The 57,671-nt window shown below is 35.4% G+C and carries 49 protein-coding genes, 1 tRNA gene and 5 pseudogenes (2 of these 55 only partly in view); 32 read left to right on the top strand and 23 right to left on the bottom strand.

The features are described 5' to 3' along the window. Positions 1–242 carry the 3' end of a methionyl-tRNA formyltransferase gene (gene fmt / locus H5J24_RS02405; RefSeq protein WP_068944563.1) on the top strand. 706 nt of this gene lie to the left of the window's left edge, so only the last 242 of its 948 coding nucleotides appear in the window; its start codon lies off the left edge, out of view; it ends in the stop codon at positions 240–242. Positions 243–367: 125 nt separating this feature from the next. On the opposite strand, the gene H5J24_RS25830 is transcribed toward fmt, so the two are convergent. From H5J24_RS25830 to H5J24_RS02390, 4 genes are all read right to left on the bottom strand, one after another. Continuing rightward, positions 368–577, bottom strand: a complete 210-nt coding sequence (locus H5J24_RS25830; RefSeq protein ID WP_346729945.1) for a cyclic nucleotide-binding domain-containing protein — start codon at positions 575–577, stop codon at positions 368–370. Continuing rightward, positions 577–948 (bottom strand): Crp/Fnr family transcriptional regulator, encoded by a 372-nt coding sequence (locus H5J24_RS25825; protein ID WP_346729944.1) that lies wholly within the window; start codon positions 946–948, stop codon positions 577–579. Before H5J24_RS25825 ends, H5J24_RS25830 begins: the two co-directional genes overlap by 1 nt. Before the next feature lie 100 nt (positions 949–1,048). After that, positions 1,049–2,170, bottom strand: a complete 1,122-nt coding sequence (gene ribB / locus H5J24_RS02395) for a 3,4-dihydroxy-2-butanone-4-phosphate synthase (RefSeq protein WP_068944565.1) — start codon at positions 2,168–2,170, stop codon at positions 1,049–1,051. A 69-nt stretch (positions 2,171–2,239) separates the two neighbouring features. Continuing rightward, complete coding sequence (locus tag H5J24_RS02390) at positions 2,240–3,244, bottom strand: LLM class flavin-dependent oxidoreductase (RefSeq protein WP_068944566.1); 1,005 nt, start codon at positions 3,242–3,244, stop codon at positions 2,240–2,242. A gap of 326 nt (positions 3,245–3,570) precedes the next feature. Between H5J24_RS02390 and H5J24_RS02385 the strand changes: the two genes are divergently transcribed. Together H5J24_RS02385 and H5J24_RS02380 are read left to right on the top strand one after the other, a co-directional pair. Beyond that, the gene (locus H5J24_RS02385; RefSeq protein WP_232816005.1) at positions 3,571–4,038 is read left to right on the top strand and encodes a hypothetical protein; all 468 of its coding nucleotides are present in this window, start codon (positions 3,571–3,573) and stop codon (positions 4,036–4,038) included. Positions 4,039–4,541: 503 nt separating this feature from the next. Further along, positions 4,542–4,802: a zinc metalloprotease gene (locus H5J24_RS02380; RefSeq protein WP_141395726.1), complete on the top strand. Its 261-nt coding sequence runs from the start codon at positions 4,542–4,544 to the stop codon at positions 4,800–4,802. Between the two features lie 51 nt (positions 4,803–4,853). Here H5J24_RS02380 and H5J24_RS02375 read toward each other — a convergent pair whose 3' ends face one another. Beyond that, on the bottom strand, positions 4,854–6,980 hold the full coding sequence (locus tag H5J24_RS02375) for a helix-turn-helix domain-containing protein (RefSeq protein WP_068944569.1): 2,127 nt from the start codon (positions 6,978–6,980) through the stop codon (positions 4,854–4,856). Positions 6,981–7,061: 81 nt separating this feature from the next. Between H5J24_RS02375 and H5J24_RS02370 the strand changes: the two genes are divergently transcribed. Next, positions 7,062–7,514 (top strand): hypothetical protein, encoded by a 453-nt coding sequence (locus H5J24_RS02370; protein WP_068945193.1) that lies wholly within the window; start codon positions 7,062–7,064, stop codon positions 7,512–7,514. 125 nt (positions 7,515–7,639) lie between these two features. On the opposite strand, the gene H5J24_RS02365 is transcribed toward H5J24_RS02370, so the two are convergent. Then, complete coding sequence (locus H5J24_RS02365; protein WP_065395062.1) at positions 7,640–8,176, bottom strand: gamma carbonic anhydrase family protein; 537 nt, start codon at positions 8,174–8,176, stop codon at positions 7,640–7,642. A 163-nt stretch (positions 8,177–8,339) separates the two neighbouring features. On the opposite strand from H5J24_RS02365, the pseudogene H5J24_RS02360 reads away from it, so the two are divergent. The 3 genes and pseudogenes from H5J24_RS02360 to hemH all read left to right on the top strand — a co-directional run bounded on the left by H5J24_RS02360 (position 8,340) and on the right by hemH (position 10,806). Then, positions 8,340–9,219: pseudogene (locus H5J24_RS02360) on the top strand (NifU family protein). A 10-nt stretch (positions 9,220–9,229) separates the two neighbouring features. Then, the gene (locus tag H5J24_RS02355; RefSeq protein WP_068944571.1) at positions 9,230–9,766 is read left to right on the top strand and encodes an NADPH-dependent FMN reductase; all 537 of its coding nucleotides are present in this window, start codon (positions 9,230–9,232) and stop codon (positions 9,764–9,766) included. 5 nt (positions 9,767–9,771) lie between these two features. Continuing rightward, positions 9,772–10,806, top strand: a complete 1,035-nt coding sequence (hemH, locus tag H5J24_RS02350; protein ID WP_068944572.1) for a ferrochelatase — start codon at positions 9,772–9,774, stop codon at positions 10,804–10,806. Between the two features lie 69 nt (positions 10,807–10,875). On the opposite strand, the gene H5J24_RS02345 is transcribed toward hemH, so the two are convergent. After that, the gene (locus H5J24_RS02345) at positions 10,876–12,831 is read right to left on the bottom strand and encodes a M4 family metallopeptidase (RefSeq protein ID WP_068944573.1); all 1,956 of its coding nucleotides are present in this window, start codon (positions 12,829–12,831) and stop codon (positions 10,876–10,878) included. Positions 12,832–13,162: 331 nt separating this feature from the next. Then, positions 13,163–14,377 (bottom strand): type IX secretion system plug protein, encoded by a 1,215-nt coding sequence (locus H5J24_RS02340; protein WP_068944574.1) that lies wholly within the window; start codon positions 14,375–14,377, stop codon positions 13,163–13,165. Between the two features lie 70 nt (positions 14,378–14,447). Here H5J24_RS02340 and H5J24_RS02335 point away from each other — a divergent pair, with 70 nt between their 5' ends. Then, positions 14,448–15,086, top strand: a complete 639-nt coding sequence (locus H5J24_RS02335) for an MBL fold metallo-hydrolase (protein ID WP_068945194.1) — start codon at positions 14,448–14,450, stop codon at positions 15,084–15,086. 234 nt (positions 15,087–15,320) lie between these two features. Here the strand turns inward: H5J24_RS02335 and H5J24_RS02330 are convergent, their stop codons facing one another. From H5J24_RS02330 to H5J24_RS02320, 3 genes are read right to left on the bottom strand one after another with little or no spacing between them, the layout of a single operon-like run. Further along, the gene (locus tag H5J24_RS02330; protein ID WP_068944575.1) at positions 15,321–17,774 is read right to left on the bottom strand and encodes a TonB-dependent receptor; all 2,454 of its coding nucleotides are present in this window, start codon (positions 17,772–17,774) and stop codon (positions 15,321–15,323) included. A gap of 22 nt (positions 17,775–17,796) precedes the next feature. Continuing rightward, positions 17,797–19,278 carry a trehalase family glycosidase gene (locus H5J24_RS02325; RefSeq protein ID WP_068944576.1) on the bottom strand — a complete coding sequence of 494 codons (1,482 nt, stop codon included), beginning with the start codon at positions 19,276–19,278 and terminating at the stop codon, positions 17,797–17,799. Between the two features lie 2 nt (positions 19,279–19,280). After that, positions 19,281–20,477, bottom strand: coding sequence for an MFS transporter (locus H5J24_RS02320; RefSeq protein ID WP_232816004.1), 1,197 nt, complete (start codon positions 20,475–20,477; stop codon positions 19,281–19,283). Between the two features lie 157 nt (positions 20,478–20,634). On the opposite strand from H5J24_RS02320, the gene H5J24_RS02315 reads away from it, so the two are divergent. After that, entirely contained in the window at positions 20,635–21,498 is an 864-nt protein-coding gene (locus H5J24_RS02315) for an AraC family transcriptional regulator (protein ID WP_068944578.1), read from the top strand. 662 nt (positions 21,499–22,160) lie between these two features. Here H5J24_RS02315 and H5J24_RS02310 read toward each other — a convergent pair. Continuing rightward, a complete protein-coding gene (locus H5J24_RS02310) occupies positions 22,161–22,715 on the bottom strand; it encodes a thioredoxin family protein (protein ID WP_068944579.1) in 555 nt (184 codons plus the stop codon). Positions 22,716–23,006: 291 nt separating this feature from the next. On the opposite strand from H5J24_RS02310, the gene H5J24_RS02305 reads away from it, so the two are divergent. From H5J24_RS02305 to H5J24_RS02290, 4 genes are all read left to right on the top strand, one after another. Then, positions 23,007–23,603, top strand: a complete 597-nt coding sequence (locus H5J24_RS02305) for a TetR/AcrR family transcriptional regulator (RefSeq protein WP_068944580.1) — start codon at positions 23,007–23,009, stop codon at positions 23,601–23,603. Between the two features lie 368 nt (positions 23,604–23,971). After that, positions 23,972–25,132 (top strand): efflux RND transporter periplasmic adaptor subunit, encoded by a 1,161-nt coding sequence (locus H5J24_RS02300; RefSeq protein WP_068944581.1) that lies wholly within the window; start codon positions 23,972–23,974, stop codon positions 25,130–25,132. 39 nt (positions 25,133–25,171) lie between these two features. Beyond that, on the top strand, positions 25,172–28,357 hold the full coding sequence (locus H5J24_RS02295; protein WP_068944582.1) for an efflux RND transporter permease subunit: 3,186 nt from the start codon (positions 25,172–25,174) through the stop codon (positions 28,355–28,357). A gap of 202 nt (positions 28,358–28,559) precedes the next feature. After that, positions 28,560–29,972, top strand: a complete 1,413-nt coding sequence (locus H5J24_RS02290; protein ID WP_068944583.1) for an efflux transporter outer membrane subunit — start codon at positions 28,560–28,562, stop codon at positions 29,970–29,972. Positions 29,973–30,042: 70 nt separating this feature from the next. Here the strand turns inward: H5J24_RS02290 and H5J24_RS02285 are convergent, their stop codons facing one another. Both H5J24_RS02285 and miaA read right to left on the bottom strand, forming a co-directional pair. Continuing rightward, positions 30,043–30,675 carry a SixA phosphatase family protein gene (locus H5J24_RS02285; protein WP_068944584.1) on the bottom strand — a complete coding sequence of 211 codons (633 nt, stop codon included), beginning with the start codon at positions 30,673–30,675 and terminating at the stop codon, positions 30,043–30,045. 127 nt (positions 30,676–30,802) lie between these two features. Next, complete coding sequence (miaA, locus tag H5J24_RS02280; protein WP_068944585.1) at positions 30,803–31,714, bottom strand: tRNA (adenosine(37)-N6)-dimethylallyltransferase MiaA; 912 nt, start codon at positions 31,712–31,714, stop codon at positions 30,803–30,805. Positions 31,715–31,809: 95 nt separating this feature from the next. Between miaA and H5J24_RS02275 the strand changes: the two are divergent. The 3 genes and pseudogenes from H5J24_RS02275 to nadA all read left to right on the top strand — a co-directional run bounded on the left by H5J24_RS02275 (position 31,810) and on the right by nadA (position 34,444). Beyond that, positions 31,810–32,666 (top strand): annotated as a pseudogene (locus tag H5J24_RS02275) (YicC/YloC family endoribonuclease). Between the two features lie 88 nt (positions 32,667–32,754). Beyond that, positions 32,755–33,318, top strand: coding sequence for a guanylate kinase (gene gmk / locus H5J24_RS02270; RefSeq protein ID WP_068944587.1), 564 nt, complete (start codon positions 32,755–32,757; stop codon positions 33,316–33,318). Between the two features lie 107 nt (positions 33,319–33,425). Next, positions 33,426–34,444: pseudogene (gene nadA, locus H5J24_RS02265) on the top strand (quinolinate synthase NadA). 57 nt (positions 34,445–34,501) lie between these two features. On the opposite strand, the gene H5J24_RS02260 reads toward nadA, so the two are convergent. The 6 genes from H5J24_RS02260 to ilvB form a co-directional block, all read right to left on the bottom strand. Beyond that, entirely contained in the window at positions 34,502–34,705 is a 204-nt protein-coding gene (locus H5J24_RS02260) for a bacteriocin-like protein (protein WP_068944589.1), read from the bottom strand. Positions 34,706–34,743: 38 nt separating this feature from the next. Further along, a complete protein-coding gene (locus H5J24_RS02255; protein WP_068944590.1) occupies positions 34,744–34,953 on the bottom strand; it encodes a hypothetical protein in 210 nt (69 codons plus the stop codon). Positions 34,954–35,238: 285 nt separating this feature from the next. Then, positions 35,239–35,409: a bacteriocin-like protein gene (locus H5J24_RS02250; RefSeq protein ID WP_167387030.1), complete on the bottom strand. Its 171-nt coding sequence runs from the start codon at positions 35,407–35,409 to the stop codon at positions 35,239–35,241. A 72-nt stretch (positions 35,410–35,481) separates the two neighbouring features. Continuing rightward, a complete protein-coding gene (locus H5J24_RS02245; RefSeq protein WP_068944592.1) occupies positions 35,482–35,676 on the bottom strand; it encodes a bacteriocin-like protein in 195 nt (64 codons plus the stop codon). Positions 35,677–35,856: 180 nt separating this feature from the next. Beyond that, positions 35,857–36,138, bottom strand: coding sequence for an ACT domain-containing protein (locus H5J24_RS02240; RefSeq protein WP_068944593.1), 282 nt, complete (start codon positions 36,136–36,138; stop codon positions 35,857–35,859). 8 nt (positions 36,139–36,146) lie between these two features. Next, positions 36,147–37,871, bottom strand: a complete 1,725-nt coding sequence (gene ilvB / locus H5J24_RS02235; RefSeq protein WP_068944594.1) for a biosynthetic-type acetolactate synthase large subunit — start codon at positions 37,869–37,871, stop codon at positions 36,147–36,149. A gap of 940 nt (positions 37,872–38,811) precedes the next feature. On the opposite strand from ilvB, the gene thrA reads away from it, so the two are divergent. The 6 genes and pseudogenes from thrA (at position 38,812) to H5J24_RS02205 (ending at position 45,591) form a co-directional block, all read left to right on the top strand. After that, positions 38,812–41,262, top strand: coding sequence for a bifunctional aspartate kinase/homoserine dehydrogenase I (gene thrA / locus H5J24_RS02230; protein ID WP_068944595.1), 2,451 nt, complete (start codon positions 38,812–38,814; stop codon positions 41,260–41,262). A gap of 11 nt (positions 41,263–41,273) precedes the next feature. Next, positions 41,274–42,194, top strand: coding sequence for a homoserine kinase (locus tag H5J24_RS02225; protein ID WP_068944596.1), 921 nt, complete (start codon positions 41,274–41,276; stop codon positions 42,192–42,194). A 20-nt stretch (positions 42,195–42,214) separates the two neighbouring features. Then, positions 42,215–43,518: pseudogene (thrC, locus tag H5J24_RS02220) on the top strand (threonine synthase). Positions 43,519–43,522: 4 nt separating this feature from the next. Continuing rightward, a complete protein-coding gene (gene folB, locus H5J24_RS02215) occupies positions 43,523–43,891 on the top strand; it encodes a dihydroneopterin aldolase (protein ID WP_068944598.1) in 369 nt (122 codons plus the stop codon). A 36-nt stretch (positions 43,892–43,927) separates the two neighbouring features. Then, the gene (locus tag H5J24_RS02210) at positions 43,928–45,292 is read left to right on the top strand and encodes a DUF4403 family protein (RefSeq protein ID WP_068944599.1); all 1,365 of its coding nucleotides are present in this window, start codon (positions 43,928–43,930) and stop codon (positions 45,290–45,292) included. Positions 45,293–45,520: 228 nt separating this feature from the next. After that, positions 45,521–45,591 (top strand) — tRNA-Cys (locus tag H5J24_RS02205). 155 nt (positions 45,592–45,746) lie between these two features. On the opposite strand, the gene H5J24_RS02200 is transcribed toward H5J24_RS02205, so the two are convergent. After that, a complete protein-coding gene (locus H5J24_RS02200) occupies positions 45,747–46,682 on the bottom strand; it encodes an ISAon1 family transposase (RefSeq protein WP_185124671.1) in 936 nt (311 codons plus the stop codon). Positions 46,683–46,701: 19 nt separating this feature from the next. After that, on the bottom strand, positions 46,702–47,055 hold the full coding sequence (locus H5J24_RS02195) for an ISAon1 family transposase N-terminal region protein (protein ID WP_068942808.1): 354 nt from the start codon (positions 47,053–47,055) through the stop codon (positions 46,702–46,704). A gap of 279 nt (positions 47,056–47,334) precedes the next feature. Between H5J24_RS02195 and H5J24_RS02190 the strand changes: the two genes are divergently transcribed. Together H5J24_RS02190 and H5J24_RS02185 are read left to right on the top strand one after the other, a co-directional pair. Further along, entirely contained in the window at positions 47,335–47,652 is a 318-nt protein-coding gene (locus tag H5J24_RS02190; RefSeq protein WP_068944600.1) for a helix-turn-helix domain-containing protein, read from the top strand. A gap of 500 nt (positions 47,653–48,152) precedes the next feature. Beyond that, a complete protein-coding gene (locus H5J24_RS02185; protein ID WP_082811277.1) occupies positions 48,153–48,443 on the top strand; it encodes a hypothetical protein in 291 nt (96 codons plus the stop codon). Positions 48,444–48,993: 550 nt separating this feature from the next. Here H5J24_RS02185 and H5J24_RS02180 read toward each other — a convergent pair. Next, positions 48,994–49,440, bottom strand: coding sequence for a hypothetical protein (locus H5J24_RS02180; RefSeq protein ID WP_068944601.1), 447 nt, complete (start codon positions 49,438–49,440; stop codon positions 48,994–48,996). Between the two features lie 314 nt (positions 49,441–49,754). Here H5J24_RS02180 and H5J24_RS02175 point away from each other — a divergent pair, with 314 nt between their 5' ends. The 8 genes and pseudogenes from H5J24_RS02175 to H5J24_RS02140 all read left to right on the top strand — a co-directional run. Next, the gene (locus H5J24_RS02175; RefSeq protein ID WP_068944602.1) at positions 49,755–50,312 is read left to right on the top strand and encodes a YMGG-like glycine zipper-containing protein; all 558 of its coding nucleotides are present in this window, start codon (positions 49,755–49,757) and stop codon (positions 50,310–50,312) included. A gap of 52 nt (positions 50,313–50,364) precedes the next feature. Then, on the top strand, positions 50,365–51,999 hold the full coding sequence (locus H5J24_RS02170) for an LIC_10190 family membrane protein (RefSeq protein ID WP_068944603.1): 1,635 nt from the start codon (positions 50,365–50,367) through the stop codon (positions 51,997–51,999). Between the two features lie 50 nt (positions 52,000–52,049). Further along, a pseudogene (aroC, locus tag H5J24_RS02165) lies at positions 52,050–53,121 on the top strand (chorismate synthase). Positions 53,122–53,138: 17 nt separating this feature from the next. Beyond that, positions 53,139–53,702 carry a thioredoxin family protein gene (locus H5J24_RS02160; protein WP_068944605.1) on the top strand — a complete coding sequence of 188 codons (564 nt, stop codon included), beginning with the start codon at positions 53,139–53,141 and terminating at the stop codon, positions 53,700–53,702. 12 nt (positions 53,703–53,714) lie between these two features. After that, on the top strand, positions 53,715–54,254 hold the full coding sequence (locus tag H5J24_RS02155) for a TlpA family protein disulfide reductase (protein ID WP_068944606.1): 540 nt from the start codon (positions 53,715–53,717) through the stop codon (positions 54,252–54,254). Positions 54,255–54,338: 84 nt separating this feature from the next. Then, a complete protein-coding gene (locus H5J24_RS02150) occupies positions 54,339–54,680 on the top strand; it encodes a YkvA family protein (protein ID WP_068945196.1) in 342 nt (113 codons plus the stop codon). A 123-nt stretch (positions 54,681–54,803) separates the two neighbouring features. Then, positions 54,804–56,183 carry an orotidine-5'-phosphate decarboxylase gene (gene pyrF, locus H5J24_RS02145; protein ID WP_068944607.1) on the top strand — a complete coding sequence of 460 codons (1,380 nt, stop codon included), beginning with the start codon at positions 54,804–54,806 and terminating at the stop codon, positions 56,181–56,183. A gap of 54 nt (positions 56,184–56,237) precedes the next feature. Next, positions 56,238–57,671: the 5' portion of a gluzincin family metallopeptidase gene (locus H5J24_RS02140; protein WP_068944608.1), read on the top strand. 1,389 nt of this gene lie beyond the right edge of the window; 1,434 of the gene's 2,823 nt are visible here — the first part of the coding sequence; it begins with the start codon at positions 56,238–56,240; the stop codon falls past the right edge of the window.

The following is a 57,671-nucleotide window of genomic DNA, read 5'->3' as shown; positions in this document are numbered from 1 at the left end:
CCTTCACAACGTTGAAAATTGGTGAAGAAGAAAAAGGATTAAAAATATTTGGTGGGAAATTTGAAGTTTCCAACCATGGTAAGCCTGCCGGAACATTGGATATTTCAAAAAGTGAATTCAAAATTTACACTCAGGACGGAGCTTATTTTCCACAGGAACTTCAATTAGAAGGAAAGAAACGAATGACAGTAAAAGACTTTTTGAATGGTTTCAGAAACTTTGATGAAATCACATTATTGTAATTTATACAATTGAATTTTAACCATACAAAAGTCACAGCAGAAATACCTGCTGTGACTTTTATTTTTTAAATCATTAAGAATATTGAGGTTATTATGGATAATTAAGATAAAAATCAAATAATTTTTTATGCTTTTCCTACAATCTTTTTACGAAGCCTGCTCAGAGATTCAGGGGTTACCCCTAGATAAGCTGCAATCTGAATATTGGTAAGACGATGAACGGTTTGGGGATATTTCTTTAAAAACTCAATATAACGTTCTTCTGAAGATTTACTTAAATTATCAATAATTCTACGCTGTAAGGCAATAATTGAGCTCTGAAATTTGAGTCTCATTAGTCTTTCCACCTCCGGCATTTCCATATATAGCTTTTCTTTATCTTTTTTGAAATCAAGAGAATCTCACTGTCTTCGAGTGCCTGAATGGTAAGTTTGGATGGAATTCTATTGATAAAACTATCTATATCGGAGATCCACCAGTTTTCAATGGCAAAATATAATATTTGTTCCGCCGCATTTCGATCCGTATGAAAAACCTTAAAGCAGCCTTTCACTACAAATCCTTCAAAATCGCAGATACTGCCTTCCGTCAATAAAAATTCTTTTTTCTTTATTTTCCGATGGATAAAGGCACTGCAATACTTTTCCAGTTTTTCATCTGAAATATCAACATACTCCCGGATATGTTTTTCTAAAGACTCGGTCATGGTCTAAAAATAAAAAAAGGTTTAGAAAAATCCTAAACCTTTTATTTTATATGGTAAAAAATCATTTAAAGTGAAACAAATCCACTATTGATCTTCTTTTTTATAGCTGCACCAGTTCAGTAACTTCTACATCATATCCTCCAACCTGAGGTTTGATATTAGGGTTTTGAGTGATTACTTTAAACTTATTGATTCCTAAATTCTTTAAGATCTGCGTTCCAATACCATAATCTCTATAGTTGTACGCTAAAGTAGGGTGCTGCTCCTGCCCATCCTGATAGTTCAGGAACTGCTGAAGTTTTCTTAAGGTATTCTCAGAGTTGGAAACGTTATTGATGAAAATAATTGCTCCTTTTCCAGCTTCGTTCACCATATTGGTTACTTTTTCCAATAAAGGTTTTTCACCATTGTTTAATCTCGTTAATACATCAAAATAAGAATCTGAAGACTGTACCCTTACCAAAACCGGCTCATCTACTGTCCAGGCACCTTTTGTCAATGCAAAGTGGATCTGATCGTTGGAGGTCTCTCTGAATGCATAGAAGTCAAAATCACCGTAATGTGTTTTTACTTTTTTCTCTTCCAGTCTTTCTACAAGATTTCCTTTTTTAAGCTGATAGTGGATCAAATCTTCAATAGAAACAATCTTCATATCATGTTTCTGAGCAAATGCATGAAGTTCAGGTAAACGGGACATGGTTCCGTCTTCGTTCATAATTTCACAGATGACACCACCTTCTTTCAACCCTGCCAAATGGGTAAGATCAATAGCAGCTTCAGTATGTCCTGCTCTTTTCAATACCCCTCCTTTTCTTGCACGAAGCGGGAAAATGTGGCCGGGTCTCATGAAGTCTGTAGGCTTGGATTTTTCATCCATCAAAGCTAAAATCGTTTTTGCTCTGTCACCTGCAGAAATCCCTGTAGAAGTCCCGTTTCCAAGGAGGTCAACTGACACGGTAAAAGCGGTTTCTTTAGGATCGCTGCTTCTGCTTACCATTACTTCAAGGCCTAGCTCATCGCATCTTTTTTCAGGAAGCGGCATACAGATAAGCCCTCTTCCGTGAAGTGCCATAAAGTTGATAATTTCTGGTGTTGTGAGTTCTGCTGCGCAAAGAAAATCTCCTTCATTTTCTCTGTCTTCATCATCTACTACTATGATTATTTTCCCATTTCTAAGGTCTTCAATAGCCTCCGGAATAGTATTTAATTTAATATCAGACATTTTTACTTTTTATTTGTGTGCAAAGATACTCATAAAAATAAGCATCTGCCAATTTATATGAGGGGTTTATTACGCTTTGGATAAAGAGTTCACCGCTTCTCTGATAATCTCGTAAGATCTTAATCTTTTCTGATGATCGTAAATATGTGAATTAATCATCAATTCATCTACATTGAATCTTTCCTGGAAATCTTTAAGTTTTGCCTGAATTTCACTTTGATCTCCGATAAAAGTATATCTCAACTTCTGTAAAACCATAGATTTTTCCATCGGTGACCAGATCTCATCCATGTCATCTACAGGCGGAGCAAAAGGCTTTCTATCGTTTCTCACAATATTGATGAATGCCTGAAACAAAGTGGTTGACATTTTATGAGCTTCTTCCGAAGTTTCTGCGGCAACCCCGTTTACACAGGCAATAATATAGGGTTTATCGGAATATTCTGAAGGCTGAAAATGTTCTCTGTAAATTTTAAAAGCCATTTCCATTTGTTCGGGAGCAAAATGTCCTGCAAAGGCATACGGCAATCCAAGTTCTGCCGCCAGCCATGCGCTGTCTGTACTGGATCCTAAAATATATAGCGGAATATCTAATCCTTCTCCCGGAATAGCCCGAACCATTGCGTCTGCATTGTCCTTAGAAAAATACCTTTGAAGCTCTAAAATCTGTCTTGGAAACTGCTCATTGATAATGGCAGGATTTCTTCCTAAAGCCTGAGCAGTTAATCCGTCTGTTCCGGGAGCTCGTCCAAGTCCAAGATCAATTCTTCCTGGAAAAAGAGATTCCAGTGTTCCGAATTGCTCTGCAATAATCAGGGAACTATGATTAGGTAACATAATTCCTCCTGAGCCTACTCTGATTTTTTTTGTTCCATTGGCAATAAAACCAATTAAAACAGAGGTTGCAGAACTGGCAATGCTTTCCATATTGTGGTGTTCAGCCAGCCAGAATCTTTTATAATCTAAACCTTCTGCGTGATTGGCTAAGGACAAACTGTCCTGAAAAGTATCATGAATGCTTTTCCCTTGCTTTACCGGTGCAAGGTCTAAAACAGAAATTTCAAAATTTTTCATATTGAGATGTTATTTTTTAAAGGTGATATAGATCTCCTTTTTTTAAGTGGTATTAAAACCATACAAATGTAAAACATCTAAACTGCATTAGTTACTTTTTGTAATTAATAGGGTCTATTGATGAGTTCAGGGAAAAACTATTGAAAAACATTCAAACTCTGTTGAGAAAAGTATATTGCCGGTATAGCTTGAATAATCAAAATTTTATAATAGAAGAAGTTGCTAAGCTTTCACAGACAAAGCAAAACAGAATAGCTTCTTTTTAAAATCAATTTTCATAATTGAATTCTCGCTTTTCATTAATATATTTGAATATAAACTACCCCATGAAAAAAATGTTTACCGTTCTTCTTTCTATAGAATTTTTAATCTGCTGTAATCCTAAAAATATGAAGCAAGATGCATCTAAAAGGAGTGTTAATTCAAAATACTATACAAAATTAGACACAGTAATGATTACTACAAGTGTAGATGACACCATCAAGTATAATAAAAAGAACTTCAATGAATTGATAGATAAGCATCCTGAGTTTTTCCAGGATTTCCCTGAAAATCCAGACAAATTTTATTTCTGTTTTGGTAATAGTGCAGAATTTGGAAGTGAAGCGGGCCAGGATTATTATTATACATTATATACATATTTTTTAAAGCAGCGAAATGGATTTGAAAAATATACAGAACAGCGCAGTACATTAATCCATATTTTCTCTAATATCAATTCAATATTTGGCCATATTGCCTACGGAGGCACCTATTTTGGCCATCAACAAAAAAAGAATTCCGGCATATGCTGAATATTTAATTTTTTTGTTATCACTTGATCAGGAAAAGGCAAATAGTCTAGATCATTATAATATTTCAAAACAAAAAAAACTTTATATACAGTCTTTAAGGCAAGTAATTGAAGATGAAAACAAAATTAATATAGAGACTGTAGGACAAAACAAAATTGATCGATTAAAAAAAATGAATGCACTTGTTGATGAAATTGATCACCTGATAACAAATCCCTATTACCTTCATTATGCCCAATATTTTCATTATCAATATTATCAAAACTTTTAATTACAAATTATCCCAATAATATCAACACAATTAAAGTAAATTCATCACAACCACCATAATACTTATGAACATATCATTAATATAGATATTTTAATACATTTAATTTATAATAAAGAGAAATATTATTATATTCGTGTAACAATTTGAAAAAATCTTTATCATGAACAAAAAAACTAATGACTTGTTTTCTCAGAGAGTATTTACAAAAAAAATTTCATTATGAGCCTTTTTGGTGGCTGCAATTGCATCTTCGTGTAGTAAAAGTAATGACGAAATTACAAACGAAACCCAAACTACAGCAGTGAATACTGCCAACCTTAAAACAGGTCACTTGGACGGTCAGGAGATCACACATATAATGATGTACTGCCCAAATTCCTATTCTAAAAATGGACAACCAACGATTAAGAGAGCTAACAATACTACTTTCACCTACAATAGAACAGGATTTACCACCAGAGATATCAATACTATTAATGCGATGTATCCTTAATTGATACATCTGACTCCTATTAATATAATTCAAAAGCAAGAAAAGAATTCCCTAGGAATTCTTTTCTTTTTTATAGTTGTAATGATTGATTAAGATTCTGATTTCATTAAATTCAAAATGACTTGGCAGAGCATTTTTCCACTCTGTTAAAGTCTCATGCGGATTTTTATAAAACTCATCTTCAAAAGCTTTGATTTTATCTGAGGTAATGACTCTGGAAATATCCAATAACCCTTGTTCTGCAAATTTCGCCAGATGCCCTATCACGGTTTCTTTAACCAATCCTCTTTCCAACGCAATTTCTCCAATGGTTTTTCCTTGTTCAAAAAGCTGGAAAGTAAGAACCTGCGAAGGAACTTTAGCAATTTTCATACTGACTTCCTTATCATTCTTTTCATCCAAAAGCCTTACTTCAAGAAGGTGAATATCTTTTAGACTGTTCAGATATTCTTCAATATCCTCCAGCCAGCTCTTTACTTCTTCATTATATTGCTTCAATCCTTTTGCTCCTTTGATTTCAGCATAAAACTCTTTCAATGGATCGAAAATTTTATTTCTGGTTTCAGTAAAGAAGAAATTAACAGCCCCTTTTGATTTGCTTTCAATTTCGGACCATTGTTCTTTCTGCTCAATGAAATTATTTACTTTCTGGAAGATAATACGTTCCAGCTTTTCAAAGATTTTCCCAAGATTGGAAGCTTCGTGTTTCAACTGAAGGTAAAGCTGATTGGCTTTAACACGGTCTATATTCTTAGTAGCAGAAGAAAGTTTGTTCCACTCCTCCACTTCATTTAAAAACCACATGCAATCAACGGTACGAAGTACTTTTCTGATGCTGTAATCGTATTTTTCCTGGTTCAGAATGGCTTCTACATGATCGTTAGCCACTGTATTGCTATGGAAACTCAGGATTCTGTTGTCTTTAAAGATAACTTCAGGAGTAATTTTTGATTTCAAAACAATCCCTTCCAACGTTCTACAACGTGATAAAGCAACGTATACCTGACCAGCGGTGAAACTTTTTCCAGCATCAATAATAACTTTATCAAAAGTAAGTCCCTGACTTTTATGGATGGTAACAGCCCATGCTAATTTGATCGGAAACTGTTCAAAACTTCCCAATACTTCTTCTTTGATGGTTTTATCCGTATCCAGGAAGTATTTTTTCTGTTCCCAGGTTTCTTTTTTTACAGTAATTTCTTTTTCGCTTTCATCCAGAACAACACGGATTTCATCTTCATCCAACCCAATGATTTCACCAAGCTTTCCATTGAAATATTTCTTTTCTCCGGAAATATCATTTCTGATAAACATGATCTGAGCACCTATTTTCAGTTCCAGAAACTGATCATTAGGAAACTGATTTTCTTTAAAATCTCCGACCAGCTTTGCTTCATAGGTTTTGGCATCAACTTTTATTTCTTTAAGCTTTTCCTGATTGATCTCATCCGCCATCTTATTGTGGGAACACAGGTAAACGTAAGATTCTTTACCCATATCAAAATCCGGATCGTATCTCTTGTTCAAATGATCGAAATCGATATTAGCTACATCACCGTCACGGATTGCATTCAATATTTCAAGAAACTCCTGGTCAGACTGTCTGTAAACCTTGGTAAGTTCTATCGTAACAATCGGAATATCTTTAATGGCATGGCTGTCAAAAAAGAAAGGAGAATCATAATACATTTTAAGGATATGCTCATCTCTAACTACTGGCGGAAGCTGAAATAAGTCCCCAATGAACAGCATCTGTACTCCACCAAAGCGCTGATTATTTCTTCTGATAAATCTTAAGGAAAAATCCATCATGTCCAGCACATCCGCTCTCAACATAGAAACCTCATCAATAATGATGATCTCAACCTCTCTTAAAAGCTTAAGTTTATCTTTACGGTATTTAAAATGCGGCATCAGATCGGCAATATTATTAGCCAAACTGGTATCTATCCTTTCCGTTGTAGGCAGAAAAGTTCTCAGGGGTAATCCAAACATAGAATGGATGGTGACTCCACCTGCATTGATTGCAGCAATTCCCGTAGGAGCAATTACTACATGCTTTTTCTTTGTTCGTCTTACAAAATCGTTAAGAAAAGTTGTTTTTCCCGTTCCAGCTTTCCCTGTCAGGAAAACACTTCTGTTGGTGTACTCTATTAAGTCAAAAAAATGATTGTTCATCGTTGTCAAAAATACGGAAATGAATTTGATTTTCTTACCTTGGCATAAGTTTTGAAAATTCTTAAAAAGAAAAAGTTTATTGTGAAAAAATTTTTACTCTATATCCCTGCAATAGTATTAGGTACTACTTTAACGCTTGTTTCCTGTAATTCAACAAAAAATCTTGATACCAATCTTCCTATTGATATTGCCAACCGACCTGCTGATGATGAAAGCCAAAAGTATGATCAGGCACAGCTGGATAAATTAAAAGCTTCCATTGAAGCTGAAGCCAAAGGAGAAAATTGCACGGATGGCAGTGAATGGACATTTGCGCCTATGGGAGTAAAATCTTGTGGCGGCCCTCAGCAATACATTGCTTATTCTAAAAAAATTGAATCTTCAATTCTACCAAGAATCAATGAATATACGGACAAAGTAAGGATTTTTAACGAAAAATATAATATTACCTCTGACTGTACAGTCATTGCTCCTCCAGCTTATGTTAAATGCATCAAAGGAGAGGCAAGACTGATTACACCAGACTCAAAATAAAAAATAAAGCAAAGGTTCTATATCAAATCGATACTAAGACTTGATATACAAAGCTCCGTCGGAAGACAGAGCTTTTGTTGTTTTTATGTATTTAGATTCAGGCCCAAAACCCGGATCATTCATCTCTACAATTCGTAATCTTTCACATTCTCCTTATACCACGACGAATATTTCACATAATTATCTGCAATTCTGTTTACTTCCCCTTCCAATAACTGGGCATTGATATCTTTGATTTTTTTAGCTGGAACTCCACCCCAGACTTCTCCGGATTTAATATGGGTTCCCTGGGTCACTACAGAACCTGCTCCTACAATTGAGTTTTCTTCAACCAGGCAGTCATCCATTACAATTGCTCCCATTCCGATCAGTACATTATCTTTAATGGTACATCCATGAACAATAGCATTATGCCCAATAGAAACATTATTCCCAATATTCAACGGATGTTTCTGGTAGGTACAGTGCAGCATTGCGTTATCCTGAACATTTACCTTATCTCCCATCTTAATATAATGAACATCACCTCTGATGACGGCATTATACCAAACACTACAGTCTTTTCCCATCGTAACATCTCCGATAATGGTAGCGGTTTCAGCTAAAAACGTATTCTCTCCGATCTGTGGTATTTTTCCTAAAAGTTCTTTTATAAGTGCCATAAGTATTAATTTGAAAATTTAAAAATAGGCCAATTTGAAAATTAAAATATACTATCTCTTTATGTATATAAGTTCTAAATTACAGCGATAGCAAAAATCTAACTCTCAGTTTCCAGCTTCTAACTTCTAATGCGTATTTTTGTATCTCAAATTTAACGAAAAAATGCGTACCGTACTTATAGAACCAACTGAAAACCCAAAAGTGATGAAATTTGTTGCAGATTACAACTTGATTCCGGGGTCTTTGGAGTTGGACAGAACTTCAGATGTTTCAGAAATTCCTTTAGCACAGGAACTTTTCAATTATCCTTTTGTAGAAAGAATTTTCATTACAGCTAATTTTGTAGCTGTTGCAAAACAGGACACTATTGAATGGGAACATGTAGCTGAAAGTCTGAAAAATGTGATTGAAGACGAATTATTGGCCAACCCAAGAATTTACCTTCAGAAGAAAAAAAGAGATGTATCAGATCTATTCTGAGATGACTCCTAACCCGAATGTAATGAAGTTTGTTTCCAGCAAACTGCTTATGGAAGGGTTTGTAGAAGTAAAATCAAGAGAAGCAGCAGAAGAAGTTCCTTTAGCAGCAGCTATCTTCAATGAATTTGATTTTGCAAAAGAGGTTTTCATTTCTGATAATTTTGTGGCTGTTACCAGAGATAATTCTGTAGAATGGCATGAGGTAATGATCACAGTTCGTGCTCTTATCGCGGATTATCTGCAGAATGGTGGTGAAATTTCCAACATTGAACCTCAGAAACACGAAAATCCTGTAGAAAAGATCATCAACAGAGATTATACGGATGATGAGCAGAAGATTTCTGACATCTTAAATGAATATGTGGCTCCAGCGGTAGAAAATGATGGTGGAAAAATTTCTCTTATGGAATACGATGAATCTACTAAAACAGCTAAGATGCTTCTACAGGGAGCTTGCTCCGGATGCCCAAGTTCTACAGCGACGTTAAAGAATGGAATTGAAAATATTTTAAAACAATTCGTTCCGGATCTTGTAGAAAGGGTGGAAGCTGTAAACGGATAATCAATATTTCATGACCCTCCCAAAAAAGATCCTCATTATTATTGGAAGTGCTACAAAGAATTCCAATAATCAGAAGCTGATGGAACAGGTAATGGAAAAAAATCCCAATATCATATTCCAGATGTATGATGATCTTTCTGTTCTTCCTCATTTTGATACAGCATTAACTGACGTTGACACTCCTGAGGAAATTATGAAGATCAGAGACCACATTCAAGATTCAGCAGGAGTTATTATTTCTACTCCGGAATATATTTTCAGTATTCCTAGCAGATTAAAAAACCTATTGGAATGGTGTGTTTCCACAAATGTTTTCCTGGATAAACCTGTTGCTTTTGTTATGGGTTCTGCCAATGGAGAGAAAGGTCATGAAGAATTATTATTAATTTTAAAAACCCTTGGTGCTGTCATTAATGATAAACATCAGCTTTTAATCAAAGCGATAAAGGGTAAATTTGAGCCTGATGGCTCAGTTGAAAACAATACCTTTGTTAAAGTATTAGAATTGGTAACGGATTTTGAAAAGTCTGTTTCATCATTAAAATAAAAAAATTGAATAAAAAAGGAATTTTACTAGTCAACCTAGGATCACCAAGATCTACGGCTGTAAATGATGTAAAGGAATATCTTGATGAATTTTTAATGGATGAAAGGGTAATTGATTACCGTTGGATCTTTCGTGCACTTCTTGTTCAGGGGGTTATCCTGAAAACAAGACCTGCCAAATCTGCTGAAGCCTATAAAACGGTATGGACTGAAGAAGGTTCACCATTGATCGTCATTACTGAAAAGATTCAGAAAAAGCTTCAAAAATTGGTTGATGTTCCTGTAGAAATCGGGATGAGATATGCAGAACCAAGCATTGAAACCGGAATCCAAAAATTGGTAGATCAGGGAATTTCTGAAATCGTTCTTTTTCCGTTGTACCCTCAATATGCAATGAGTACTACTGAAACTGTTATTGAAAAAGCAGAAGAAGTAAGAAAGAAGAAGTTTCCAACAGTAAAGATCAATTATATTCAACCTTTCTATAACAGAGATATTTATATCAACTGTCTTGCGGAAAGTATCAAGGAAAAACTTCCTGAGAATTTTGATGCCCTCCAGTTTTCTTATCATGGAGTTCCTGAAAGGCATCTTTACAAAACAGATCCTTCGAAGACCTGTAAAATTGATGACGCCAATTGTATTAATAGCCAGGTAGATACTCACAATGCCTACTGCTACAGACATCAATGTTATAAAACTACTGAAGCTGTCATTGCTAAAATGGGACTTCCAAAGGAAAAAACAATCGTTTCTTTCCAGTCCAGGTTAGGAAAAGACAAATGGGTAGAACCTTACACGGATGAAACCCTGGAAACCATTCCTAAAAAAGGAGTTAAAAACCTTGCTGTGGTTTGTCCTGCATTTGTATCAGACTGTCTTGAAACCCTTGAAGAGATTTCTGAAGAAGGAAAAGAACAGTTCATGCATGGCGGCGGTGAAAACTTTCATTACATCCCCTGCCTGAATGATGAAGATCGTTGGATAGAAGTGGTAAAGACACTTTGTGAAGAAAAACTGAATGATTTTTATCTTGTATAGATGATTGAGACAATATATAAAAAGGCCGCAGAAAATTTCTGCGGCCTTTCTCTTGAAATATATTAAAACTTATTTTTTAATAAGGTTTCCGGCTTTCTGTCCGTTCACGGTTACAACATATACTCCTGGAAGCATATTGGATGGAAGTTTTATTTCCAATCTATTTGCCCCATCAGTAAGATTAACTTTTTCAGAAAGTTCTTTTCTTCCTGTTAAATTTACCACCTCTACAGTTCCTTTACCAGCTTTTCCATTAAACCCTACCGTAAATCTGTCTGTTGCCGGATTTGGGCTGATCGTATAGATTGACTCATTAGCCGCCGATGCAATAAGGCCCGCAGGAGAAGTCCCCCCACCAACACCTACCGCATTCCAGGCATTGGTAACCTGTGTCACCTCATTACTTCCAGCCCCATACAAATCTGCTGCAGCCTGTAAAGAGTATGTTCTTGTATTCGCATAATTGGAAGTAGAAGTAAGATAATTGGTGAGTGTTCTATAAGCAATCGCAGCTGCTTTATCAAATCCTATACCTGAAACATTATAAGCAAACCCTTTATCATTGGTTCCTGTACCTCCGGTTACCAATAAGTAATACCAAAAGTTAAGAACTCCCGAGTTGGTATGAACTCCACAATAATCGTTGGCCTGGCTAGGAGTCGCACAACCTGAGGTAGTAGTAGTCTTCCAGTACGTTCCCATATAAGTATCCGGCTGGCTGTAAGCATTAGGGTTGGCCATATTTCTGATCACATAGCTGAAATCTTCACCTAGTGTCCAGCTTGCCTGGCTTGGTCTGGCCCATTTTTCTATTGTGTTTCCAAAAATATCCGAGAAACCTTCGTTCAGAGCTCCCGGTTCTCTCTGATACACCAGATTGGCAGTTTTAGAGGTCATTCCATGCGTGATTTCGTGTCCACAAACATCGATGGCTGTTAAAGGTTTTCCTCCATTTGTTGAAGAACTTCCATCTCCATAAGTCATTCTTGAGCCATCCCAAAATGCATTGAAATAATTGGTGGAATAATGAACATATGATTTTATAGCAAAATGATTGTTATCGATACTTTTTCTACCAAATTTTGTATACAAATAATCTACAGTCATTTCTGCTCCCCAATGGGCATCTGTTGCATACTGGTCTTTATTCGTATTTACATTATTCCAAACATTATCAGTGTCTGTAAAGTCTACTGCAGTGGAATAACTCGTCCCTTTTTTTAAATTATAAGTTTCAACAGCCGTTCCGCCATTTCTTCCGGTTTCTCTTAATCTGTAACTTCCATTATAAGAGTCTGCAACAATATTTCTATTTCCGCTATAGCCTGTTGTAGCAGTTCCAGGGGTATTGATATCGTGAATCAATGCATCAATGCCTAATACTTTTCCATTTTTTGCATCTACAAAAACATATTGTCTGCTTAATGGTTTTTCAGCATAAATATCAAATTTGTAAGCTAGCCTAAGATCATTCAGCTTTTCATCGGTAGGCTCTGAATAGTACACCAACTCTCCTTTGGGTGCAAAGCTGGCATTTTTATCATTCGTTTCTTTTTTAATGAAATCTTCTTCGTCTTTGTTTTGCCATTTATAAGATTCTGCCCCTACAAATGACAAGGCATTTTGCAGAGCGATACTTTCAGAAATATTGGCTTGTTTCTCAGCTCTCTGAGGAATATCAAGAATCCATTTCCCTGTTTGTCCTACAATTTTACCGTTTTTAGTTTGTACAGCCATCATTCCGTATTCTACAGGAATATTATTCACTGTTTGCTGGAATCTGTGAGTCTCAAACCCTAGCTGATCTGTTTCAATACCTAATTTACGAGCTTGTCCGGGTGAAAGCTTTTCAGATCTTTCATCAAATAAAACAGGACTACCCTGAAAAGCAGGTCCATTTTTATCAAATCTTAGAAATTCTGCATGTAATCCATTTTTACCGGAAATTACTTTTGATGGAGTGTTTTGTCCAAAAACGAAAGAGCAGGCCGCAACGCTTACTGCTAAAATAAATTTTGTTTTCATAAATAATATTTGTTTGATGTGAAAACGAAGGTATAAATTTTTCACAATAAAACGATGTATAGATTATTTAAAATTCAATTGAAAATATAAATCATTAAACAAACCATAATAATGATTTTAAAACAAAGTGAAATAATTAAACATAATTTTATTATTATAAATATTTTTCATGAATTAATTTCATAAAAATCAACATTTTGTGAATTATTATTTTCGTTATGCAACTCGTTTTATTGCATAAAATTATATCAATTTGACATTTTAGATAAAAAAATAAGGTTATCTCTTGATGAAATAACCTTTATTTTCGTTTTATATTGATTTTACAATCTTATTTCCTTACAGGAGTTCTGAATTCACCATACCCCATCAGTCCATCATAATTACGGCCGAAAGGCGCAAAGTAAAGAAATGCCTGATAAAGATTTTCTGTCTGCCAGAAGTTACCGTTCACTTCACCAAAATCTAAAGGTCCATCTCCTTGTTTTGTAGCAAGAATATAGTTATAAAAACCTTGTTTCAGAAATAACTTAGCCACATATTGTTTCGTTGCAGCATCATATTGCATCTGATTTTCTTTGCCTGGTTTAAAATTATTAAACCCACCCAGAATATAAATATCTTTATCTACCGGATCAGATTCCAGGTAAAAATATACCCAGGAATAATCTGCTTCTCTCTCAGCATCTCTTTCTCTTCCAAGATCATTTCTTCTATAATACCAGGCACCATTTACATCGGGTTGGTACTGATAATTTAAAGGAAATGCCCACACCGGATGTAAATACGTGTGATTAACGTCATCTTTAACTTCTACTGCACGAACCATATCTGCAGGAGTCGTCATATTTTTATTGTCGAAATAATAGAATTCATTGTCTCCCGGAAAAGCAAGATTCATTTGCTGGAATAGCAGTTGGTTCCCCAAAACAGAACTTGGTTTCAAGTTGGAAACCGTCATATTCGGGTTGTTATTCTGCATCACGTTTAAACTCATAGAATTTACATTGGAAGAAAGATCACCCCCTTTCGGCAAAGCCTGTACTTCTACTCTCTGATTGATATCAGGCCTTTTGGCATCAGCTATCCTTGAAACATTTACTCCTAAAGTAGCCATATCTTCCACCAGATAAAATCTTCTTTTAAAAAGCGGTTTATCAGCAGAGTCTTTATAAACGATCAGTTCATAATTCCCTGATATTTTCGGTTGAATTTTATCATTAGGAAAAGTCAGCTTGTAATGGGTATATGACTGCAATGTATTGAATGAATATTGAAACTTATCTAAAAGTGCATTCATCGTGCCGGTGGCAAATTCTGTGAAAAACAAATTATCATCGTTCCAGTTTCTGTCATAGTGCTTGATCGTGTACCTATAAATCTCACTGCCATTGGTAAGATCATCAAAACTCAACACCAATTGTTCACCAAATTTAATGACCGGCGTTTCATCATTCGTTTGTGGGTTAAATAACTGGATGCTTTGGATATTCTGTCCATACATCAGCCCGCCCAGGGAAAGTAAGAGTATTCGCAAAGTTTTCATTATGACGAAGATAACGAAAAATAGCCATTTTCTTAATAATATCGTATTTTTGAATAAAAATATTCAGATTATGCTTCAGATTCAAGGTTTCGTATGCAACTTCGCGAGTGAGAATACCTATATTCTTTATAATGAAAATAAAAATGCCTGGTTAATAGATCCGGGAAATATGAATGAGCAGGAAACTAAGGCTATTGACAGCTTTATCAAAGAAAAGGAGCTAAGCATTCAGAAAATTCTTTTAACTCATGCACATATTGATCATGTTTTAGGGCTTCAATGGGCGTTTGATACTTTTAAAGTTCCGGTAAATATGCATAAAGAAGATCAGGAAGTTCTTGATATGCTTCAGGCAAGCGGAATGAGATTCGGCTTCCCTGTGGATCCTGTAAAAGTAGATATCGAATACATTAATGAAGGAGAAGAGCTTGAACTGGACGGAGAGAAGTTCAAAATTTATCACGTTCCGGGACATTCACCGGGAAGTGTTGTGTATCACAACGACAATCAAAAATTTATGATCTCAGGAGATGTACTTTTTGAAGGCAGTATTGGAAGAACAGATCTTTACAAAGGAAATTACGAACAGTTAATTGATGGGATTAAAACCAAACTTTTTGTATTGGATCCCGAAACACAGGTTTTCTCCGGTCATGGAAATCCTACATCAATTGGTTTTGAAAAGCAATATAATCCTTTTTTTAAATAAACAGAGTTAGGTTTGAGAGCTGGAGAGTTTGAGAGTTTTAGTGGGTTAACATTCTATATGTCTTTGACGTTCTGAAAGGATCTAAACAGAGTTATAATTTAATCTCATGCAGATTACGCAGATGATTACGTTAAAATCTCTTCACAAAAAATATGTGTGATATCTTATCTACGATAACAATAAAAAACCGTCAGGACTAGGTCCTGGCGGTTTCGCGTTATAAAGAAATAGAGTTTAGAAATCTAAAGTGATAGAAGCTCTTGCAGCGGCCCCCATAATAGGTCTTGCCATTCTGATATTTCCGGCGGGAGTTTGAGATCTTGGATCTCCTTCTGTAATTCCGATGGTATTGAAGATATTGGTTCCATCAACCGCAAAACGGATTTTTCCCAGCTGATAAGACATTCCTGCTCCAAACTCTGTGAAAGAAGGTAAAATATTATCATCTGTATTTCCTTCATTCTGGAAGCGTTTTCCGTAATAATTCATACTTACATAAGCTCTCCATTCTTTGGTGATATTCACCGCAGGAGAAATATTGAAATAGAACTTAGGAATTCTTCTTACTACATTTCCACTATAATCGAAGGTTGTACCATCAGCATTTCTCCCTGTAAAATCTTTGTATTTCGGATTCTGAATGGTTCCGTTGAAAGTAACTTCAAATATATTATTGAATAATCTCGCATATCCTTCAATTTCTACCCCAAAATTAGTGGTATTGGCAAATTTATTTTCTGAAGTTCCATCTGAATAAACATCCGTAAACGAAAGATTTTTAAGCGCCGAATAGAAAGGAATCACTGCAATATCGAAAGTACGGGAGTAATACTTATATCCCACTTCCAATTGATTGGTCAATACAGGCTTTACAGCATCCAGCTTTCCTATATTATTATAGTAAGCTTCTTCATTCGGAGATCTGAAACCGTGAGAGAAACGGGCATATACCGCATTTTCACGATTGATCTTATAATTGGAAGCCAATGTATAAGAAACCTTGTTGATATCATAATACCAGTACGTAAACTGATTGCCTAAAACATTCATGTTATCATCTGCTGTTGTAGTATCAAAACCATGAGTTCCATCAACTGTTAAACCGGAATTATTAAGATTCGCTGTAGTGGTATTTACTTTATACCCTCTGTAATAATCACGACTGTAACGGATTCCTCCGTTAAAACTTAATGCATCTGTTACATTATAGTCAACATTTAAATAAAGATCATTAAGACTTCCCTGAATCTGTGAATCCCTAAGCAAAGTTGACATATCCGTCACTCCGTTATAAGTTTTAGAATATCCAACACTGCTTGGACTAAGAGATGGATTTACAAGGTTCAACAGCTCAGGTCTGTCTGTAGCAGTAGTCAGGATATTACTCCAGTTCCAGTATTGATGGGATTTCCAGTTTGATTTATAAAATCCGGCCGTTACATTTCCTTTGTCAAATTTATAGTTGAACTGTAAATCATTCACAAAATTATTCATCTGCTTATCAATTGCCCAGAAACCTAATTTTTGAACATACTCAGGATTAACCACTGCTCCATTGCTTACCAATGAATACTGATAGTTAGTCATAGCCAACCCGCCTTGATCTATTGGTTTTGTAGCAAAATCAGCTGCATTTTTGGGTGCTCCGGCAGGAAAAATCCCTGTATAGTTCATATTGATATTGGTATATCTTGTTTTATTGATAACACTGAAATTTCCTCCCAGGTCATATTTAAACTCAGCACCCAATACATCTACTTTCGGATGAATTCCATCTTCCAGATTTCTGCTGAAGAAGCCACCACCGGCTTGTGGAATATTTAACTGGCTGATTGCTCTATAACTGTAAGTACCATAATTTGGATCAAAACCATTGAATCCTTTCAATTTATCACCATCTTGCATTAGCGGAATAGGAAGGAAGAATGTATTTCTGTCATCCAGTTTTTTATAGTATACTTTCATGTAACCTTTATCAAAGACATACTTCAGGTTCATTCTTATTTGTCCACCATTATTAGCTTTGAATCCTGTTTTTCTGATCCCGTCATCTGATCTGTAGAAACCTCCAATATTGAAGAATAGCTTATCTTTTACCAAAGCTCCTCCTACGTTAAGATCTGTACGGATCAATCCATAAGTACTGGTTTCCAGCTTAGCGATACCTTTAAAATCATTGGTTCCTTCTTTCGTAATAAAGTTGATTAATCCTCCCGGAGAGTTATTGGCATAAATAGATCCTGAACCTCCTCTTAAGGCTTCTAACCTGCTTACTGAATTATCAACACGGAAAAAATTATCAGCATTAGCGAACTGAAGTGCCCCATCTTCAAAAACAGGAAGACCATCTTCCTGAACCTGTACAAACTCATAAGCTCCTGCAGAAGGAATACCTCTTGCAAAAAGGTTATTTCCCACTTCACCTCCTGACGTTTCTACAGCAAATCCCGGAACTCTCTGTAGCAGCGCTGCTGCACTTATAGGGTTCTGTTTTTGAATTTCCTTGGCATTAAATGTTGAAATAGCGGTACTGGATTCTATTTTTTTCTTGGGGTTAGAGTTCCCTGTAATCACAACCTGATCGATAGAGGAAACCTTCACAGAATCCTGCGGAGTTTCCTGTGCATATGCTTTATTGAAATACAATACAGCAGTTGCGGCGATTAAAAAGATTGATTTTTTTTTCATAGCCTTATTTTTATTGTTAGTTTCAGTTTTGTTGTAGTTTTAAATACACTCCGTTCGTCCAACCGAATCCATCCTGATTGGGATATTCCCCACCTCCTGCTATTGTTTCCGTATCTAATGCATTATATTTTTCCATCAATTTCCCGGTGTTCTTATACACTCTTTCTACATTCGAACACCAGTTATTTTTTATTTGCTCTGCTGTTTCATTAAACCCATAATCTTTCATCGCCTTAAAGCCTAGCCACTGATAAGGAGCCCAGGCATTGGGCAAGTCCCACTGCTGGCCTGTTTTTTTAGTTGTAGTCACCAATCCCCCCGGATATAAAAACTTTTCAGAAATGGTTTCAGCCAATGCTTTTGCCTGCTTCTGATCTGCAATTCCCAGAAATAAAGGGTAAAGAGCAGCAATATGTTCAGACGGTGTTTTTGTGTTTTTTTTAATATGATAGTCTCTGTAAATCTTCGTGCTTTCATCCCAGAAGTATTTATTGATCATATGTCTTCGCTTTGCTGCTCTTTCAGTAAAATAATTTTCTTTGTTTTTCAGATGCTGAAACCTTGATGATTTTGCCAATGTCATTTCCAGGTGCCATAAAAGACAATTTAAATCTACCTGAGCAAGATTCAACGTTTCTATAGTCTGAATATGTTCGCCATCTGCCAGCCATCTGCTGGAAAAATCCCAGCCCGACTCACAGGCACTTCTTATATTTCTGTAAAATTCTTCACCTGAAGCCTTCTGCTCATCTTCAATATCAATCAGATAGCTTTCAGGACGAGGCTCGTTTTCAGCATCATAATATCTGTTCAGGATATCACCATCCTGAGTTTTCACTACTCTTTTGATTCCTCTCCCACTCTCTACCTCCTCTTCCCCACTCATCCAGAAAGCGTACTCCTTCTCTAAAGTATCATGATATCTTGAATAAACAGTTTCGTCATTCGTGGTCCCAACCAAAAGGTCCAGCATCAATGAAAAATAAGGAGGCTGTGAACGGCTTAAAAAATGAGTTCTGCTTGCATTAGGAACAAAGCCAACATTTTGAATCAGGTAAGAACAGTTTTCCACAATATTATCCATCATTTCCACTCTGCCTGAAACCTGCAGTCCAAGCATAATAAAATAGCTATCCCAATAAAAAAACTCGTTAAAACGTCCCCCTGGAACGATATACGGTTTCGGTAATTTTAAAAGCGTTCCTTTTTCTTCATAAGCTGTCCGGGTCAATTCATCCCAAAGCTTTTCTATATGCTGTCCGATTGGAAGATGATCTTCTCTTCGGATAGAAACTTTAGCCCCCAGAAAATCAAAATTGTTCATCACAAAGCTTTTCAGGTCAAAATCTTCCGAATCTTTCTCCTGTTTATATTTTGTATTGATCTCTGCAATTGGAAATAAAGGAACGGCATCGGTCATCATTTTCTGATCTTCAAAAATTTCCGACTTCTGTACGGCATCAAAAAGCACCTGTATTTCTTTGATATAAAGCTGATTACTCATGGTTATTTTTTAGGGTTGATTTTTAATTTATTCATAAAAATTGCTGAGATGATCAACAATGAAAGCGGAATCAGGGATAAATAAAATGCCTGTTGCCCACTGAATTCCTGAAATACAAAACCTGTAATGATAGAACCTATTGTTCCTCCAATAGCTGAAAAAACAACGATCAATCCAGACATTGCGCTGTGTAAGTATTTAGGAATGGAAGCCAGAATCACTGAATTGATACTCGGATAAATTGGAGCCAGTAACCCTCCCATTAATGGAAATAAATACACTACAAGCGGTGCATTCAGCCAATTTGTTCCGGCATCAATATGAATATTATGAGTTAAGGGAAGCACTAAAATTAAACTTACGGCAAAACCAATCACACAAAATGATACTACATAGATCCAGCTGATTTTTCTGGAAAAGAAACCGGATAAAAATCTTCCCAGTGCAAAAGCCCCTGCCAAAACAGCTCCCGCCTGGATACTCATAGAGGTTGGAACTTTTAAAATTTCTTTATAAAATGTGGGAGTCCATGTCTGAAAACTCTGCTCTACCAATACAAAAAGGAATGCACAGAGTAAAAAGAACAATACTTTTTTATAGCTGAATAAACTTACGCTGTTCTTTAGATCATCTAATAAATCGGTTTTCTCACTTCTCGCCTCTTTTTCATTAAGTTTTGAAAAGAATAAAAATAAAAATGAAAGGGATGAAAGTATTCCTAACACCCAATACACATTCAGCCAATGGGTAGATTTCGGATTATGATCATCAATATATAAACTGAATAAAACATTTCCAGCCAATACGCCAATCATAAAAAATCCTTCCAGAAATCCCATAAAACTTGAATGCTCTTTATCTGTTTCTGTTACCAAACCTATGGAAGTAAAAACAGAAATTTTAATCAGTGCAAAAGAAACTCCTACAATGGCAAATAATACTTTGAAGACCCAAAAATCATTCGTAAACGGCATCACAAAACACATTCCGCTTACCAGAAATAAGGCAGTCAACATGGAGTTCTTAATTCCGATTTTTGGAAGAAAAGAAGCAAGAATGAATGAACAGATGGCAATCGGAAGATCTTTAAAGCCTTCCAATACGCTCGCAGAAGATTTTGAAATACCAAAGTTCTGCTGTACCTGCAAAATCACTGTTCCCACAGAATTCAGAAGAATTGCGAAAACAAAATAGTTCAAAAAATAAAACCGCCTTGATGTTGAAGTTTTTCATTCAGGTTATTTCTTTCCGGCTAAGATAGAAGCATTTCTGTTCACAATAATTTAACACAATAAATCAATATTTGAACAATATTAATATAATTAGTATTTTTAGTGATTAAATATGATTAATTGAATGAAAGTTACGTTTGAAAGAGTAATTCCCAATGAAAAAAGCTCGTTCCGCACGATTCATAATAACTCCCCTATTTCAGAATTCAAATGGGAATATCATTATCATCCCGAAATTGAGCTGGTCTGTGTTATTTCCGGGAGTGGAACCCGTCACGTTGGCTATCATAAAAGCAATTATACTCACGGAGATCTGGTACTTATTGGTTCCAATATTCCCCATTCAGGATTTGGATTAAATTCTATTGACCCTCATGAAGAAATTGTACTTCAGTTCAAGGAAGAAATTCTTCAGTTCCCTCAACAGGAAATAGAGGCCCGGTCCATCAAAAACTTACTGGAGCTTTCAAAATATGGCATCCATTTTCATCATAAGGTAAAGAAAGCGATGCTTCCAAAACTCAGACTTATGCTTGAGTCCGAAGGCTATAAAAGATATTTACTTTTGCTGGAAATCCTTTTTGAACTATCAAAGTGTAAAGATTATGACCTTTTGAATAAAGAAATCATGCCTTATACCATTATTTCAAAGAACAAAACCCGTCTTGAAAACATTTTCACCTATGTAGAGCATCATTACGACAAGGAAATTAGTATTGAAGAGGTTGCAAAGTTGGCTAATCTTACCTTACCTGCCTTTTGTAATTTCTTTAAAAAAGCTACCCAGATCACTTTTACAGAATTTGTCAACCGATATAGAATCAATAAGGCTTGTCTTCTGATGGCTCAGGATAAATCTATTTCAGAATGCAGCTATCATTGTGGTTTCAATAATGTAACGTATTTCAACAGGATGTTTAAAAAATATACAGGGAAAACACCTTCGGAATTTATTAAGGATTATGCTCATAATAAAGTGAATGTCTAGTAAATCTCTCGCAGATCAAGCAAATTTCGCAGATATGCCGGATAAGAAAATCAGAGATTTTCTAAACTTATGTGTGCTTCTTATACAGTATACTTTTAACTTAAAAAATTACTTAAATGTTTAAAATCTTTTGTCACTTTTGTGGTTACAATAGCCTCTGCAGATTGTAAAATGTTATTTTCCCACAGATTACACAGATTTACACAGATGTTTTTTTTAATATTTCTCATCTGGTTTTCCAAATTGGTATCCTTGTCAAGGTTTATAACCTTGACAAGGATATTTTAAAAGTCAGCCACTACATAAAATTCAGCTGATGTTTAACTTAAGATTTCTAATTCACATTCCGACATTGTGGATAACTTTTTCACAAAATAAATTATACTTGTTTTTGAAAAAGCCCTTAACAAAAGGCTTTATAATCTATTGATTTTATATTAGATACATAAATATATTTTCTATAATCTCATATTGTGGATAACTTTTTTTCGACAGATTCATACTGATGTTTACATATAAATACCTTAATAAAAAATCTGCGTAATCACCTAAATCAGCGAGAAAAATCCTCTATAGAGACTTGAAAATTTATAGAAACAAAAAAAGCTGCTCAAAAAAAAGAACAGCCATATATTATCATAAATAAGAATTAGTAACCGGGACTATTTCCATTTAATATTACATCCCATACTAGGTCTCTGGATTTCTTCCTGTGGTTCTCCAGCTAGAAGATTTTCAAAAGCAATAATCAGATCTTCTCCGGTAACATCCTTATTATTTCCAGGTCTTGAATCATCCATCTGACCTCTGTATACAAGGTCCAATTTATCATCAAAGAAATAGAAATCAGGAGTACATGCAGCTTCGTAAGCTTTTGCAATAGCCTGACTCTCATCAAACAGATAAGGGAAGTCAAAATTTCTTTCAATCTGGAACTCAATCATTTTTTCAGGAGAATCATCCGGATATTTTTCAATATCGTTAGCGTTGATCGCGATGAATTCAATTCCTTTTTCATTATAGTCTTCATACAGTTCATTGATCTTATCAATGACATGAAGAACAAATGGACAGTGGTTACACATGAAGATAACCAATGTTCCTTTTTCTCCTTTCAGTTCTTCTAAAGACTGAAGTTCATTCGTTTTTGACGGGTTTGGAAGCTCAAAAAACGGAGCTTTTGTACCTAATGCCAACATATTGGAGGGAGTATTCATATCCTTTTTCTTTAGTTTCACAAAGATAGAAATTTCTTTGGTTATATGGTAAGGAAGAAAGGTGCTGGAAGATGGAAGTTATTCTTCCTAATATATTTATCGAGTGAAACTATATACTTTATTAATTTTTACAATAATTTCAAAACTATTTGCTTAAACAACTTCCAGCACCCATTCTTCCAACTTCCAGCATGTCTTGAATTCTTCCTTTTTTCATGAAAATTAAAATAACGTTTGGAAGATATCTTCAAAAGTTTGTAGTTTTGCTAACACCGTTAGAAAAGAATATCAATGGGCCTACATGAACGTCGTCAAAGAGAAAAAGAATCCATCCGTGCAAGTATCTTGCAGGCGGCATTCACTTTGGCTAAATCTGAAGGCTGGGCATCACTTTCCATGCGCAAAATAGCAGACGCTATTGAATACAGTGCACCGGTGGTGTATGATTATTTCGAAAATAAGGATGCTATTCTATTTGAAATTTCATTAGATGGCTTCCATAAATTACATATAGAATTATTAAAGGCTCAACAACAATATGATACTCCTGAAGAGCAGCTTGTTGCCGTTGTAGATGCGTATTGGAGCTTTGCGTTTAATAACAAGGAATATTACCAACTGATGTTTGGTTTGGGAATGCAATGTTGTGGAAAGGGACAGATGAAGAAAGAATTTTCCTCATTTCAGGAGCTGATTTACGAGTGTACATACAACATTATTGAGAAAAACGGATCCAATACGGATAATGCATGTCATATGTCTCACGCTTTATTTTCAGCGGTTCATGGAATGATTTCTATTATGATGATGCGTACAGGAGATATTCCATCTACAATGAATAAATCGACTCTGGATGAAACTGTTTCATCTTTTATTAAGTCTTTATAATATTTTTTTGAACTAAAATTAACACTGTTAGGAAACTTAACACTGAATTAATACAACAAATTCAGCGAAACCTGATAAAAAACAAAAACATCTATGCAAAACTCTACACTATTCAGTTCTTAAAGGTAGTTATTTTTTCTTTTAAATTAACACCGTTAGAAAAATTAACACATATTACACCTCACATCTTCATATACTTAAATACATTAAAACAATTTTCAATTATGGGAACAATCAACCTAATCGGACATTAAAAATTCTGTAAATTTTTTTGAACAAACTATTAACACTGTTAGGAAAAAAAACAGCATTTATTAAAAAGAAACATTACTTCAATCTAACACTTCATTAAAAAAATTAAATTAACAATGAACATACCTGGAAAAACAAGGTTTATTGTACTTATTTCAAGTATAATTCTTTTACAGAGCTGCACAAAGGCTGCGGAAGGATCCAATACTGCACCTCCAGCTCCTGAACTTCCGGTTTATACCGTTATATCCTCTCCTGCTACCACTTATCAGGAATTCCCAACTGCTTTGGAAGGGAAAAATAATGTGGAAATAAGATCTCAGGTTGATGGATATCTTGACAGAATTTATGTAGAGGAAGGCGCTTATGTAAGAGCGGGACAGCCTTTATTTAAAATAGATTCTAGAAGCTATGGTGAGCAAATGAATATGGCTCAGGCCAATCTTCAGGTGGCTAATGCCAATATACAGAAGGCTAAAGTAGAAGTTGACAGACTTCAGCCTTTAGTGGCAGCAAAAGTAGTTTCTGATGTACAGCTTAAAACGGCAAAAGCCAACTATGAGGCGGCTGTAGCAGCATCTGCACAAGCCAGAGCATCTGTGGGAAGCGCCAAAATCAATGTAGGATTTACCACCATTACAGCACCGGTAAGTGGATATATTGGAAGAATTCCTTTCAAAAAAGGAAGTTTAATCTCCAGAACAGATCCTAATCCATTGACTTTATTATCAGACATCAGTGAAATTTATGCTTATTTCTCTTTAAGCGAGCTTGATTTTATTGCATTTCAGAATAAATATCCGGGGGCGACTTTAGATGAAAAGCTAAAAAATATGCCAATGGTAGATTTGATTATTGCTGACAACAGTACTTACCCAGGAAAAGGAAGATTAAGTATTGTAGACGGACAGTTTGACAAAACAACAGGAGCCATCAGTGTACGTGCAGTTTTCCCTAATGCGAACGGATCGTTGAGAACCGGAAATACAGGTAGAGTACGTATGCCACAACTGATTTCAAATGCAGTGGTAATTCCACAAGAATCTACTTTCGAAATTCAGGATAAGACCTATGTCTATGTAGTCGGGAAAGATCAAAAGGTAACAGGAAAGCCTATTAAAATCTCAGGAAAGACGGATAGTTATTACTTTATTTCTGAAGGACTTGCGCCGGGAGAAAAGATTGTCTACACTGGAATCGGAAGCCTGAAAGACGGAGTATCCATAAAACCTAAGGCTATTTCTTCAGACAGTTTATTGAGAGCAAAACCTTTGTAAATATTCTGAAAACAGAAGACTTAAAAAAATAAACTTCTTATGTTAAAACAATTTATAGAAAGACCGGTACTTTCAACGGTCATCTCCATAATACTCTTATTATTGGGAGCCTTGTCTCTCTTTAATTTGCCTATCGCCCTCTTCCCTGATATTGCACCACCAAGTGTTCAGGTAACGGCTTTTTATCCGGGAGCAAATGCTGAAGTTGTAGCACGTTCTGTAGCAACCCCTATTGAGGAAGCTGTAAACGGAGTTGAAAACATGACCTACATGACTTCCAACTCCAGTAATGACGGAACTATGACCCTAAGCGTTTTCTTTAAGCAGGGATCTGATCCTGATAATGCTGCAGTAAACGTTCAGAACAGGGTATCAAAAGCCATGAGCCAGCTTCCTCAGGAAGTAGTACAAGCCGGAATTTCTACTCAGAAAGTTCAGAACAGTATGATCATGTTTATGGGATTATCCAGTGATGATCCAAAACAATACGATGAACTATTTTTACAAAACTATCTTAAAATAAACGTAATTCCACAGATTCAACGTATCCCTGGAGTTGCCCAGGCTCAGGTTTTCGGAACAAGAGACTATTCCATGAGAATCTGGCTAAAACCGGATCGATTAGCTGCTAACAATCTTTCTCCACAGGAAGTTTTGAATGCCATCAAAGATCATAACCTTGAAGCAGCACCAGGACGTCTAGGACAGGGAAGTAAGGAAACTTATGAATATATCCTTAAATATAAAGGAAAGCTAAACAAGGGCGAAGATTACGAAAGCATTGCCATTAAAGCGAATAGTGATGGTTCATTCTTAAGATTAAAAGATGTAGCAAGAGTAGAATTTGGTTCTTATACCTATACAGCAACAAACAGAGTAGACGGAAAACCAGTTGCTGGATTTGCCATTCTTCAAACAGCAGGGTCTAATGCTAATGAAATCCTTACTGAGATTGAAAAACAGGTAGATCAGTTCAGCACTACTCTACCTAAGGGAGTGAAACCCATTATCATGTATAATTCCAAGGATTTCCTTGATGCATCTATCCATCAGGTAGTGGAAACATTAGTGATTGCATTCATCCTGGTATTTATTGTAGTCTTTATTTTCCTTCAGGATTTCAGATCTACTTTAATTCCAGCGATTGCAGTGCCTGTAGCCATCATTGGTACCTTCTTCTTCCTTCAGTTATTTGGGTTCAGTATCAATATGCTTACTTTATTTGCTTTGGTACTCGCCATTGGTATTGTAGTAGATGATGCTATTGTGGTAGTAGAAGCAGTCCATTCAAAAATGGAACAGACAGGAATGCCTGTAGAGCATGCAACGATGAACTCTATGAGTGAGATCTCCGGTGCCATTATTTCTATTACATTGGTAATGTGTGCGGTATTTATTCCTGTTGGATTTATGCAGGGACCTGCCGGTGTTTTCTACAGACAATTTGCCTTTACATTGGCTATTGCCATTATGATCTCTGCGGTTAATGCTTTGACATTAAGTCCTGCATTATGTGCAATGTTCCTGAATGATCCTCAGGGAGAGCATGGTGAACATGGTCATAAAAAAGGTTTTGGAGCAAGATTTTTCAATGCCTTTAACGCGAGTTTCAACAGCATGACCAAAAAATATATTTACAGCCTGAAGTTTTTAATCAAAAACAAATGGGTAGCTATCGGAGGTCTGGTTGTGATTACAGCAGCAAGTATTTTCATGATTAAAAAAGCGCCTTCAGGATTTATTCCAACGGAAGATCAGGGATTTGTACTGTATGCGGTAAATACACCTCCGGGAAGTTCATTAGAAAGAACACACAGAGCCACTGAGCAGATTGATAAAATAATTAATGGAGAAAAAGCAACCAATCACCTTTGGGTGGCCGATGGAATGAACTTCATCAGTAACGCCAACGCTTCTCCATATTCTGCAGGTTTCATCAAACTTAAAGATTATGACAAACGTGGAGAAATGAAAGATCCGGATCAGATTGCTGCTGCACTGACGGGTAAAGTAAGTCAAGTAAAAGATGCTAACGCTTTCTTCTTTAATTTCCCTACCATTCAGGGATTTGGTAACGTGTCTGGATTTGAATTTATGCTGCAGGATAAAACCAACAGTTCTTTTGAACAATTAGGAACAACCACTCAACAATTCATTGGCGAATTGATGAAAAGGCCGGAAATTGCATTTGCCTTTACAACCTATGCAGCCGGAAATCCACAGTACACCATTGATGTAGATACAGATAAAGCCAATCAGCTGGGTGTTTCGGTAACAGAACTAATGCAGACCATGCAGATTTACTATGGAAGTAGCTTCGTTTCAGATTTCAACCGATTCGGAAAATACTACAGGGTAATGGCTCAGGCAGATATTCCTTATCGTACGGATATTAATTCTTTGGAAGGAATCTACGTGAAAAACAAATCAGGAGAAATGGTTCCTGCGAAAACATTGGTCACTTTAAAAAGAACCTTTGGACCTGAAACGGTAACAAGAAATAACCTATTCAATGCGGTAACCATCAATGGTACTCCAAAACCAGGATACAGTACCGGAGATGCTATTAAAGCTGTAGAAGAAGTTGCACAGAAATCGCTTCCGAGAGGCTATGGATATGAATGGACAGGAATTACCCGTGAAGAGATTAAGACAGGAGGGCAAACCACTTTCATTTTCTTATTAAGTATCTTATTTGTGTACTTCTTGCTGGCTGCTCAATACGAAAGTTATATTCTTCCGTTCGCCATTATCTTAACTATTCCAACAGGAATATTCGGGGTATTTGCCTTCACAGGGTTGGCAGGAATTGATAACAATATCTATGTACAGGTTGGATTAATCATGTTAGTCGGATTATTGGCAAAAAATGCCATCCTGATTGTAGAATTTGCTGTCCAGAGAAGAAAAGCAGGAAGATCTCTTATTGAATCTGCCCTTCAGGCTTCAAGATTGCGTTTGAGACCAATCCTTATGACTTCTTTTGCCTTCATCGTAGGGATGCTTCCATTGGTTTGGACTCAGGGAGCTTCAGCAAAAGGAAATCACTCCATTGGATACAGTACTGTAGGTGGAATGCTTACAGGAGTAGTATTTGGAATTTTTATTATTCCTGTGATGTATGTAGTTTTCCAATATCTGCATGAAAAAATGCCAAGCAGAAAAAAGAAAAGACTGCTGAAAAAACAAATGGAAGAAGAACTTTTAGCTTCCACTATTAATTAAGTGATATAAAAAATGGAATTTACAAAACCACAAAAGTCACAAAAGATCTAAGTTAAAGGCTACGGACATAAGAAGTACACATAAAAATTTTTGAAAATCTCTGATTTTCTTATCCATAAACATCTGTGTAGATCTGTGCAATCTGTGGGAAAATAAAACCCTCAAAGTTTTATACTTCATTAAAGTTGATCAAACAAAAACTATGAAAAGACTAAAAAATATTATATTAACATTCGCCATAGCTTTAGGATCTGTTTCGTGTGTGTCAAAACTGGCATATACGGAGCCGGACCTTCCGCTGCCGGAAAAATTCCAGTACACAGCTACTGCTGATACGGCCAGTATCGCCAACCTGGAATGGAAACAATTTTTCAGCGATCCTATTTTACAAGGATTAATTGAAAAAGGAATTAAAAACAACTATGATCTTCAAATTGCATTAAAGCAAGTAGCTTCTTCACAGGAGAAACTAAAACAGGCAAAATATATGCAATATCCGGATGTTGGATTTGGGGTATCTGCGCAAATTTCAAAACCATCTAAAAACAGCATGAACGGACAGAGTCTAAATTTGTTTTTAGGATCAAGTCATGTTGAAGATTACAATGCAGCTTTCAATTTATCATGGGAAGCTGATATCTGGGGAAAGATCAAAAATCAACAGGAAGTTTCCAGAATGCAGTATTTGCAGACATATGAAGGTTCGAAAGCGATTCAGACTCAGGTTGTAGCAGCTATTGCACAAGGATATTACAATCTGTTGATGCTGGATAAACAATTAACCATTGCAAAGTCTAATCTGGAATTAACCAGCAATACTTTATTAATCACACAAAAGATGTGGGAAAGTGGTGATACAACTTCATTGGGGGTTCAACAAGCCACTGCCCAAAAGCAGGCAACAGAGCTTCTGATCTCACAATTGGAACAGAATATTGCTATTCAGGAAAATGCTTTAAGCATTCTGGTAGGAGAAACTCCCAATAAAGTAAACAGAACTCTTGAGATGTCTGACACTTCTTTACCACAGAACATTACAGCAGGTCTTCCGGCAGCTATGGTAAGCCGCAGACCGGATGTGCGTCAACAAGAACTGGTTTTACTGGAATCTAATGCTATGGTAGGAATTGCCCAGGCCAATATGTATCCAGCTTTAAAAATTACAGCCAACGGAGGAGTCAATTCATTCAAATTTGATAACTGGTTTCAGATTCCGGCCTCATTATTTGGATCTGTACTAGGAGGACTTACCCAGCCGATTTTCCAGAAAAGACAATTGAAAACAGATTTTGAGGTGGCTAAAATTCAGAGAGAGAAAAATGTATTGGCATTCAGACAATCTGTGTTGAACGCAGTAGGTGAAATTTCTGATGCGTTGGTTTCCAATGAAAACCTAAAAGTTCAGGAGCAAAAAGCAGCAGAGCAATCCAATACATTAAAAGATGGGATTAAAAGTGCACAACTTCTTTACAGAGGAGGCTCAACGAATTATCTAGAAGTGATTACCGCACAGGGAAATTCACTTCAGGCCGAGTTGAACCTTGCTTCCATTAAAAGACAGAGATTAAGCAGCATTGTAGATTTGTACAGAGCGCTGGGCGGCGGTTGGAAGTAGTAAATTAAATTATATTGTTTGAGATGCGGTTCTTTACAGGACCGCATTTTTATTTGGCTATGATCTTTTATCAAGGTGTGATCTGCCCATATTTTTTTTGAACGGCAAACTCAGATCCCGCCATAGCAGAGTTTTTTGTAATAAATATATTATCAAACTGTGTCTCGCTAATCGTAACATTCAATGTATTATTACTCAATACCTTTACCATATCGGAAATGGTATTAGAATGACCAACAATAACTACCACTTTTCCCTGATTTTGAGCAAGAATGGTATTAATAAATAATTGAGTAGCAGCAATCGTAGCAGCAGGTATATATTCTTTAACCGTAATTCCTTTGCTCTCCGCCAGTGGGCCGGCTGTTTGCCTTGTACGGTTGTATGGGGTTGTATAAATATTATCTATATGAACGTTTACCAATAAACGTTTTAATTCTTCTGCCCTCAGCTTACCGGCACTGGCAAGGTTAGGATCAGTTCCAAAATTTTCTTTTTCCGCATGCCTCAACAGAATGCAAACCGTTTCTGTGCTGCTGATTTCTGACGGAAGAGGAATCCCCAATGGATTTTCAGTACGGTGGACTGTATTCTCAACGCGGTTTTTAGTGACTGCAAGTTGGCTTTCCTGGCTGAAAACTTTTTCACAACTTGTGAAAAAGACAATAACAGATGTCAAACCTGAAATAATTAGTTTACTCATAATTTTTTATATTGTGTTTAAAAATTTCTTAAATAATGAAATTTAATATAAAAAACTCATATAAACTAACTACAAAAAAAATAACTAATATTTGAATGATGTATTAAATATTTCTGTACGATCAACATTATTTATTTTGAACAGAAATAAATTCAATTAAATTATTGAAATCATTTTGGGTATAGCCTAATAATAAATAGTAAATGTCATCTGCCTTTCTGTACCATGTCAATTGACGCTTGGCATATCTACGGCTGTTCTTTTTAATTTCTGATACGGCAAATTCCAGGTCCCATTCTCCATCAAAATATTTGAATAATTCAGCATAGCCAACTGTATTCAAAGCAGTCAATCCTTTGAATTTCTCCAACCCTTTCACCTCATCCAAAAGCCCTTTTTCCATCATAATATCAACCCTGCGGTTGATCCTGTCATACAATTCCTCTCTTGGCGCTTCAATTCCTATCCTGATCACATTAAAATCTCTGGAATCCTGAGAAACAGCAATCTGTTCAGAATATTTTTTATTAGTTTGCCAGATGACATCAATGGCACGCAAAAGTCTTCGGTGGTTATGAATATCCACCACTTCAAAATATTCGGGATCTAAATTTTTTAAAATTTCCTGAAGCTTTTCAATTCCCTCCTGCTCCATAATAGTCTGAAGCTTTTCCTGATTTTCAATATCAGCCTCAGGTAAATCATTCAAGCCTTCAATCACAGCTTTTTCATACATCATACTTCCACCGACTAAAATTACAGTGTCATGGTTTTGAAAGAGTTCATTGAGCTTCTTTAGAGCATCTTCTTCATATTGGCCGATAGAATAGTATTTCTCTACAGAAAGATTTCCGATAAAATGGTGAACAGCCTCAGCCAATTCTTCATCAGAAGGGGCTGCAGTTCCAATTTTCATCTCTTTAAAAAACTGCCGGGAATCACAGGACACAATCTCAGTATTGAAATGTTTTGCCAGATCAATAGCCAGTTTTGTTTTCCCAATTCCGGTGGGTCCTACTACAGAAATCAGATTTTTCATCAGTTCACATTCATTATTTTATCAGTAAAATAGAATCTTTTACAGATTTTACTGTGCTAATTTAAATGTTTATCTTTGTAGAACAATAAAAAACTATGATTTTATCAATGACTGGCTTCGGTAGAGCCGAAGATGTTTTTGAAGGAAAAAAATAACAATAGATATTAAATCACTGAACAGCAAGAGCTTTGATTTAAATATTAAAATTCCTTTACGTTACAAAGAAAAAGAATTTGAAATCAGAAAAATTCTTAACGATAGAATTATCCGTGGAAAGGTTGACTGCTACGTCAATATTGAAAACCTTGAAGAATCTAATGATGTAAAAATCAATAAAGGTTTAATTGATTCTTATATCAATGAACTTAAAAATATTGCATCTGACGGTCCTGATTTCGAATATCTGAAAATGGCAGTAAGACTTCCGGATGCCATCACCTCAAGACCTGATGAACTTACAGAAGGCGAATGGGAAGCATTGGCAAAAATTGTGAATGCTGCTGTAGACCGATTTGAAGAATTCAGAAAGACTGAAGGCAGCAATTTACATGAAGAACTCAACAGAAATATTCAAAACATTGATAAATATCTGAGTGAGGTGATTCCTTTTGAAGAAGAAAGAATCGTAAGTGTAAAAGAACGTTACCAAAAGACTTTGAAAGAATTCGAAAATGTGGATGAAACCCGTTTCTACCAGGAAATGGCTTATTTCACAGAAAAACTGGATATTTCAGAAGAAAAGGTAAGATTAACCCAACACCTGAAATATTATAAAGAGGTAATGGACAACGAATCTTTCAATGGTAAAAAACTGGGCTTTATTTCTCAGGAAATCGGAAGAGAGATCAATACATTAGGTTCTAAAGCCAATCATGCCGAAATTCAGAAGCTTGTTGTGAAGATGAAGGATGATTTGGAAAAAATTAAAGAGCAAACGTTAAACGTGTTGTAGTGAAGAGGTGCGAGAAGCGAGGCCACAATTATTATTAATATGATAAGCGGTCTCAAAACTCGAATCACGGAGCTCGAAACTCAAAAATATGGATAAAGTAATTATATTTTCAGCACCATCTGGAAGTGGAAAAACTACATTGGTAAAACATTCTCTGGAAACTTTCCCTGAATTAGAATTTTCAATCTCTTGCACCACAAGACAGCCAAGAGGAAGTGAAATGCATGCTGTGGACTATCATTTTTTAACCCCTGATGAATTCAGGCAGAAAATTTCGGAAGATGCTTTTGTAGAATATGAAGAAGTGTACACTGATAAATATTACGGTACTTTAAAATCTGAAGTGGAAAAGATCTGGAATCAAGGAAAAGTTGTTATTTTTGATGTAGATGTAAAAGGAGGAATCTCCCTGAAAAAATACTTCGGAGAAAAAGCATTGTCTATTTTTATAGAACCACCTTCCATTGAAGAATTGGAACGAAGATTGATTTCAAGAAACACAGATGATGCTGAAACTATTAAAACCCGTGTAGCAAAGGCTGAAGAAGAATTATCCTATGCCAGCGAGTTTGACAAGATCGTGATCAATTCCGATCTTGATGAAGCTAAAAGAGAAATAGAAAGTTTAATAAAAAGTTTTATCAATAATTAATGGCTGGAAGATGGAGGTCAGAAGATGACAGTACTACACTTTCATCAAAATCTAACTTCTAATTTCTACCCTCTAACTTCTGATAATAAAAAAACATTGAGGTTGATATGAGTACCGAAACATTAGAAAAAGCTAAATCTGCGATTCCTGTAAAGGGATTTTTGGATATAAAAGATATAGCGATTCCTCAGGGAGAAGAATTGGTAAAAGCCATTCTGAAACTTAAAGAAGAAAAAAATGCTGTAATCCTTGCCCACTATTACCAGCCTGGAGAAATTCAGGATATTGCTGATTTTCTTGGAGATTCTTTGCAATTGGCAAGACAGGCAAAAGAAACGAACGCTGATATGATTGTATTCTGCGGAGTACATTTCATGGCCGAGGCTGCTAAAATTCTGAACCCAACTAAAAAGTAGTTCTTCCTGATACTATGGCCGGATGCTCTCTTGCAGACGGATGTTCAGGAGAAGGTTTGAGAAAGATGCGTGAACAACATCCTGATGCTTTAATCGCAACATACATTAACTGTAATGCTGAAACAAAAGCAGAAAGTGATATCATCGTAACAAGTTCAAATGCTGAAACCGTTATTGAAGCACTTCCAAAAGACAGGCCTATCATTTTCGCACCAGACAAAAACCTGGGAAGATACTTATCTAAAAAGACAGGTCGTGATATGATCCTTTGGGATGGAAGCTGTATCGTACATGAAGCATTTTCTATGGAAAGAATTGCAAAACAGCTTGCAGACAATCCGGATGCAAAAATGATTGCACATCCAGAAAGTGAAGAAGCTGTTTTAAAATTAGCACACTTCATTGGTTCTACTTCTGCTCTACTGAACTTTGTAGAAAAAGATGATTGCCAGAAGTTCATTATTGCAACAGAAGAAGGTATTCTTCACGAAATGAGAAAACGTGCACCACACAAAGAATTGATTCCTGCATTGGTTTTTGATGAAAGCTGTAACTGTTCAGAATGTTTCTACATGAAACGTAACACGATGGAAAAATTGTATTTATGTATGAAATACGAGCTTCCTGAAATTCTTATCGACGAAGAATTAAGATTAAAAGCATTGAAGCCAATTGAGGCGATGCTTGATCTTTCTAAAAGTATAAAGTAAACAAAAGAGGCTGTCTCAAAAGGACAGTCTCTTTTTTATTTTACTCTTTAGAGGTTCTTAAGACACTCCACCATCCATACATTCCATACTTACAATTACACACGCTTTGCAATAAGTAGGAAGAGCCTGATAAGCACTGCACGGAGCATCATTAGGTCCAGTTCCGTAAGTTGTATGCTGTGGACATCTGCTACAGTTTGATCCTATGGCACCATTTACTCCTCCAAGTTCTTTTCTGTTTAATTTCTTTAAATTTTTCATAGTTGTTTTAATTTTTTGATGGTATTAAAAAGTATTTTTTAGTTCCCGAAGTAATCAGAATAATCTGGTCCATAGCAATCTGCACTTACATCCACACAGTTTCTGCAAGTAGGAGATAATCCCCAAAAGGCCATGCAGCTATTAGTATATTCGGGACCATCTCCATAGTTTCCTGAAGTGGGACAGAAGCCACATCCTCCACCTTTGCCGTTAATATCCTTCAGTTTTGTTCTTGATAGTTTTCTCATGTTTAGATTTGTTATTAATTAATGTTTTTACTTACTATTATAATTCTTTCTGTTAACTATTTCCAAAACAGGATCTACTGACTCTAACACAATTTTTGTCTCTGCAGTAATCCGGTAATGCAAAATAATTTTCACAGGTCCCAGTATATTCTACTCCTGGCCCATATGTAATATGAGCTGGACATCCGTTACAAATAGAAGCATTCTCACCTTTAATATTTTTAAGATGGTGCCGGGATAACTTTTTCATACTGTAAAGATTTTGAATGATTTTAATTGATTCAATTACAGCATTGGAGGATAGCATTTTCCGCCAGGCTTCAGCCAGCATCCCCATCTACCTCCTCCCATAAAACAAACAAGTTGTTCACTACCGCATGCTTCAATTTGAATTTGCGTAGCACCACCATTGATACTTTTCTTTTGGTCTCTTGATAATTTTTTAATTGTTTTCATACTATTTTAATTTTAAGATGATCAATCAAAAAAAGCATCGTAAAAACAATGCTCTTATATTATTGAAACAGATTAATAACGGTCAAAACAGTCCATACTTACCAATACTCTTTTTTTACAGCACTCAGGCAGCCCATAAAAGTCCCCACATGATCTTGGTTCATTTGGCCCATAAGGCCCAACAGGACAATTTTCATAACAATCCCCAATTCCGCCTCCATTGATTGATTTTAAATGTTCTCTTTTGATTTTTTTTGAATTTTTCATTGGATTTTCATATAGTTAATTAGATAAATGTAAGATTTTTAATTAATTACACCAAATATTTCTCTTAAAAAGGATTTAATAATTTATTATGTTAAAAGTTTGCTATTTCAAAATAACTTGCACATTTTTTCCGTTACAATGAACTTTTCAAGAAATATATCTGATATTTTTACCTTGAAATCAGCTGGCATGTTCTACCGCTGACAAGTAAGGATTCTTGTGGTAATGAACTTCCAGTACATCCACCTGTTTCTCCATTTGCCTGGTAATTTTCTGAACCGATTCTTCAGTCTCCCTGATTATGATGACAAATTTTTTCACTTTTTCTATTTCACTAGGACCCACATGAAAAGTCACCATAGAAATCCTTCTTCTTGAAAAAATGGCATTCATCCGGCCTATTAATCCTAAATAATCTTCAGTATAAGCCGTAATGGTATATTCTTTATGTTCTGTTCTCATTTTTCTTTTTAAAAATTATTATTCAATACAATTTCTGAAACACTTTTCCCTTGTGGGATCATTGGAAATACATTGTGTACCTTTCCGGTCATTACCTCAAGAAGGAAAGCGCCTTTATGATCGAGCATTTCGTAGAGGGCTGTTTTCAGTTTTTCTCTTTGGGAAACCCTGGTCCCAGCAATACCATATCCTTTTGCTACCTGTACAAAATCAGGACTCTGAATATCTACTGACGAATATCTTTCTTCATGAAATAATTCCTGCCATTGCCTTACCATTCCCAGGTAACAATTATTAAGAATTAAAATTTTAACATTAGAATGGTATTGCATAATAGTGCCCAATTCCTGTATATTCATCTGCGCTCCTCCATCTCCCATAACAGCAATGACAGGCCGGTTCTTTTCCACATAAGAGGCTCCTATAGCAGCCGGAAGACAAAATCCCATTGTTCCCAATCCTCCGCTGGTGATATTGGTTCGTGAGTATTTAAACCGGTAATACCTACAGGTTATCATCTGATGCTGCCCAACATCCGTTACAATGATAGCCTCGCCCGCTGTTATTTCGTTAAGGCTACGAATAACTTCACCCATGGTAATTTCTCCCTCTTCAGGATATAATTCATGATGGATCAGATTCATATTTTCAATTTTATAGCAGCTATTAAATCTTTCATACCATTGTGGATACTCTTTCTTCTGAATCAATGTTGTAAGAAGCGGCAAGGTTTGTTTACAATTACCCAGAACCGGAACATCTGCTTTCACATTCTTATTGATTTCGGCCTGATCAATATCCATATGAATGATTTTGGCTTGCTTTGCATATTGATCCAATTTTCCGGTTACCCGGTCATCAAAACGCATTCCTATAGCAATCAGGACGTCACATTCATTGGTAAGAATATTAGGTCCATAATTTCCATGCATGCCTACCATTCCTACAGCCTGAGGATGATCCCTAGGAATGGCACCTATCCCTAGAACGGTCCAGGCGACGGGGATTCCAGATTTTTCTGCAAACTGTAAAAATTCATGTTCCGCTTTTCCCAGCAAAACACCCTGACCTACAATAATAAAAGGTTTCTCCGCGTTGTTGATAAGTATTGCTGCCTTTTCTATGTTTTCTATATGGGGAACAGGTTCAGGTTTGTAGCTTCTTAAATTATGGCAAGGAGAGTACCCTTTATAAATGGCATGTTGCAATTGTGCATTTTTGGTCACATCTATCAAAACCGGTCCCGGGCGTCCTGATCTTGCAATATAAAATGCTTTGGCCAAAACTTCGGGAAGCTCATTAGCATCTGCAACCTGATAATTCCATTTGGTGACAGAGCTTGTGATATTCATTACATCAATTTCCTGGAAGGCATCGGTTCCCAATAGATGTTCAAAAACCTGCCCCGTAATACACACCAGCGGAGTATTATCCAATAAAGCATCTGCCAACCCTGTCACAAGATTGGTTGCTCCTGGTCCACTGGTTGCCAGTACGACTCCTACTTCGCCTGAGGCTCTGGCCATACCCTGTGCGGCATGTACAGCTGCCTGCTCATGACGCACAAGAACGTGCTCGAGCTTTCCTTGATAATCATAAAGAGCATCATAAATAGGGATAATTGCTCCTCCCGGATAACCAAAAACTGTTTTCACGCCTTCCTGAAGAAACGCGTCCAGTATCATTCGGCTTCCACTAATTTCTGTTTCTGTGGATAGATTTAAATTCTTCATAGTGTTTTATACTAAGATGATCCGTTATATAATTTTTGATAACAGATAATATTAACATACAAATAAATATAGCTATATTACAGCCGTAACGGCCATGTTTGCCAACCATTAATCCTTGGATCTATTTCATAGAATGAACCAATAATAGTAAAGAATTAATAACTGCTCTTTCTTCCTGAAAGGAGAATACCTTATCTGAAAGAATTTGGGATCTTTACAAGAATATATACGATCTAAATCAGTATAAGCAGAAGAATATATTATTCAATGTCTATAATATATTCTAAAAAGAATTTGAGAGATGAGGGAATTTATCATAATTTGTTTATTTGGTGTTGTAAAGCTATAAAAAACAATTTAATTCACCAAAATATGATGTTATTTTTATAAAAACCAAAAACCTAATCAATAAACAATACAATAAGTAATAAAAATAAACATTTATTGTTAACTATTTATTATTTTCAAACAAATTATATTAAGAAAAGAAACAGTGAAAATTTTGCGTTTTTTTCTGAACATATATATTTATTATTTTAACACAATACCGGTCTGTAGAGCATGCAACATCCGCCAAAACCATTGCTTTACAACATACTGGTAAAAGATAGTAATCTTCGCATGATCTTAGCTGACCGAAACCATAAGGCCCAACTGGACAATACTCATAACCTAAAAAAAGAAATACATTTATTTTCTAATAAAATTTGTCATCCCGGAATAATTTGTACATTTGTGAGATAATAATGAATTTTTTAAGAAACATATCTGATATTTCTATCCTGAAGTCACCTATTTCAGGAGTATCTTCTGTTTCTACATTCACAACTACAACAACGACCCCATAAAGGGGTAAATTTTCACATATTATTTCCGGTACCCTTTACTCTTTTTTCAAAGAGTAAACCTTTTACTTTTTCTAATCTCAAATAAATAATAGATGAAAATCTTAAAATTCGGCGGAACATCAGTCGCCAATGCCCAGAATATATTGCTTGTAGAAAACATTATAAAACAAGAATCTTCAAAAGACAATATTGTAGTAATTGTATCAGCACTTCACGGTGTAACTGATCTTCTTATTAATGCCGCAGAATATGCTTCTGTTAAAAATGAAGATTACCTCCTGCTGCTTAAAAATGCAGAAGAAAAACATCTTAATCTCGTCAAAGAACTTATTCCTGTTTTAGAGCAAAGTGCTTTGCTAAGTTTTGTAAAAAAACATTTCAATGATCTGGAGGATCTCTACAACGGAGTTTTTGTTCTTGGTGAGCTTACTCCTAGAATCAAAGATAAAATTGCCTCTTATGGTGAGTTTCTGTCTTCCAACATTATTGCAGCAAGACTTCAGCATGAAGAATTAGATTGTTTATGGATGAATGTTTCGGAACTCATCAAAACTGACAGCAATTTCACCCATGCAAAAGTGAATTTCAATAGTACTGAAAACAATATTAAAAATTATTTCAACAATCATCAAAACCGTATTCTGATAGGCCCTGGCTTCATAGCTAGTGACGAAAAAGATCATACTACAACATTAGGACGTGGCGGCTCAGATTACACTGCTGCTATTATTGCTGCTGCCATTCACGCTGAAGAACTTCAGATATGGACCGATGTAAGCGGAATGATGACTGCAGATCCCCGCCTGGCCTCACACGCTAAACCTATTGCTGAAATTTCCTATCATGAAGCGATGGAACTTTCTCATTTTGGGGCAAAAGTTATTTATCCACCATCAATTCAACCCGTGATGGTCAAAAATATTAACCTTAAAATTAAAAATACTTTTGATCCAAAGGCAAAAGGAACATTGGTTTCCCATAATCTGAATACTTCCGAAAACGAAAAACACCAGATTGCAGTAGGAGTTTCAAATATGGATAATATTGCTCTGCTTACTCTGGAAGGCAGCGGAATGGTAGGAATTCCCGGTATTTCTGCAAAACTTTTCCAATGCCTGAGTCAGGAAAAAATAAATGTTATTCTTATTACCCAGGGTTCTTCCGAGCATTCCATCACCATAGCAATTCATGAAAAAGATATGTCAGCAGCTGAAAATGCAATCAATGTATCCTTTGCAGATGATATTAATTTAAAAAGAGTAGCTCCGGTCAATATTGAAACAGGGCTATCCATTGTAGCATTGGTAGGAGAAAACATGAAAAGCAGAAGTGGTGTGAGCGCCAAAATGTTTGGATGTCTGGGGAATAACGGAATCAATATCAGAACCATTGCACAAGGCTCCTCAGAGAGAAACATCAGTGTTGTAATTGCTGAAAAAGATGCTAAAAAAGCAGTCAATGTTCTGCATGAAGAGTTCTTTGAGTCTGAAATAAAGCAGATTCACCTTTACCTCTGCGGAACAGGAAATGTAGGGACCAAACTTATCCAGCAAATCTTTAATCAGAATCAATATCTGAAGGAAAACCATTTCATCAATTTAAGAATTGCAGGTCTTTCCAACAGCCGCAAAATAATCTTTGCTGAGAAAGGAATTTCCGAAGAAGAATATATCAACTGGAATGAGTCAGGAATTGAAGCCTCAGCACAAAGATTTGCCGAAGAAATCATATCCCGTAATCTAAGAAATTCAGTTTTTGTAGATATTACAGCAAGCTCAGAAGTTCCTGAAGTCTATGAAAGTCTGTTGAAAAGAAGCATCAATATTGTTGCCTGTAATAAAATTGCTGCTTCTTCAGATTTTGAAAAATATACAATATTGAAAAATACTGCAAGAAATCACAACTGCTGCTTTCACTTTGAAACCAATGTAGGAGCCGGACTTCCGGTAATAGGGACTATTAATGACCTCATCAAAAGTGGTGATCAAATAACATCCATTGAAGCAGTGCTCAGCGGAACATTAAACTTTGTATTCAATACTTATAACGGAAGCAAAACCTTTTCCGAAGTGGTAGCCCAGGCACAGAAAGAAGGATATACAGAGCCCGATCCAAGACTTGACCTTTCCGGGACAGATGTAGCCAGAAAAATATTAATCCTCGCCAGAGAAGCCGGGTATCCGCTTCAGTTTGAAGAGATTGAAAACATAGGTTTCTTACCGGAAGCCTGTATGGAAGGTAGTGTAGACCATTTCTATGAAAAGCTTACAGAATATGAAGATCACTTTAAATCTTTATTTGACAATGCTCAAAAAGAAGGAAAAATCCTGAAATATACTGCTGAATTTAAAGATGGAAAAGCTAAAGTAGGCTTACAGCATGTGGCTCCGGGAAGTGATTTATTTCACTTATATGGAAAAGATAATATTGTCATTTTTAAAACCTTAAGATATTCTGAGCAGCCATTGGTCATCAAAGGAGCTGGTGCAGGAGCAGAAGTAACAGCCAGTGGGATTTTCGCAGACATCATCCGTTCAGTTTAAAAACAAAAAAAATGAAAAAAGTAAAATTAAAAATTCCGGCTACTGTAGCCAATCTCGTATGTGGATTTGATATTCTGGGGATGGCAGTATACGAACCTTATGATGAAATGGAAATCCGCTTATTGGAGACATCAGAAATCATTATTAAACATCAAGATTCTTTTGGACTTCCCGAAGAACCTTCTAAAAATGTTGCAGGTGTTGTCCTTTTAAACATTCAGGAACATTATAACTTAAAAAATGGCTTTGAAGTTATTATTCATAAACATATAAAACCTGGAAGCGGGCTCGGCTCCAGCGCGGCTAGCGCCGCTGGAGCTGCCTTAGGAGCCAATATCGTATTAGGAAATATCATGTCAAAAGATGAAATGGTACATTTTGCCATGTTTGGAGAAGAACTCGCCTCAGGAGTTCGCCATGCCGATAATATTGCTCCATGCATCTATGGTGGAATTACTTTGGTGAAATCTACAGCTCCCATTGATATTATTCCATTGAATGCTCCTGATTTATTTGTGGCTGCCGTACATCCTCAGGTTGAGGTCAAAACTTCAGATTCGAGGCAGATCCTAAAGAAAAACATCACCTTAAAAAGTGCTGTAGAACAATGGGGAAACATTGCCGGGCTGGTAGCTGGTATTCAGAAAAATGATTTCCCGCTGATTGGCAGAAGCCTGAATGACATAATCATAGAACCTGTACGAAGTATTTTAATCCCTAGATTTGATGAAATTAAATCAAAAAGTCTGCAGCTTGGAGCTTTGGGAGGGGGAATTTCAGGATCAGGACCATCTATTTTCATGCTGGCAGAAAAAAAGGAAACCGCAGAAAAAATTGCTGACATGATGAAAGCTGTATACGATGAAATCAATATAGATAACTTCGTATATGTCTCCAAAATAAATCCGGTAGGAATTGAAATTATTAAATAACAAAACTAGATTAAGAACAAATGAAATATTATAATTTAAAAGACTATCAGGAAAGTGTTGATTTCAGAGCTGCTACTATAAAAGGACAAGGTAAAGAAAAAGGGTTGTTTTTCCCTGAAACTATTCCATCATTTGATCAAGAGTTTATTCAAAATCTTTCTCAATATTCGGATGAAGAAATTGCTTATCAATGTATGAAAGACTTTATCGGAGATGAAATTCCTCCAGAAGTACTTCAGAAGATTGTTACAGAAACCATCAGTTTTGAAATTCCTTTGAAAAAAATAAATGACAACATTTCAGTATTGGAACTTTTTCATGGCCCGACTCTGGCATTCAAAGACGTTGGTGCGGGATTTATGAGCAGGTGTCTGTCTTATTTTTTAGAAAATCAGCAAAAAAAGTTACTGTTTTAGTGGCAACATCAGGAGATACTGGTGGCGCTGTTGCCCATGGATTTTACGACTTACCGGGTATTGATGTTGTGATCCTATATCCCAAAGGCAGAGTAAGTCCGGTTCAGGAAAAACAACTTACGGCATTAGGAAAAAATATTTATGCATTAGAAGTTAATGGCAGTTTTGATGATTGTCAAAATCTCGTCAAACAAGCCTTTTCCAATGATGAAATCAGTAAGCAACTATTTCTGACATCTGCCAATTCTATCAATGTTGCCAGATGGCTTCCACAACAGATCTATTATCTGCTTGCTTTAAAACAATGGCAGCAGACAGAAAACAAAGCTCCGGTAATCTGTGTTCCAAGTGGAAATTTCGGGAATATATGTGCAGGTATTTTAGCACACCTTCGAGGCCTTCCAGCAGAACATTTTATTGCTGCCTGCAATGCTAATGATGTAGTCCCTGAATATTTAAAAACTAAAAAATTTAATCCAAAAAAGGCAGTAGCCACTTTATCTAATGCTATGGATGTAGGAGATCCCAGCAATTTTGTTAGAATTCTAGAGCTTTTCAGTAATGAATTTGATCTTTTAAAAAATAAAATTTCCGGATATTCTGTAGATGACAAAAAGACTATACAAACGATTACAGAAGTTTATAACAGAGACCATTATATTTTGGAACCTCACAGTGCTGTAGCATTTGCTGTTCTGGAAGAATATCTTAAAGAAAATCCTGGTAAAAAAGGATTCATTCTGGGAACAGCACATCCTGTGAAATTTCCTGATGCAGTAGAAAGTGCTATTCAGGCAAAAATTGAAATTCCTCAATCATTAAATGACCTGATGAAAAAGAAGAAAAAAACTGTTGAAATAAATTCTGATTTTGAAGAATTAAGACGATTTTTGCTTAATAAAAAATAAAGCAATGAGTAAGATATATCTTGAAGATGTAAAAATATATGCCTACCACGGAGTTTTACCCGAAGAAAATACTATTGGTACTTATTATATTTTAAATGCAGAACTTCATACCGATTTGTGGAAGGCCGCTGAATCCGATGACCTGAATGATACTATTAGCTATGCAGATATTAACGATATTATTCATCAGGAAATGAAGATCAAATCTAAGCTTCTGGAGCATGTTGCAGGGAGAATTATTTTGAAAATACATGACAATTTTCCGCAAATCGACTATATCAAGCTTAAACTCACCAAAACAGCACCACCTATGCAGGGGGAAATGAAAGGAGCAAGCATCGAACTGGAAAAAAGCTTTAAACCAGAAAATTAAAATTCTTATTTTTATTTCATTAAAAAAAATACAAAATTGAAATTCGTTAAAATATTATTTTTAGGAATATGTATCAATGTTTTCGGTCAGACAGGCGTTGATAATCAATTGGCCAGTTACAACTTTCCAAAGATTAAATCCAGCATTACCATGCCGGTAACCATCCCGCTTTCAGAGCTTAGTAATATGGTGAATGCCTCTGTAAAAGATCTCATCTACCAGGATGATTCTTATACTGATAACAATAATGACCAGTTTAAAGTAAAAGTCTGGAAAACCAGACCTATCCGTTTGGTAGGAGGAACCAGCCAAAACCTTTTGATTGAAGTTCCATTGAAGATCTGGGCAGAGAAAGGAATTGGAACCCTTGGAGTTTATTCTTACCAGAATACTACTTTTGAAACGGTAATGTCTTTTAATACAACCGTTACTTTTAAAAACAACTGGACTATTACGACAAGCACTCAGCCGAATGGATTCCGATGGGTAACCAAACCAGTACTGGATTATGGAAGAATACAAATCCCGATCACTCCTATCGTTGAGAAAAGCTTAAGAGAACAGCAGGAAAAATTCTGTAAAACTATCGATCAGCAAATGGCTACCCAGCTGAATTTCCAGCAATATGCTGTTATGGCCTGGAATACTTTTGCACAGCCATTCAATATTTCAGAAGAATACAATACCTGGTTGAAGGTAAGCCCGGTAGGTGTTAATATCACTCCTTTAAAATTCTATGGAAATCAAATCAATGCTACCCTTGGAATTGATATTTTCTCAGAAACATTTACAGGAAATAAACCTTCTGCATCTCCAACAGTAACCTCTGCAAGTAATTTCAACTTCTCCCCTACTGTTGCAGATAAATTTGTACTACAGACGACCGCTAATATTCCTTTTACGGAAGCCAGCAATATGGCCAGAAAAACTTTTTTGAATAAAGAATTTGATATCAGAGATTCCAAAGTAAAGGTAACAGACATCAGAGTATATGGGGTGGACAATAGAATTGTCATCGAAGCACTGACAGATGGCTATATTAAAGGAACTGCTGTTATTTCGGGAATTCCTGTGTATGATGAAATCAAAAGAAAGATTGTACTATCTGATACAAAGTTCAAGCTTAAGACCATGAATATTCTTCAAAAAACAGCATCTCTCCTATTTCAGGGGAAAATTGTGAAGATGATTGAAGAGGAATATGGAATTCCAACCCAGGAATTGGAGGAAACATCCAGAAAGAGTATTGAAGAGGCATTCAATAAAGAATATTATAAAGGATTAAAGATGAGTGGAAAGGTATTTAACCTGAAACCAAGCAAAATCTTGCTTAACAGCACAGGAATTACAGCTGTTATTGATACGAATGCCACCTTAAAGCTACTTGTGAACGGATTCTAAAACTAAAAAAATCTTACCGCCCAATATCTTTTTAATATCCTATTTTCTCCAAACGTAATGTATTCACAACAATAAGAAGAAAAATAGAATAATAAACACTAAAAATTATAAGTCTGAAATACAGACTAAAAGCAAAATTGACAGCCTGAAAAGCAAAGAAATTTCATAAAAACTTTGGTTTATATAGAAATTTAGCTATATTTGCACACCTCAAAAATGGTAAGACATGGTACTTTGGCCGAGCGGCTAGGCAGTGGTCTGCAACACCATCTACAGCGGTTCGAATCCGCTAGGTACCTCTTTAAAACCTCTAAATTTTATTTAGAGGTTTTTTTATGCATTTATAGCAATTATCTATAAGCTTAGAAAAGACAGTTCATAAACGATATAATTATCCTGTTGCTTAGAAGTCAAGAAAATGACTTATATTGGATCAGGTACAAAAGTTGGGGGGCTAAGCAAAAAGTTTGGTTAATCTGAAAAGAAAGAAAGTTTTGTCTTTCACACCCCTAAGCTGTAATCTAAAGTTTTTGATCTTCGCATTAAAAGATTCAGCAGAAGCATTAGTGCTTCTTTTATCAAAGAAGTTTAAAATATCTCTGTAATGATTCATTACTGTTTTTCTTAAGATAGAAAACGATTTAAATCCAGCTTCTTCAACGTTTTTGAACCAATGCGCCAGCTTAGTCATCGCAATAGATTTTGAAATATTCTGATTATAAATTTTTCTAAGTTTATCCGTTAACTGATAAGCTTGTTCCAGATCAGGATATTCAGCAAAAAGGATACAAGCTCTCTGCCTTTGGGATAAAGTCCATTTTTCCCGGCTTTTATAAAGCAGGTATTTGCTTCTTGCCAGAAGTTGTTTCCGGGTATCTCCGTTTTCAAAGACTTGCCTTTCAGGATATTGCTCTTCAAAAGAATTTTCCATTTCAATAGCTTCCCAACGATATTTGATCCTGATTTCCTGCAGAGCTTCTATCGCTAGCTTTTGAACATGAAAACGGTCTACCACCAGGCAGGCATTGGGAAAGCATCTTTTCGCAATACGCTTCATTGAACCGGCCATATCCAAAGTAATCTCTTTTACCATCATCCGAAGCCTTCTGTTGATTTTCAAAAGATGCTCTATGATAAAATCACTCTGAGTACCTTTTATAATAGCCACAATACTACCTTTTTGTCCTTTTGCTTTCTTAGAGGTAAGGACTGTATAAAGTTCTCCATCAGATAAAGCCACTTCATCTAAAGATAAAGAATCTGAAAGATTGTCAGGATAAACAACCCACTGATCTGCATGATCTCTGTATTTCCAGTCTTTGTATTGGCTGAGTGTATTTTTATATTGTCTTTGAAAAGTCTTTGCCTTAACTCCAAAGAACTCTGCGATGACCTTCAGGGGAAGAGCTTTAGTATCGGCTAATTTTTTTTAAGAAACCCGCAAAGTCTTTAGTCATGCGGGTGCCTTTCGATACAAGCTGCCAATCTCTTTGAAGGATTTCTCCTGATGACCTATCGGTCCATCTTCTTCTTTTCACATGGAGTTTTACGATTTTACCCCTTAATGGATAATCATCAACAATAATCTCAGCGAGAAAACCCTTTGATTCCAACTGCCTTTCTTTAAATTCTTGTGGAATACTGTTTTTTTCTTCAAAATAGATATGAAGTTCACCATTATGTTCTTCTGCTTTGAGGATATCAAAGTTTTCAACTAAAAATTCTGGAAGTAGTAATTTAAGAAGTTCCTGATCGCTTAACATAATTCAAAGATACACCAACTTAACATTCCCCCCAACTTTTGAGACTGATCCCTTATATTCATTCCACCTTAAGACTGTATTGCGTTTCCATTAAAAATTACCCGATTCAAACAATTTATTGTTTCCAAAAATTTTGAAGGGGTCAAACAACTCAATCTATACATTCAATTCAAATAAAGAAAGGATATCATCCCTGCCCTTTCTGCCTATTTCAGCTCTTTACGGAAATCCATAAGCCACAGAACACACTTTTCCTCAAATTTGTACAAAGCCTATCCCATGAAAAAAGCAAAACTACGAGCCATAAGAAAGCAAAAAGGCTATTCTCAACAACAGATTGCAGATATCATTCCTACTGAAGTTTCCAATTACAGCAGAAAAGAAAACGGCTATATAAAAATCACAAAAAATGAATGGGAAAAGATCGCCCTATTCTTTAATGTTCCGGTAGAAGAAATTTATGAAGCAGATTATCCTACTTATACATCTCATGAAATCTCTGGGGAAAATATCCATGCTTATATCTCCCAATTAGAAAAAGAAAATATAGCACTGCTGGAAAAAATTGAAATATTGAAAAACATTATTAATCATTAAAATTTTTCCTAACGAATCTCAATGTTAAAAAGAATGTGTTTTTTAATGAAACAAGCTCTTCCATTCAGGAGGAGTCTGCTAAATAATGCAAAAGTGATGATGGATAGAAATTTATCTTACCAAATATAAATGAACCTGAATACTCCAATTCTGAGTACTGTCATATAAGAACAAAAAAAATCCTCGGAAATTCCGAGGATAAAAACTAATAACCATGAAAACTCAAATTAAACATGAGTTGCATTGGTATATTGAAAAATCGTGCCAAGAATTACTTTTTTTGAAAAAAAATTAAAATTTTACTCATAAACAGAGAAAATTAAATTAAAAAATTATCACCCAAAACAGATTGAACTTTAAATATATACAAATAATAACTCTACTAAACACTATAACACAATTATCAAACCTCCCAATGATTAACAAATCAATAATTCAAAAAAACTTTAAAATAAGCGGGGGAAAAATTTCTTCAAAATACAACAGACATCAATGAAGACATGGAAAATTACAAATTGGCACAATTTATTTTATTATTTAACATAATCTTAAAATTCAACATCAGGTCACAAAGACAATTTAATAAAACAGATTTTGCTCAAAATGATCAAAGACAATATCATATTGAATTTAAAATGAGTGAAATAGCAGAAGGAACAAACCTTATTGTAGAGAAACGGGATGAAAAAGGCGAATATGAAATGGTACAGGCTCACGTCAGAAAATTAAATAACCGCATACTTGTTGTTTGGGATCATCCTTTTAATGACAGAATTATTTTCGATGAATAGGAATAAATAAACTATGAATTTTTACAATCAAAAAGCCTCCGGGTGGAGGCCTAAAAAAACACAAATGATGAAAAAAATTTTATATCAGAAATAAAAATTAATCTTTTAGTTCTTAATCAAAAATAAGTCTTACTTTTTATCTGTTTTATGAGCCCAGTCATAAAAATTCTTACACATTACTTTCCCCTTCTCTGATACATTTTTTTCTTCCTCTATGCTTACCATAAAATAAAAGTTCCTCTAAAAAACGAGGAACTTTTCATCATAAAGATATATGGAATAGAAAATGTTTATTTAAAGATACCTCCTCTACCCAAAAAAATATATGAGTATAGCTATAAACCCTGTAAAAAATAAAAGGCCTCCATGCGGAGGCCTAAAAAACACAAATGATGAAAAAAATCTATTCAGAAAAATCCAAACAGAATATCATGTAAACTGTTGTTATACCATTCCAGCATATTCAACAGCGATTAATTACTGTATATCGATTAAAAAATCCTCATTCGAGGATTGGTAAATGTAGATAAATATTTTGTCTTTCACAAAGTTATTCTTCCCATGTGATCGGAACATATATTGTAATGTATCCGTCATCATCTATATTTTCATCTGATACAGTAGCAATTACTGTTCCATAACCTACCCAGCCTCCTTGGCCCTGGATTCCTGAAAATTCATAAGTCCCTGCCGGAAGATCTTCCTCAGAATACTGTGGAAGCGCACGGTAATTATATTGCCCAGTAAAATACTCGTTTCCTGTGGCAGTATTTTTGGCAACAAAACCTCCCAGATCAAATCCTGAACCTGAAAGCATTTTCGTTCCATTCATAGAGATCAATCCGTAACGTACCGGATAAGTCTTTGTCTTTGTATCCTTCACAGATACTTCTGTACGAGCTTTAGACGGAGATTCCACAACATCAGTGGAAGAAAACGAAGTAGTAACAGCCAGTAATCCTACTACAGCTGATACTGTAAAAATTGATTTTTTCATATTGAAAGTAATTTAGTTCCTCAAAAATAGGCATCTAAAATTAATTCAACAAAAGTTATGGATTAACTATATTTTACGAATTCTTTCTCATAAAAATCTCCTGTCAGCAATAGAGAGCTATGATTAAGTTCATCACAAACCTTATGCCTAAATTTTCCAGATCCTCTCTAATATCCTGATATGAATCAAAATTTAGAATTATTTTAATTCTTTCGTTATCAACTTTAACACTCTTTAACTAAAACTTGGCTTCATAATTGAAAATAAAAATAAATCTGGAGCCGTTTTGGCTTAAGCTTATTAAAATTTGAATTATGAGAAAGATAGTATTAGCAGGTTTTTTATCCGTTTTCTTATTAACGGCCTGCAAGAAGGATGACAGAGTTGCTGAGAAATCACTGGAAGAGCAAAAACTTGAATTCCAGGCTAAACAACTTGAAATAGAAAAACAAAAGCTGGCTATTGAAAAAGAAAAGCTGGTATATGAAGCTCAGAAAAAAGCTGACAGTATTTCTGAAACTAAAAAAGCAAAAGCTACCGCTGAAAATAATTCAAAACCAAGAGTTATAAAGGAAACAAGAACAGTATACCGTGATAGAAGCTCTAATTCTAATTCAGGAGGCGGAAGCAACGGTGGATATGCAGACAACGGAAGCAGTGCATCACAAGGGACCACTCAGAAAAAAGGGATGAGTAAAGCAGCCAAAGGAACCATTATAGGAACTGTAGGAGGAGCTGCCGCAGGAGCAATCATTGCTAAGAAAAACAGAGGTCTTGGAGCTGTAATCGGAGGTGTTGTAGGAGGAGCTACAGGCTATACCATCGGTAGATCACAGGATAGAAAAGACGGAAGGGTACAACCAAGGAGATAATTTTTTTCACCATAAAATATAAAGATTGCTTATTTTTAGGCAATCTTTTTTTATGATATTGATTCTCTGTTCCACTATTTTTCTTCTACCAGTCTTATCAGGGCTTGGGAAAATCATGGAACAACTTTGTGGAATCGTATTCCAGGGACTCTCCGGAAAAATGCTTTCGGGAATCATGGGAATAAGTCTTGTATGGACTTTCCTTTCTTTTCTTATCCCTTTGAATATTTATGTTGAAATCCCAACTCTTTTACTGGGTTTGCTTTACTTTTTTAAAGACAAACTATATCTGGAATTTTATAATTTTTCAAAAAAAGATTTCTTTTTAACCGCATTTATTTCCAGTATTATACTATTTACCGGAGCTTTTTATCCTTATATATTAGATCATTTCGGATATTATGTTCCCACTATTAAATGGCTTACAGAGTATGGACTCATTAAAGGAATTTCCAATCTGGATCTTACTTTAGGCCAAATGTCTATCTGGCATATTTTTCAGGCAGGATTTTCTAATTTTTCGGACCCTTTTCTAAGAATCAATTCTATCCTTCTGGTTATTTATACCATTTATAGTATTGAAAAGAAAAACTGGATGCATCTCTGCTTCATCCCTATTTTATTACTTTTTTCACAATCACCAAGCCCGGATCTTCCGGTGATTATTCTTTCTTTAATTATTTTAAATGAAATGATATCCGGAAATAAAAACATCAGTTTGCTCTTTGCCTTTTCTGCTTTTGTTTTTGCCATAAAACCAACCATGATCTGGCTTCCTCTTTTTGTTTTTCTTTGTCATATTTTCATTTTTAAATCAAACTTTAAAGGTCTTCTTTTAGGAGTGTGCATCTTATTTCTGTTCTGTATTAAAAATATCTGGACATTCGGATATCCGATATTTCCAGTATCTATTGGAGACTTTGGCTTCAGTTGGAAACCCAATCCCGAAATACTGAAAACTTCTTCACAATATGCGATATTGAAAACCTATGACATGCAGTACTCATACGAAGAAATCCAAAATTTCTCCACATGGGATCATATAAAGAACTGGTTTTTATTGAAAGGCATCAAATCAAAAATTAATATTCTTTTCATATTTAGCTTAGTCATCTTTTCAGTATTTGCTTTGATTAAAAAAAATAAATTTATTACTCTGATCTGTATCTCTTTGTTGATAAAAAGTATATTGGTACTGAGTTTTTCTGCTCAATACAGATTTTTCCTTGATGCATTTTTTGTTATCATCTTCGTTCTTTTCTATGAATACTGGAATAAAAGAAAATCTATTGCTGTTTTTTCTGTACTCAGCTTATTTTTTATTTCGCTATTATCTTTTCCCGGTCTTATTCAACAGTATATTCCAAGCTTTCAACTAGGAAATTTCATGGCCGGATTTGAAAAGGAACAGCTTTATCAACCATGCGTTTATCAATATCAGCAATTCAACACTTTTCAGATTGGAAATTTAAAATTTAATGTTTCCAGAAAATACCCTTACAACTTTGAAACACCTCTTCCTGCGATCTCAGAAAGTTTTATCTTTGATGATATAAAAGCCGGAATTTTCCCTCAGCTCATTGACAAAAACGACATTTCTAAAGGATTCATCTGGAAAACAATCACTTCCGAAGAAAAAAAAGAAGCAAAAGCAGCTATCAACACCATCGAAAATATTTATAAATAGAACCAATACTGAAACTTTATTATCTGAAGAAAAAAAGGTAATTTTGTATCATGTTCAACACATTAGGTAATCTTCTTAGTCTTACAACATTTGGAGAAAGTCACGGAGTGGCTTACGGCGGTATCATCAATAATTTTCCGGCAGGTTTAACGGTAGATCTCGATAAAGTTCAATATGAGCTGAACCGAAGAAAACCCGGCCAGTCTGCTATTGTTACACAAAGAAAAGAAAGTGACACAGTAAAGTTTCTTTCCGGGATCTTTGACGGAAAAACAACAGGTACGCCTATCGGTTTTATCATTGAAAACGAAAATCAGAAATCAAAGGATTATGACCATATTGCTGGAGCATATCGTCCAAGTCATGCTGATTTTACATACGATCAGAAATTTGGTTTCAGAGACCACCGTGGAGGAGGAAAATCTTCTGCAAGAGAAACCATGAACTGGGTAGTTGCCGGAGCATTAGCTAAACAACTTTTACCGGAGATTGAAATTAATGCTTATGTTTCTTCTGTAGGGGGATATTTTCTGCGAAAAACCATACCAGGCTCTTGACTTTTCTCAAACGGAAAGTAATGATGTACGTTGTCCGGATGCCGAGACAGCAGAAAAAATGATTGCCAGAATCAAAGAAATTAAAAAAGAAGGAAATACCATTGGAGGAACCATTACCTGCGTGATCAAAAACGTTCCTGTAGGAATTGGTGAACCTATATTTTCAAAGCTTCAGGCTGAACTGGCAAAAGCAATGCTGAATATCAATGCCTGTAAAGGTTTTGAATATGGAAGCGGTTTCTGTGGTGCAAAAATGACAGGAAAAGAGCATAACGATCAATTCAACACAGATTTTACAACAAAATCTAATCTGTCTGGAGGAATCCAGGGAGGAATTTCCAACGGAATGGATATCTATTTCCGTGTAGCTTTCAAACCGGTTGCCACCATTTTAAGACCTCAGGATAGTATTGATAAAGAAGGAAATCCTGTGATTGTAGAAGGAAAAGGACGTCACGATCCATGTGTAGTTCCAAGAGCTGTTCCTGTGGTGGAAAGCCTTGCTGCATTTGTATTAGCAGACTTATTCTTGATTAATAAAACGCGAAACATCAATAATTTTTAATATAAATACTTTTGGTAATGAAAAATTACTGGGATCAGGGAATTTCTTTTGAAGAATACCTTCAAATTGCAAAACAAAGATTAGATAATCCTGCTAACCAACAGGAGATTGAATATAAACAATATTATGAGCTTGGGCTTCAGAGAATGGACAGAACTGTTAAAAAGTATGTTCCGGATGAAGACCAGAGAAAAGAATTAGCAGCCAAAAATTTTGACGGAAAAATTTTAATTATTTCTGAAGCTTGGTGCGGAGACGCCAGTGCAACTGTTCCTGCTTTGTTTAAATTCTTTGAAGGTCATAATGAAATCAGAGTTTTTTTAAGAGACAGTGATAAAAGTCTGATCAATCAATTTTTAACCAACGGTACAGAATCTATTCCTAAAGTATTGATTCTGGATAAGGATTTTAATGTAAAAAATTCATGGGGCCCTCGTCCAAAGTATGGTTATGAATTATTAATGAAGTATAAAGCTGATCCGGAGGGCTATCCAAAAGACACTTTCTATAACGACCTGCAAATCTATTATGCTAAAAACAGAGGTAAAGATGCCGTTCAGGAAATCTTGGATCTGTTATAAAAAAAACAGAATATGAAAAAAGGAATTATTTACATTGCAATCATTGTCATCGTTGGTATTATTGTATTTGTACCGGGAGTGAAGGATTATATGAAAAACCAGTTTTTTCCTATCGCTACAATCGAAAATGCAGTACACATCAATGAGGAAGATTATGACATTGAACTTAAAGGAATCAATGCGCCCAGCACCAATCTTAAGAACTTTAAGAACAAAGCTGTTTTCCTTAACTTCTGGGGAACATGGTGCCCACCGTGCAGAAAAGAATGGCCATCTATTCAAAAACTGTATGATACCAGAAAAGAGCATGTAGATTTTGTACTTATTGCGATGAATGATAAAGAAGAAGATGTAAGAAAATTTTTAAAGGAAAATAATTATACAGTACCGGTATACATTGCACAAAGTCCGATATCTGAAAAGATTCTTCCTAAAGTTTTTCCTACAACATTTCTTTTAGATAAGACCGGCAGAATCCTGATTAAGGAAGATGCCACAAAAGACTGGGACTCAGAAACTGTGCACCAGTTTATTGATAATATCATCAAATAATTTTTTAACTAAATTTTATAATTTGTTGGTACAGGATTTGTGAAATTTATAATGTTGAAAAATTTGTTTAAATCCAAACACAAAATGAAATATTCAAAATTAAATCTTGCAAAAGAAGCTATCAGTCACAAGGGCTTTGTAAAAAAGATCCCTGATATTTTCAGAATGGTAAAAATGTGGAGAAAAGGAATTTATCCTATGAAATCCATTGACATTATTCTTCCTTTACTTGGAATTTTATATGTCATCTCTCCTATTGACCTTCTCCCTGAATTTGCCATCCCGGTACTTGGAGTAATGGATGATCTGGCGGTATTGTCACTTACCATTCCTAAACTCATCAAAGAGGTGGACAAATTTTTACTTTGGGAAGCTGAACGAAAATATAACGGTGCCCAAGTGATTGACGCAGAAATCATAAAATAATAGTTTATTTATATTTTCAAAACCATTCTGGAGTTTACAGAATGGTTTTTTATTTATCTAATAGGCGATAAATTTTTAAGCCTTATTTCAAATCCTTAAATTTGCAATATCTAATAAAAAATAATGGAAAGTAAAAAAGAATTCTTTTTGGAGTGCTACAAGCTAGGCATCATTAAATTTGGAAGGTTTACCTTAAAAAGTGGTATCGAAAGCCCTTTTTATGTAGACTTAAGACCTTTAGCTTCGGATCCTAAAATCTTAAAAAATCTTGCTAATTATTTACTGGAAATGCTTCCATTGGATAATTTTGATTTAATCTGTGGAGTTCCTTATGCTGCTCTTCCTATGGCGACAGCAATGTCACTGGAAAGTTATATTCCATTAATTATTAAAAGAAAAGAAGCAAAAAGTTACGGTACTAAAAAACTGATTGAAGGAATTTATCAGAAAGGACAAAACTGTCTTTTGGTAGAAGATGTTATCACCTCAGGAAAATCTTTGCTAGAGACTATTCCGGAAATAGAACAGGAAGATCTGAAGGTTTCTGACATTGTAGTAGTACTAGACAGAGAACAAGGCGGAAAACAGTTATTAGAAAGCAAAGGATATAGAGTACATACTCTTTTTAATATCTCGGAAGTATGTGGAGTTCTTCAGGAGACTGGTGAGTTATCTGATGAAGAAGTAGCGAGAATTCAGGATTTCTTACAGGGTAACCACATTCAGTTTAAAGAAGAAACCAGAGCTTCTTACGAACAAAAGCTAAGCAACACTCAGCATTCTGTTTCAAAAAAGCTATTGGAAACAGCTATAGCCAAAAAATCTAACCTGATTGCTTCTGCAGATGTTACAACCACTCAGGAATTATTAGACTTTGCAGAAAAAGTAGGTCCACATATTATTGCTTTAAAGACACACATCGATATCATTTCTGATTTTGAATACGAAAAAACAATTACTCCTTTAAAAGAAATTGCTGGAAGACACCAATTCTTATTAATGGAAGACCGAAAATTTGCAGATATCGGAAATACTCAGGAATTACAATTTACAAGCGGAGTTTTCAAAATTACAGATTGGGCTGATTTTGTAACCTCCCAGGTAATCGGAGGTTTTGAATCCCTAGACTGTTTCAAAAATGTAGGTGTTGTAGCTATTGTCGGAATGTCTTCAAAAGGAGCTTTAACAACTACCAGCTATCGTGAAGAAGCTCTAAAAGTAGCTTTGTCACATCCTAATGTAATCGGAGGAGTTTCTCAAAATAAAATTCCTGAAGATCTTCTGTTATTTACACCTGGTGTCAACCTTGCTGATTCTGGAGATGGAAAAGGACAGCAGTATAATACTCCGGAACATGTTTTCAAAACTTTACATACAGATTTCATCATTGTAGGAAGAGGAATTTATAAATCTGAAGATCCGGAAACAGCTGCTGTTACCTATAAAAATGAAGGTTGGAATGCGTATATTAATTCTTTGGAAAAAAAAGCAATTCAGAACTAAAATTCCTATAAAGTATATACAAAATAAGCTATATTTGAGCTTTATCACGGATATTTGAAAAAGATCAGCATTTGCCTTATTTTGTTTTGTGGAATCGTACAGGTTTCTGCACAGAAAGATAGTATATACATAGGAGCAAAACTCTCTCCTGATAATAAAACCCTTGAGGTAAACCAGGAGATTGTTTATTACAATCATTCTGACAAAGACCTACAGACGATAAAACTTCTGAACTGGATTTCTGCTTATAACAAACGCGGAACATCTTTAGTGTACAGAAAATTGGAAGACAGAAACAGTGACCTGCATTTTGCTAATAGCCATGATTTAGGGAAACTTCTGGAACTCAACATTAAAGATTCAGGAAACCAGGAAATCCCGGTTACTACACTTTCAGATGAAAATCTTTTTCTACCCCTGAAAGAAGCATTAAAACCCGGTGAAAGTATTACCCTTCAGCTACACTACCGTATGCAGCTTCCCGATAAAAAGTTTACGGGATATGGAACATCCGGCCAGAATACAGCTTTAAAATATTTCTTTATTGTTCCGGATCATTTTGATCCGGACAATAATTTTGAAAGAAAATACCATGATATTGAAGAACCGGTAAGTTTCAATACGTTCTGGACTGTAAATTTTGATATCCCAGTGAATAGCTTCATCGAAGGTAATCTTCCACAGATTCAGATGAATTCTTTTCAGGGTTATTTAGACTCAGATCCTGAATTTTCGGTTTCACCCAATGTATATCCTGTTATAAAAATCAATATTGACGGTACAGACACTGAAATTAAGTTTGGCTATAACCTCAAACCTGAGGAGAAACAGAATCTGGAGTTTTATTTACCTCTTCATCTAAAATTTCTCAAAGAAAAAATAGGCTATCTTCCGAAAAGTATATTTATTTCAGATAAGTTCCGAGCTAAGGAAGATTTCTTTGGAAATAATGATATTACTTTCTGGAAATTCAGATTTCCTCTATTTACAGAAGCTGAAAAAACAGACCTGGATTATTTTGGAGTTATTACCAAAAAAGTTCTGGATGAAAGAATAATTGCGGATAAACAAAAAGATCATTGGTTTAAAAATGGTTTAAAATCCTATCTTGAAATCCAATATCTGAAAAAGTTCTATAAAGACACCAAACTTTTAGGGATGCTGCCTGAAACCAAATTATTTGGACTTAAACCTTTAAAATTGTTTCATGCCTCCAAGGTAAAATTGCTCGACCGCTATGGGCTGGCTTATCAATATATTATGCTTCAGAATCTGGATCAGAAAATTGATGGAGATTTTACAAGTTTGAGCAATTTCAACGATATGGCCATCAGTAGTTTTGAGACAGGAAGTCTGTTCAATTATTCTGCGAATAAAATGGGGGAGCAGTCTTTTAATAATATTGTAAAAGAGTATGTCTCAAAAAGTTCAGGAAACAGGATTAATCCAAATGATTTCTTGAAACAGTTATCAGAAAAAGAAAAATCT

Origin of the sequence: Chryseobacterium capnotolerans, from assembly GCF_021278965.1 — a bacterium.
GTDB lineage: Bacteria > Bacteroidota > Bacteroidia > Flavobacteriales > Weeksellaceae > Chryseobacterium > Chryseobacterium capnotolerans.
This window is presented reverse-complemented; position numbering and strand designations above follow the sequence as displayed.

Bases quoted from the DNA above. Each gene is read 5' to 3' on its own strand.
- H5J24_RS02185 (WP_082811277.1), top strand. From the start codon at position 48,153: ATGGAAAATTACAAATTGGCACAATTTATTTTATTATTTAACATAATC.
- ilvB (WP_068944594.1), bottom strand. From the start codon at position 37,871: ATGAAGAATTTAAATCTATCCACAGAAACAGAAATTAGTGGAAGCCGA.
- H5J24_RS02385 (WP_232816005.1), top strand. From the start codon at position 3,571: ATGAAAAAAATGTTTACCGTTCTTCTTTCTATAGAATTTTTAATCTGC.
- H5J24_RS02335 (WP_068945194.1), top strand. From the start codon at position 14,448: ATGCTTCAGATTCAAGGTTTCGTATGCAACTTCGCGAGTGAGAATACC.
- miaA (WP_068944585.1), bottom strand. From the start codon at position 31,714: ATGAAAAATCTGATTTCTGTAGTAGGACCCACCGGAATTGGGAAAACA.
- H5J24_RS02150 (WP_068945196.1), top strand. From the start codon at position 54,339: ATGAAATATTCAAAATTAAATCTTGCAAAAGAAGCTATCAGTCACAAG.
- H5J24_RS02315 (WP_068944578.1), top strand. From the start codon at position 20,635: ATGAAAGTTACGTTTGAAAGAGTAATTCCCAATGAAAAAAGCTCGTTC.
- thrA (WP_068944595.1), top strand. From the start codon at position 38,812: ATGAAAATCTTAAAATTCGGCGGAACATCAGTCGCCAATGCCCAGAAT.
- H5J24_RS02295 (WP_068944582.1), top strand. From the start codon at position 25,172: ATGTTAAAACAATTTATAGAAAGACCGGTACTTTCAACGGTCATCTCC.
- H5J24_RS02170 (WP_068944603.1), top strand. From the start codon at position 50,365: ATGATATTGATTCTCTGTTCCACTATTTTTCTTCTACCAGTCTTATCA.
- H5J24_RS02340 (WP_068944574.1), bottom strand. From the start codon at position 14,377: ATGAAAACTTTGCGAATACTCTTACTTTCCCTGGGCGGGCTGATGTAT.
- H5J24_RS02180 (WP_068944601.1), bottom strand. From the start codon at position 49,440: ATGAAAAAATCAATTTTTACAGTATCAGCTGTAGTAGGATTACTGGCT.
- H5J24_RS02240 (WP_068944593.1), bottom strand. From the start codon at position 36,138: ATGAGAACAGAACATAAAGAATATACCATTACGGCTTATACTGAAGAT.
- folB (WP_068944598.1), top strand. From the start codon at position 43,523: ATGAGTAAGATATATCTTGAAGATGTAAAAATATATGCCTACCACGGA.
- H5J24_RS02250 (WP_167387030.1), bottom strand. From the start codon at position 35,409: ATGAAAACAATTAAAAAATTATCAAGAGACCAAAAGAAAAGTATCAAT.
- H5J24_RS02285 (WP_068944584.1), bottom strand. From the start codon at position 30,675: ATGAGTAAACTAATTATTTCAGGTTTGACATCTGTTATTGTCTTTTTC.
- H5J24_RS02195 (WP_068942808.1), bottom strand. From the start codon at position 47,055: ATGTTAAGCGATCAGGAACTTCTTAAATTACTACTTCCAGAATTTTTA.
- H5J24_RS02345 (WP_068944573.1), bottom strand. From the start codon at position 12,831: ATGAAAACAAAATTTATTTTAGCAGTAAGCGTTGCGGCCTGCTCTTTC.
- H5J24_RS02255 (WP_068944590.1), bottom strand. From the start codon at position 34,953: ATGAGAAAACTATCAAGAACAAAACTGAAGGATATTAACGGCAAAGGT.
- ribB (WP_068944565.1), bottom strand. From the start codon at position 2,170: ATGTCTGATATTAAATTAAATACTATTCCGGAGGCTATTGAAGACCTT.
- H5J24_RS02325 (WP_068944576.1), bottom strand. From the start codon at position 19,278: ATGAGTAATCAGCTTTATATCAAAGAAATACAGGTGCTTTTTGATGCC.
- H5J24_RS02290 (WP_068944583.1), top strand. From the start codon at position 28,560: ATGAAAAGACTAAAAAATATTATATTAACATTCGCCATAGCTTTAGGA.
- H5J24_RS02245 (WP_068944592.1), bottom strand. From the start codon at position 35,676: ATGAAAAATTCAAAAAAAATCAAAAGAGAACATTTAAAATCAATCAAT.
- H5J24_RS25830 (WP_346729945.1), bottom strand. From the start codon at position 577: ATGAGACTCAAATTTCAGAGCTCAATTATTGCCTTACAGCGTAGAATT.
- H5J24_RS02225 (WP_068944596.1), top strand. From the start codon at position 41,274: ATGAAAAAAGTAAAATTAAAAATTCCGGCTACTGTAGCCAATCTCGTA.
- gmk (WP_068944587.1), top strand. From the start codon at position 32,755: ATGGATAAAGTAATTATATTTTCAGCACCATCTGGAAGTGGAAAAACT.
- H5J24_RS02365 (WP_065395062.1), bottom strand. From the start codon at position 8,176: ATGGCACTTATAAAAGAACTTTTAGGAAAAATACCACAGATCGGAGAG.
- H5J24_RS02160 (WP_068944605.1), top strand. From the start codon at position 53,139: ATGAAAAATTACTGGGATCAGGGAATTTCTTTTGAAGAATACCTTCAA.
- H5J24_RS02190 (WP_068944600.1), top strand. From the start codon at position 47,335: ATGAAAAAAGCAAAACTACGAGCCATAAGAAAGCAAAAAGGCTATTCT.
- H5J24_RS02175 (WP_068944602.1), top strand. From the start codon at position 49,755: ATGAGAAAGATAGTATTAGCAGGTTTTTTATCCGTTTTCTTATTAACG.
- H5J24_RS02260 (WP_068944589.1), bottom strand. From the start codon at position 34,705: ATGAAAAATTTAAAGAAATTAAACAGAAAAGAACTTGGAGGAGTAAAT.
- H5J24_RS02390 (WP_068944566.1), bottom strand. From the start codon at position 3,244: ATGAAAAATTTTGAAATTTCTGTTTTAGACCTTGCACCGGTAAAGCAA.
- H5J24_RS02375 (WP_068944569.1), bottom strand. From the start codon at position 6,980: ATGAACAATCATTTTTTTGACTTAATAGAGTACACCAACAGAAGTGTT.
- H5J24_RS02355 (WP_068944571.1), top strand. From the start codon at position 9,230: ATGACCCTCCCAAAAAAGATCCTCATTATTATTGGAAGTGCTACAAAG.
- H5J24_RS02305 (WP_068944580.1), top strand. From the start codon at position 23,007: ATGGGCCTACATGAACGTCGTCAAAGAGAAAAAGAATCCATCCGTGCA.
- H5J24_RS02155 (WP_068944606.1), top strand. From the start codon at position 53,715: ATGAAAAAAGGAATTATTTACATTGCAATCATTGTCATCGTTGGTATT.
- H5J24_RS02330 (WP_068944575.1), bottom strand. From the start codon at position 17,774: ATGAAAAAAAAATCAATCTTTTTAATCGCCGCAACTGCTGTATTGTAT.
- H5J24_RS02300 (WP_068944581.1), top strand. From the start codon at position 23,972: ATGAACATACCTGGAAAAACAAGGTTTATTGTACTTATTTCAAGTATA.
- pyrF (WP_068944607.1), top strand. From the start codon at position 54,804: ATGGAAAGTAAAAAAGAATTCTTTTTGGAGTGCTACAAGCTAGGCATC.
- H5J24_RS25825 (WP_346729944.1), bottom strand. From the start codon at position 948: ATGACCGAGTCTTTAGAAAAACATATCCGGGAGTATGTTGATATTTCA.
- H5J24_RS02310 (WP_068944579.1), bottom strand. From the start codon at position 22,715: ATGAATACTCCCTCCAATATGTTGGCATTAGGTACAAAAGCTCCGTTT.